The sequence below is a fragment of the Guptibacillus hwajinpoensis genome (assembly GCF_005144865.1).
Taxonomy (GTDB): domain Bacteria; phylum Bacillota; class Bacilli; order Bacillales; family Guptibacillaceae; genus Guptibacillus; species Guptibacillus hwajinpoensis_A.
In genome coordinates this window covers 633,763-691,433 of the sequence record NZ_SWFM01000002.1, presented here as the reverse complement: position 1 = coordinate 691,433, position 57,671 = coordinate 633,763, and the positions used below count along the sequence as shown (strand labels likewise).

At 39.7% G+C, this 57,671-nt stretch carries 47 protein-coding genes (1 of these 47 running past the window's edge); 4 read left to right on the top strand and 43 right to left on the bottom strand.

Annotated elements, in window-relative coordinates; all coding sequences use genetic code 11:
- From FBF83_RS10440 to uvrB, 12 genes are all read right to left on the bottom strand, one after another.
- Positions 1 to 839: the 5' portion of a nucleoside recognition domain-containing protein gene (locus FBF83_RS10440; RefSeq protein ID WP_136947084.1), read on the bottom strand. The gene continues 109 nt to the left of window position 1, outside the view; the window shows 839 of its 948 coding nt (coding positions 1-839); it begins with the start codon at positions 837 to 839; its stop codon lies off the left edge, out of view.
- 14 nt (positions 840 to 853) lie between these two features.
- Positions 854 to 1,666, bottom strand: coding sequence for a prolipoprotein diacylglyceryl transferase (gene lgt, locus FBF83_RS10435; RefSeq protein ID WP_136947083.1), 813 nt, complete (start codon positions 1,664 to 1,666; stop codon positions 854 to 856).
- Between the two features lie 180 nt (positions 1,667 to 1,846).
- Positions 1,847 to 2,785, bottom strand: a complete 939-nt coding sequence (hprK, locus tag FBF83_RS10430) for an HPr(Ser) kinase/phosphatase (RefSeq protein ID WP_136947082.1) — start codon at positions 2,783 to 2,785, stop codon at positions 1,847 to 1,849.
- Between the two features lie 189 nt (positions 2,786 to 2,974).
- Positions 2,975 to 4,651, bottom strand: a complete 1,677-nt coding sequence (locus FBF83_RS10425) for a glycerol-3-phosphate dehydrogenase/oxidase (RefSeq protein WP_240688071.1) — start codon at positions 4,649 to 4,651, stop codon at positions 2,975 to 2,977.
- A 275-nt stretch (positions 4,652 to 4,926) separates the two neighbouring features.
- Complete coding sequence (gene glpK, locus FBF83_RS10420; protein ID WP_136947080.1) at positions 4,927 to 6,423, bottom strand: glycerol kinase GlpK; 1,497 nt, start codon at positions 6,421 to 6,423, stop codon at positions 4,927 to 4,929.
- Between the two features lie 41 nt (positions 6,424 to 6,464).
- Positions 6,465 to 7,292: an MIP/aquaporin family protein gene (locus FBF83_RS10415; RefSeq protein WP_136947079.1), complete on the bottom strand. Its 828-nt coding sequence runs from the start codon at positions 7,290 to 7,292 to the stop codon at positions 6,465 to 6,467.
- A 203-nt stretch (positions 7,293 to 7,495) separates the two neighbouring features.
- Entirely contained in the window at positions 7,496 to 8,056 is a 561-nt protein-coding gene (locus tag FBF83_RS10410; protein ID WP_136947078.1) for a glycerol-3-phosphate responsive antiterminator, read from the bottom strand.
- A gap of 85 nt (positions 8,057 to 8,141) precedes the next feature.
- Positions 8,142 to 8,501: a phage holin family protein gene (locus FBF83_RS10405; protein WP_136947077.1), complete on the bottom strand. Its 360-nt coding sequence runs from the start codon at positions 8,499 to 8,501 to the stop codon at positions 8,142 to 8,144.
- A 68-nt stretch (positions 8,502 to 8,569) separates the two neighbouring features.
- The gene (locus FBF83_RS10400; protein ID WP_169525355.1) at positions 8,570 to 9,619 is read right to left on the bottom strand and encodes a DUF4097 family beta strand repeat-containing protein; all 1,050 of its coding nucleotides are present in this window, start codon (positions 9,617 to 9,619) and stop codon (positions 8,570 to 8,572) included.
- A 48-nt stretch (positions 9,620 to 9,667) separates the two neighbouring features.
- Complete coding sequence (locus FBF83_RS10395; RefSeq protein WP_136947075.1) at positions 9,668 to 9,961, bottom strand: DUF4870 domain-containing protein; 294 nt, start codon at positions 9,959 to 9,961, stop codon at positions 9,668 to 9,670.
- Between the two features lie 364 nt (positions 9,962 to 10,325).
- Complete coding sequence (uvrA, locus tag FBF83_RS10390; protein ID WP_136947074.1) at positions 10,326 to 13,193, bottom strand: excinuclease ABC subunit UvrA; 2,868 nt, start codon at positions 13,191 to 13,193, stop codon at positions 10,326 to 10,328.
- Positions 13,194 to 13,200: 7 nt separating this feature from the next.
- The gene (gene uvrB / locus FBF83_RS10385; protein WP_136947073.1) at positions 13,201 to 15,177 is read right to left on the bottom strand and encodes an excinuclease ABC subunit UvrB; all 1,977 of its coding nucleotides are present in this window, start codon (positions 15,175 to 15,177) and stop codon (positions 13,201 to 13,203) included.
- 198 nt (positions 15,178 to 15,375) lie between these two features.
- Here uvrB and FBF83_RS10380 point away from each other — a divergent pair, with 198 nt between their 5' ends.
- On the top strand, positions 15,376 to 16,236 hold the full coding sequence (locus tag FBF83_RS10380; RefSeq protein WP_169525352.1) for a sulfite exporter TauE/SafE family protein: 861 nt from the start codon (positions 15,376 to 15,378) through the stop codon (positions 16,234 to 16,236).
- Between the two features lie 9 nt (positions 16,237 to 16,245).
- On the opposite strand, the gene FBF83_RS10375 is transcribed toward FBF83_RS10380, so the two are convergent.
- The 15 genes from FBF83_RS10375 to FBF83_RS10305 all read right to left on the bottom strand — a co-directional run bounded on the left by FBF83_RS10375 (position 16,246) and on the right by FBF83_RS10305 (position 32,968).
- Positions 16,246 to 16,500 carry a DUF2198 family protein gene (locus FBF83_RS10375; RefSeq protein ID WP_136947071.1) on the bottom strand — a complete coding sequence of 85 codons (255 nt, stop codon included), beginning with the start codon at positions 16,498 to 16,500 and terminating at the stop codon, positions 16,246 to 16,248.
- Positions 16,501 to 16,835: 335 nt separating this feature from the next.
- Positions 16,836 to 18,041 (bottom strand): PDZ domain-containing protein, encoded by a 1,206-nt coding sequence (locus FBF83_RS10370; protein WP_136947070.1) that lies wholly within the window; start codon positions 18,039 to 18,041, stop codon positions 16,836 to 16,838.
- Positions 18,042 to 18,123: 82 nt separating this feature from the next.
- Positions 18,124 to 19,563, bottom strand: a complete 1,440-nt coding sequence (locus FBF83_RS10365) for a S41 family peptidase (RefSeq protein WP_136947179.1) — start codon at positions 19,561 to 19,563, stop codon at positions 18,124 to 18,126.
- 157 nt (positions 19,564 to 19,720) lie between these two features.
- Positions 19,721 to 21,064: a murein hydrolase activator EnvC family protein gene (locus FBF83_RS10360; protein WP_136947069.1), complete on the bottom strand. Its 1,344-nt coding sequence runs from the start codon at positions 21,062 to 21,064 to the stop codon at positions 19,721 to 19,723.
- Positions 21,065 to 21,116: 52 nt separating this feature from the next.
- Entirely contained in the window at positions 21,117 to 22,010 is an 894-nt protein-coding gene (ftsX, locus tag FBF83_RS10355) for a permease-like cell division protein FtsX (protein WP_136947068.1), read from the bottom strand.
- The gene (ftsE, locus tag FBF83_RS10350; protein ID WP_136947067.1) at positions 22,000 to 22,686 is read right to left on the bottom strand and encodes a cell division ATP-binding protein FtsE; all 687 of its coding nucleotides are present in this window, start codon (positions 22,684 to 22,686) and stop codon (positions 22,000 to 22,002) included. Before ftsE ends, ftsX begins: the two co-directional genes overlap by 11 nt.
- 490 nt (positions 22,687 to 23,176) lie before the next feature.
- Positions 23,177 to 23,566: a c-type cytochrome gene (locus tag FBF83_RS10345; RefSeq protein WP_240688055.1), complete on the bottom strand. Its 390-nt coding sequence runs from the start codon at positions 23,564 to 23,566 to the stop codon at positions 23,177 to 23,179.
- Between the two features lie 34 nt (positions 23,567 to 23,600).
- Positions 23,601 to 24,473, bottom strand: a complete 873-nt coding sequence (locus FBF83_RS10340) for a YitT family protein (protein WP_136947066.1) — start codon at positions 24,471 to 24,473, stop codon at positions 23,601 to 23,603.
- A 264-nt stretch (positions 24,474 to 24,737) separates the two neighbouring features.
- A protein-coding gene (gene prfB, locus FBF83_RS10335; RefSeq protein WP_136947065.1) for a peptide chain release factor 2 occupies positions 24,738 to 25,848 on the bottom strand; the annotation gives its coding sequence in 2 pieces (ribosomal slippage) (positions 24,738 to 25,775 and positions 25,777 to 25,848; 1,110 coding nt in all).
- A gap of 193 nt (positions 25,849 to 26,041) precedes the next feature.
- The gene (gene secA, locus FBF83_RS10330; RefSeq protein WP_136947064.1) at positions 26,042 to 28,555 is read right to left on the bottom strand and encodes a preprotein translocase subunit SecA; all 2,514 of its coding nucleotides are present in this window, start codon (positions 28,553 to 28,555) and stop codon (positions 26,042 to 26,044) included.
- Positions 28,556 to 28,774: 219 nt separating this feature from the next.
- Complete coding sequence (hpf, locus tag FBF83_RS10325) at positions 28,775 to 29,335, bottom strand: ribosome hibernation-promoting factor, HPF/YfiA family (RefSeq protein ID WP_136947177.1); 561 nt, start codon at positions 29,333 to 29,335, stop codon at positions 28,775 to 28,777.
- A 219-nt stretch (positions 29,336 to 29,554) separates the two neighbouring features.
- The gene (cspD, locus tag FBF83_RS10320) at positions 29,555 to 29,755 is read right to left on the bottom strand and encodes a cold-shock protein CspD (RefSeq protein WP_136947176.1); all 201 of its coding nucleotides are present in this window, start codon (positions 29,753 to 29,755) and stop codon (positions 29,555 to 29,557) included.
- Between the two features lie 141 nt (positions 29,756 to 29,896).
- On the bottom strand, positions 29,897 to 30,619 hold the full coding sequence (locus tag FBF83_RS10315) for a ComF family protein (protein ID WP_136947063.1): 723 nt from the start codon (positions 30,617 to 30,619) through the stop codon (positions 29,897 to 29,899).
- The gene (locus FBF83_RS10310) at positions 30,607 to 32,091 is read right to left on the bottom strand and encodes a DEAD/DEAH box helicase (RefSeq protein ID WP_136947062.1); all 1,485 of its coding nucleotides are present in this window, start codon (positions 32,089 to 32,091) and stop codon (positions 30,607 to 30,609) included. Before FBF83_RS10310 ends, FBF83_RS10315 begins: the two co-directional genes overlap by 13 nt.
- A gap of 28 nt (positions 32,092 to 32,119) precedes the next feature.
- Positions 32,120 to 32,968: a DegV family protein gene (locus FBF83_RS10305; RefSeq protein ID WP_136947061.1), complete on the bottom strand. Its 849-nt coding sequence runs from the start codon at positions 32,966 to 32,968 to the stop codon at positions 32,120 to 32,122.
- A 307-nt stretch (positions 32,969 to 33,275) separates the two neighbouring features.
- On the opposite strand from FBF83_RS10305, the gene FBF83_RS10300 reads away from it, so the two are divergent.
- A complete protein-coding gene (locus FBF83_RS10300) occupies positions 33,276 to 34,202 on the top strand; it encodes a peptidoglycan-binding protein (protein WP_136947060.1) in 927 nt (308 codons plus the stop codon).
- Positions 34,203 to 34,992: 790 nt separating this feature from the next.
- Here the strand turns inward: FBF83_RS10300 and FBF83_RS10295 are convergent.
- Complete coding sequence (locus tag FBF83_RS10295) at positions 34,993 to 35,697, bottom strand: response regulator (protein WP_136947059.1); 705 nt, start codon at positions 35,695 to 35,697, stop codon at positions 34,993 to 34,995.
- Positions 35,698 to 35,700: 3 nt separating this feature from the next.
- Entirely contained in the window at positions 35,701 to 36,852 is a 1,152-nt protein-coding gene (locus tag FBF83_RS10290; RefSeq protein ID WP_136947058.1) for a sensor histidine kinase, read from the bottom strand.
- A gap of 392 nt (positions 36,853 to 37,244) precedes the next feature.
- Between FBF83_RS10290 and FBF83_RS10285 the strand changes: the two genes are divergently transcribed.
- Positions 37,245 to 37,877 (top strand): YigZ family protein, encoded by a 633-nt coding sequence (locus FBF83_RS10285; protein ID WP_136947057.1) that lies wholly within the window; start codon positions 37,245 to 37,247, stop codon positions 37,875 to 37,877.
- Positions 37,878 to 38,080: 203 nt separating this feature from the next.
- Entirely contained in the window at positions 38,081 to 39,160 is a 1,080-nt protein-coding gene (locus FBF83_RS10280; RefSeq protein ID WP_136947056.1) for a glycosyltransferase family 4 protein, read from the top strand.
- 53 nt (positions 39,161 to 39,213) lie between these two features.
- On the opposite strand, the gene FBF83_RS10275 is transcribed toward FBF83_RS10280, so the two are convergent.
- The 14 genes from FBF83_RS10275 to FBF83_RS10210 form a co-directional block, all read right to left on the bottom strand.
- On the bottom strand, positions 39,214 to 40,179 hold the full coding sequence (locus FBF83_RS10275; RefSeq protein WP_136947055.1) for an LCP family protein: 966 nt from the start codon (positions 40,177 to 40,179) through the stop codon (positions 39,214 to 39,216).
- Between the two features lie 41 nt (positions 40,180 to 40,220).
- On the bottom strand, positions 40,221 to 41,339 hold the full coding sequence (locus FBF83_RS10270; RefSeq protein ID WP_136947054.1) for a glycosyltransferase family 4 protein: 1,119 nt from the start codon (positions 41,337 to 41,339) through the stop codon (positions 40,221 to 40,223).
- Positions 41,336 to 42,562 carry a glycosyltransferase family 4 protein gene (locus FBF83_RS10265; protein WP_136947053.1) on the bottom strand — a complete coding sequence of 409 codons (1,227 nt, stop codon included), beginning with the start codon at positions 42,560 to 42,562 and terminating at the stop codon, positions 41,336 to 41,338. Before FBF83_RS10265 ends, FBF83_RS10270 begins: the two co-directional genes overlap by 4 nt.
- A gap of 589 nt (positions 42,563 to 43,151) precedes the next feature.
- Positions 43,152 to 44,216, bottom strand: a complete 1,065-nt coding sequence (locus FBF83_RS10260; RefSeq protein WP_136947052.1) for a glycosyltransferase family 4 protein — start codon at positions 44,214 to 44,216, stop codon at positions 43,152 to 43,154.
- Complete coding sequence (locus FBF83_RS10255; protein ID WP_169525350.1) at positions 44,213 to 45,901, bottom strand: methyltransferase domain-containing protein; 1,689 nt, start codon at positions 45,899 to 45,901, stop codon at positions 44,213 to 44,215. The genes FBF83_RS10260 and FBF83_RS10255 overlap by 4 nt, the downstream gene beginning before the upstream one ends.
- Before the next feature lie 345 nt (positions 45,902 to 46,246).
- On the bottom strand, positions 46,247 to 46,945 hold the full coding sequence (locus FBF83_RS10250) for a glycosyltransferase (protein WP_169525347.1): 699 nt from the start codon (positions 46,943 to 46,945) through the stop codon (positions 46,247 to 46,249).
- Positions 46,946 to 46,971: 26 nt separating this feature from the next.
- Positions 46,972 to 49,098, bottom strand: a complete 2,127-nt coding sequence (locus FBF83_RS10245) for a glycosyltransferase (protein WP_136947049.1) — start codon at positions 49,096 to 49,098, stop codon at positions 46,972 to 46,974.
- 23 nt (positions 49,099 to 49,121) lie between these two features.
- A complete protein-coding gene (locus FBF83_RS10240) occupies positions 49,122 to 50,492 on the bottom strand; it encodes a nucleotide sugar dehydrogenase (RefSeq protein WP_136947048.1) in 1,371 nt (456 codons plus the stop codon).
- Positions 50,493 to 50,504: 12 nt separating this feature from the next.
- Positions 50,505 to 51,788 carry a nucleotide sugar dehydrogenase gene (locus tag FBF83_RS10235; RefSeq protein WP_136947047.1) on the bottom strand — a complete coding sequence of 428 codons (1,284 nt, stop codon included), beginning with the start codon at positions 51,786 to 51,788 and terminating at the stop codon, positions 50,505 to 50,507.
- Positions 51,789 to 51,847: 59 nt separating this feature from the next.
- Complete coding sequence (locus tag FBF83_RS10230; protein ID WP_136947046.1) at positions 51,848 to 53,056, bottom strand: glycosyltransferase; 1,209 nt, start codon at positions 53,054 to 53,056, stop codon at positions 51,848 to 51,850.
- Positions 53,053 to 53,778, bottom strand: coding sequence for an ABC transporter ATP-binding protein (locus tag FBF83_RS10225; protein WP_136947045.1), 726 nt, complete (start codon positions 53,776 to 53,778; stop codon positions 53,053 to 53,055). Before FBF83_RS10225 ends, FBF83_RS10230 begins: the two co-directional genes overlap by 4 nt.
- Entirely contained in the window at positions 53,779 to 54,558 is a 780-nt protein-coding gene (locus FBF83_RS10220; RefSeq protein ID WP_136947044.1) for an ABC transporter permease, read from the bottom strand.
- Between the two features lie 322 nt (positions 54,559 to 54,880).
- Positions 54,881 to 55,498, bottom strand: coding sequence for a hypothetical protein (locus tag FBF83_RS10215; RefSeq protein WP_136947043.1), 618 nt, complete (start codon positions 55,496 to 55,498; stop codon positions 54,881 to 54,883).
- 44 nt (positions 55,499 to 55,542) lie between these two features.
- A complete protein-coding gene (locus tag FBF83_RS10210) occupies positions 55,543 to 57,630 on the bottom strand; it encodes a cell wall-binding repeat-containing protein (RefSeq protein WP_136947042.1) in 2,088 nt (695 codons plus the stop codon).
- Positions 57,631 to 57,671 lie beyond the last annotated feature (41 nt).

Genomic DNA, 57,671 nt, shown 5'->3' with positions numbered 1-57,671 from the left:
AAAAGCCATATAACAGGAATACCTAGCGGGATGAAGATAAGCGTATCTTCTATTACAGCATGACACGCCACAAGAAAAATAAACGCTAAATAAAGATCCTTTTTCTCCACTCCATCTTCTTTGACCGCTTGAATCATCACGCCAGCACCATAAGCAAGACCAAAAACAAGACCTGCTGCTAAAGTGGTTGACGTGTTCTCTTTCATTCCAAGACTCCTTGTAATAGGAGACATCCATCGCGAAAAAGTTTGAAGCCATGAAAAGTCTTTCATGATCTGGATAAATATCATAAGTGGGATAACGATAAGTGCAAGCTGAAGAACACCGAACGATGCCTTTTCAAGTCCTTGCACAATAATTGCGCTCCAGCCTTGTACGGTTTCACTCGTTTGAGAAACAAGTCCATACGAAGCCTGCTCGCCACCACCGTTCCACACCAAATTAATGACAACGGCAGACACGAATGCAAGACCGATTCTTACAACTAACATGACCCACAGTTTCACGCCTACTCTCGCTGCTACGCTCGATTCAATCAATAAGTTATGAGAAAACGAGAGCATAACAGCAAGAATAAAAACTTCTTTGACAGTAAGATCAAGCGTTAGAATAGCGCCTATCCCTGCGTACAAATTCAAGAAGTTTCCGATTACTAACGGAATAGCCGCTTCTCCTGAAAGTCCGAGCCATTTCATCACTGGTGCGATAAGATGGATGAGCCATTCGAGGATAGGAGTATAGCGAAGGATCGTAACCGCAAGCGTGATTGGAAAGATTATTTTACCAAGTTCCCACGTTGTTAGAAGACCCGCTTTCAAACCGCGTTGCAATGTACCCATTCCACCACCTCCAGTTAAACTTTCTCGTTGTATGGCTTTGTCGACTTTTTGGTGCGTCGATAAACAATAAGTGCAATTGACACGATAATGAGAACAACTGAGATTACCTGAGCCACTCGCAGTGTTTCTGTTAACATAAGGCTATCTGTGCGAAGGCCTTCTATGAAGAAGCGTCCGAAAGAATACCAGATGACATAAGATAGGAAGATCTCTCCCCTTTTAAGAGCTGTTCTCTGAAGAACTAATAACAGTATGACTCCAGCAAAGTTCCAAAGTGATTCATATAGAAAAGTTGGGTGGTAGTACGTCCCATCGATATACATCTGATTCACAATGAAATCCGGTAGCATTAAATTCTCAAGAAATTCTCGAGTGACAGGACCACCGTGCGCTTCCTGATTCATGAAGTTGCCCCAGCGCCCAATCGCTTGACCGAGAAGGATGCTAGGTGCAGCGATATCAGCAATTTTCCAGAAGGATAGTCCACGTTTTCTCGTGAAAACAATTGCTGTAATCACAGATCCGATTAAAGCACCGTGGATCGCTATTCCGCCTTCCCAGATCGCAAAAATGTCTCCTGGATTGTCTTTGTAATAGCTCCATTGGAACAATACATAGTAGATACGTGCAGATATAATGGCGATCGGTACAGCCCAGAGGATTAAATCTACAAACGTTTCTTTCGGAAGCCCCTGACGCTGCGTTTCTTTAACCGCAAGTAGCAGACCGAGATAAGCACCGAGTGCAATAATGATGCCATACCAATAGATCGAGATCGGTCCAAGCTGAAGCGCAATCCGATCAAGCGGCTGTATGGATGCTAGCATGTCTTTGTCTCTCCTTTTTTGTTCACTTTTAAGATTAGCTGTTTTCGTAAAACGTTTTAGATATAAATTGGTTGATTTCCGCTCCTGGGGCCGAGAGCACCTGGAGCGGAAATAGTTAAGTGTGGCTTTTTATACAAACTCCTTTTTAAAAACAACAATTTTTAGAAAAGAGCCTTAAGATTAAATGCTATCGTGTTCGTCTCCATCTTCAATTTCTCTCGTTAATCTTTCAGAGAATTGTTTGGCTGCATTCATTCCCATGTTCTTCAATCGGAAGTTCATAGCTGCAACTTCGATGATGATTGCAAGGTTACGTCCAGGACGAACCGGTACAACAAGGCGTGGAACATTCGAGTCAATAATCTTCATATATTCTTCTTCTAAACCAAGGCGATCGTAGACTTTCTTTGAATCCCATAGCTCTAGGTTCATTACGAGAGAGATTTTCTTGTAATTTCGAATCGCCCCAGCGCCGAAGAGAGTCATAACATTGATAATGCCCAGGCCTCGGATTTCAAGGAGATGCTGAATTAATTCTGGAGCACTTCCTACAAGCGTATTTTCCGCTTCCTGGCGTATCTCAACAGAATCATCCGCTACAAGGCGATGACCTCGTTTTACAAGCTCAAGAGCTGTTTCACTTTTCCCTACGCCACTTGAACCGGTAATCAAAACCCCAACACCATAAATATCAACAAGAACACCGTGAATAGCCGTGTTTGGAGCAAGCTGGCTTTCAAGATAATTCGTCAAACGACTGCTTAATCGAGTCGTTGTCATCGGTGAACGTAGAATTGGAACATCATTCGCTTTTGAAGACTTCACAAGCTCCTCTGGCACTTCCATATCTCTTGAGAGAACAATACCAGGCGTTTCATCCGTACAGAGTTTCGCCATACGCTCTTCCTTTTGCTCGTCCGTTAGTCCATGAAAAAAGGACATTTCCGTCTTTCCGAGAAGTTGTAAGCGCTCTGCTGGATAATATGTGAAAAAACCAGCCATTTCTAGCCCTGGGCGTGAGATATCGCTCGTTGTAATTGGGCGATGAATTCCTTCCTCACCACTAACTAGTTCAAGATTGAACTTCTCAATGACATCTTTCATACGAACTTTAACCATTCGTGAACCTCCTATGTACGAACCGTAAACCACGATTCAATTTCAACTATCCCTTATTGTACCACTTCTTATTTTAAAGGACATAGAAAAGGAAAGGTTACATTTGTAGGTAGGGGGTCAGGTCCGGACCTGACCCCCTACCTAACAAAAAAAAGAAACCAATGCACCCGCATCGGTTTCTTCAAAAATTTATTTAACGTTTACTGGAACGACTGCATCATGAATCTGTTGATCAAGTTCCTGCATATGTGCTTCTTTTCTTTCCTGTGACCAGTTTAGTCGTTTTGCCATGTACTCAAGAACTGGTTCCTTCCAGCGACGCACCCAATCAATATCGAAATACAGGGCACTTGTTCTACGATTGAAATAATCAAGTGGTGTTGCCACCATTTCTTCTTCAATACCATAGATTAGCGTTGAGAATACTTCAAGGCTTAAGTGATGGAAGCTCGCTTCTGATCCAACTGTTTCAATGATTTGATAGATACGTTCAATGTTTGAACCGTAGCGTTGAACAAGTGTTTCTGCTTCATTAACAGTTAGACCAAGCGTCGTTCCGCGACGAACTTGCTCCTTCGCATAATCCTTAAAGCCTTTACTTCCGCCAACATACCCACCAGAAAGAACCATATTCTTCGTAGTAGAAGCCGGGAACTTCCCGTGCTTTTCTTCTTTAAGTTGATCGGCTACAAGATTAATTACATTTTCAGCCATTTTACGATAGCCCGTTAACTTACCGCCTGCAATCGTAATGAGTCCTGAATCTGAAATGAAAATTTCATCTTTACGTGAAATTTCAGAAGGATCTTTTCCTTCCTCATGAATTAGAGGTCGAACGCCTGACCAGCTTGATTCCACATCTTCTTTTGTCACATTAATCTCAGGGAACATGTAATTTGCAGCATCAACAATGTAATCACGATCTTCTACAGTCATTTGAGGATGAACAGGATTTTTGGAATACTGTGTATCTGTCGTTCCGATGTACGTTTTACCAGCACGTGGAATTGCAAACATCATTCGACCATCATCAAATGGTGTATCGAAGTAAACCGCTTGTTGAAGAGGAAATTTCGATTGATCAAACACAAGGTGAACACCTTTTGTTAGGAACATGTGCTTACCTTTTTTGGATTTATCAAGTTCTCTAATCTCATCCACCCATGGACCAGCAGCATTAACCACTTTTTTCGCTCTAATTTCACGCGTTTCACCAGTGATCACGTCTTTCGCACGTACACCAACGATTTTTCCATCTTCATATAGTAGCTGTTCTGCTTTTACATAGTTAACTGCTTTACCACCACGATGGACAGCTTCTTTCATAACTTCAAGCGTAAGGCGAGCATCATCTGTACGGTACTCAACGTAATACCCACCGCCTTTAATGTCACTCTTACGAAGAAGCGGCTCTTTATTTAGTGTTTCTTTTTTCGACAGCATACTTCTTCTTTCTTTTCGTTTAACACCTGCAAGTCTGTCATATAGAGCTAGTCCAGCACTTGTTGAGAATTTACCGAACGTACCACCCTTAATAATCGGAAGTAACATCCATTCTGGTGTTGTTACATGTGGAGCATTCTCATATACAATTGCTCGTTCTTTCCCTACTTCAGCAACAAGGCCAACTTCAAAATTCTTCAGGTAACGTAGGCCACCATGAACAAGTTTCGTTGATCGACTTGATGTACCAGCCGCGAAATCCTGCATTTCAATAACGGCTGCATTCATTCCTCTTGAAGCTGAATCAAGCAGAATACCTGCTCCTGTAATCCCGCCTCCAACAACAAGAACATCTAACTCTTCAGATACGATTTGATCAAGGACTACACTTCTTTGTAATCCGGAAAATGGTTTAACCAAGATGATCACACTCCCTGTTTTTATCTTAAAATTAACTTTTTAACATTAGTTTTCAAAATAACTCTCTTCAGTACTTTACCCCTAAACTAGGGTAGATTAAGCATATGAACACACATTCTTTGAACAGACCTGCTTAAAAGGACAAAAAAAGACCACAACTCATCAGAACATGGACTTTCCATGTCTGAAGGCTGTGGTCCTCTCATATTCTCCGACCAGGTCATTATTAACTTATCCTTATTGTAGCACAATAACGAGTGAATGCCTAATAAATAATCCTATTTAAATGCCATAGTAGCATTTACAGCTTTCTTCCAACCGCTGTACAACTCTTCTTTTTCCTCTTCTTCCATTTTTGGATCAAAAGTATGATCAACCATCCATTGTTGCTTAATTTCTTCACGATCTTTCCAATATCCAGTTGCAAGACCAGCAAGGTATGCAGCACCAAGCGCAGTTGTTTCACTAACTGTTGGACGTTCAACCGGGACACCGATCATATCACTCTGGAATTGCATGAGGAAATCATTATTGACTACGCCACCATCTACGCGAAGTGTTTTTAGATCAATCCCTGAGTCAGCTGTCATCGCATCAAGAACGTCTCTTGTTTGATATGCAAGAGATTCAAGGGTAGCACGAACAAAATGTTCTTTGCTTGTACCTCGCGTTAAGCCGAAGACCGCTCCTTTTACATCACTATCCCAGTATGGTGTTCCTAGTCCTACGAATGCCGGAACCATGTAAACACCTTCCGTTGATTTCACTCTTTCTGCATAACGCTCACTTTCCGGAGACTCACTAAACATACGAAGTCCATCACGTAACCATTGAATAGCAGATCCAGCAACAAAAATACTACCTTCAAGTGCATATTCTACTTTCCCATCGACGCCCCAAGCAATAGTCGTTAATAAACCATTCTCAGACTTAACCGCTTTTTCACCCGTATTCATGAGCATAAAGCAGCCTGTTCCATATGTGTTCTTCGCCATTCCTTTATCATAGCAAGCCTGTCCAAAGAGAGCCGCTTGCTGGTCACCAGCAACACCTGCGATTGGAACGTTTTGTCCGAAAAAGTGATAGTCAACTGTGTTCGCATAGACTTCAGAAGATGGGCGCACTTCAGGAAGCATTGATTTAGGAACGGATAGCATTTCAAGCAGCTCATCGTCCCATTCCAAGTCGTAAATGTTATACATCAATGTACGAGATGCATTTGAGTAGTCTGTTACGTGAGCTTCTCCACCAGAGAGTTTCCAGATTAACCAAGAATCGATTGTTCCAAATAGAAGATCACCATTCTCCGCCTTCTCTCTCGCTCCTTCAACGTTATCTAGAATCCACTTTACCTTTGTTCCAGAGAAATAAGCATCAATAAGCAAACCGGTTTTGTTTCGAACCATCTCCTCATATCCCTGCTCTTTCAATTCATTAACAATCCCTGCTGTTTGACGTGATTGCCAAACGATTGCGTTATAAATAGGTTTACCTGTGTTCTTGTCCCATACGACTGTCGTTTCACGCTGATTCGTAATTCCGATTGCTTCGATGTCACTTGCAGACAAGTCAGACGCTGACGAAAGCACCTGTGCCATAACGGATAGAATTGAACTCCAAATTTCCTGTGCATCGTGTTCTACCCAACCCGATTTCGGAAAATGTTGTTTAAATTCTTTTTGTGCAACGTTTACAATTTCACCTTTCTTGTTAAAAAGAATAGCGCGAGAACTTGTTGTTCCTTGATCAAGTGATAGAATAAACTTTTTCTCCATGATAATTCCTCCCTAAATAAAGTTAAGTTAGTCAATCAAATTTAATTCTTTGCCCTAGAAGTGGCTTTAACAGAATCCTGTAACTTGTCACCCATCTGATAAAGGCCAAAGAGTAGAACTGCCACTGCTACTGTCCAAATCCAGAATAGTGTGCTGTAGCTCGCTTCAGTCACCGCTTTATAGAAGACTGCACCATACATACCACCCGCTACAGGACCAACCACAGGGATCCAGGCATATTGCCAATTGGAACCACCTTTTCCTGGTATCGGTAAGAAAAAGTGGGCAATTCTTGGTCCCAAGTCTCGTGCTGGGTTAATGGCATAACCTGTCGTACCACCAAGTGACAGACCAATCGCAACAATTAAAAATCCGACAATAAAGGGATTTAAACCCTCAGTAAATTCATTGGAACCGATTGCAAGTAAACCAATTAATAACATCGCTGTCCCAATAAACTCACTTAAAAAGTTGCTAAACGTATGCGGAATGGCAGGGTCTGTAGAAAAAACAGCTAGTTTAAGCGCTTTATCTTCTTCTTTCCGAAAATGAGGAAGAAAATGAAAATACACGATACAACCACCAAGAAATGCACCAATCATTTGCGCAGTTATGTAACCTGGTACATCACTCCATGGAAAATCACCAATTGCGGCTAATCCAAGCGTTACTGCTGGATTAATATGAGCGCCACTTACTTGGCCAGCTGCGTATACTGCCATTGTAACACCAAGCCCCCACCCAAGAGCGACAACAATCCATCCGCCCCCTTGAGCTTTTGAATCTTGTAAATTGACGTTAGCTACAACACCCCCGCCAAAAATGATTAAAATCATGGTTCCTAATATTTCACCTATAAAAGGAGACAATTGGATCACCTTCCTATGAGTTTTTGATACAACCCCTCCCTGAAACTATTCCCTATTTTCTCATTTTAAAAAGAGAAATTAAAAAAAACCACACAAATTACCCTATCTGTTGATAGGTTTCTTGTGTGGTTCTCCTCATCTCAGACACGGGCTATTAACTTAATATTAATTAAAACAGAGTTATGTAAGCGATGTCAAGAGGTTTAGCTAGGTTGATAATGTTTCCAGAGCTCTTTCTTCGATGTTGTCACAGCTGCTGCTCCCCCACTTAATGCTGCTTCAACATCTTCAATTGAGCGAATAAATCCGCCTGCAAAGATCGGCACTTTAATTTGTTCGTGTAATTCTTCAAACACCTGTGGAATAATTCCCGGCATCACTTCTACGCAGTCAGGCATTGTATTTTTAACGATGCTATAGCTTGTATCGAGGGCCATAGAATCAAGCATAAATAATCGTTGCACGGTGAGTAGGCCGCGTCTTTTTGCAACGGATAGTACGTTTGATCTTGTGGAAATTAATCCCGCTGGCTTAACTTCCTGACATAGAAACTCAGCTCCATGCTCATCGTTTCGTAATCCTTGGACGAGATCAGCATGAAGTAATATCTTTTTACCAGCACGATCTCCTTCCTTGACTACCGATTTCAACTGTCCAATATGTGTATCGAGAAGTACGATATATGTGTATGAACTAGAAAGTAACGTCTCAAAATCCTTCATTTTCCTTACTGCTGGTAGGATACTCTGGTTATGAAATGGCATGAGCCTCCCCCCTCCTTTACTTTTATATCTTACCAGAATTAACAGTTTCATACGCTACTAAAAACACGCCCTCTCGGAGAGCGTGCTAGTTGTTACGTATTGGTTTTATAATGATTTTATCAATTAAGAGAGTCAAAACTCCGATAATAATGGAAGCTAGAATTGCCATGGGAAATCCGTCTATACGAAACGCATCTCCCATGAGAGCAGCTGTCATCATCAGTGTGATCGCATTAATAACAATGAGAAATAAACCAAGCGTTAGAATTGTAACAGGGAGAGTCAGCAAAATCAAAATCGGTTTAATCAGCACATTCACTATCGCAAGAATAACACTTGCAAGTACGGCAAACCACACATTCTCAATATAGAAACCTTCAAAGAATCCCGCTACCACCATCAAAACAATGCTACTGACAAGTAAGCTTACGAGCCATTGTCTCATGAGGCACCTCCCTGCCATCCGCTAATAGCGCTTAGTATTCACCATTGTTGAAACATTAATCAGCTAAATTAGAGATAAGATACACTGATTGAACCTGCAGTTGAATTAGCTTCAACTCGATAATTATGTTCCGATTCCTCTTCCGTTCTGAACTTTTTCATGCGATGTGAAATTTCCTTTTTCTCGCGAATAATGCTCATATTGTCAAGATCCGTAGTGATTGCACCAATGGTAGATTTCAAGTCACCTTTAATATTCATTCCTTTTGGTACAACAATTTGAATGGTTCCATTGACTGTTTTGAAATCTGCACGACCACTTACAGATTTTTGTAAGGTATGCCGGATCGCTCCATTAAATGATTGTGCTTCTGTGTCTACGAATGTCCCATCAATGGTAATTGGTCCATTAGCTGTTTCAAGTTCACAAACTTCACCAGTTGTCCCTTCTACAACAATCGCTCCATTACCCGTTTCAGCTTCTAGAACATTAACCTTTGAATGACGAATACCGACTTTTCCATTTGCGGTTTTCAACTTAACTTTTGCTGAGGTCATATTTTCACCTGTTACATCACCGTTAAACGTCGTCATCCAGACGTCTTTGTATTCAGTAGCCGGTACATAAATAATTAAATTGACCTTGACGTCTGCCCGCTCTGATTTAAACGTCATCTTATCGTTATCAACCGAAAAGTACGTTTCACGCAATAGTTTATCTGACGCTTCCTGAACATTAGACGCACGGTATACATTCGCACGACAATCAATCTTCACATCATTTCGATCCCACGTCTGAAAAGCAATTTCTCCATTTCTTACATGCACATCTAACGCACTTGGATTAACTTCAGATTGTTCAAAGACGTGAGAAACTTCTTCTGAAGACCCAAAATTAAAATCAAGGTCCATATCTTTCACTTTTTGTATCAACGTTTCGACAAATTGTCCAACCTTATAAGTTGGCGCTGCTCGTTCTGAGTAAGACTCTGATTCTTTTGTATGCTTCTGCTCTACTTCTTGATTCGGAGAAATCGCTTTTAGAAGCTTTGCACCTTCATCGGCGGAAATTTTACCATCCTCAATCATCTTTAGAATCATTTTACGTTCTTCATTCATTCTACACATCTCCTTTTTATCGATTCTTGTGAACGTTCACTTGACCAACTACCAGCGGAGAACCTGGATACCTTTGACAATGTTCCAGATGAAAACTATAACATTTAATAAACCAAATAAAATCATACTTAGAAAGATGACCACTCCTGCATCCATTACAAACACTGCAATGAGCGCAAGTATAAATGACAGGAATGGGAATAGATGAGATAGTACTGCTCGCTTTGCATGGTATGAAACCTCTTCATCTCTCATCACGAAAAAGACGATGATTGGAAAGAGAAAAGGGGCGAAAAACACACTGAAATAACAAAGAGAAGACATTACCTTTTCAACTGACATTGTTGTTTCCCCTTTCAATAATCTCTACCTATCTATACGATTCGGCTAAAAGAAAGTTTCATGAAGGGAAAAAGAATTATTAAAATTGTAGAGCTAATTAAAGTTTATAATAAGAGTGTTTTTGTAGATAGTAGGATGGCTGATTTCCGCTCCAGGTGCTCGCTTTCCGCGGGGCGGGCGCTGAGCCTCCTCGGCGCACAAAAACATTGCGCCTGTGGGGTCTCACCTGTCCCGCTAGTCCCGCAGGAGTCGAGCACCTTCCGCTCCAATCAACTGAATTTTGTTTTTAAAACTCTTTCAAAAAATATTAATAAATTGAGTTTAATATAAGAAAAAAAGACAGCTCGAGGCTGTCTTTCTCTCTTTATACAGACTGAGTTTGCTCTAACCTTTTCTTCATGCGATTTTTATCTCGTTCAAGAATAGGGGCAAGGTAGTATCCTGTATAAGATCGTTCTTCTTTCGTGATTTTTTCTGGCGTGCCAGTGGCGATAACTTCACCGCCGCCGTCCCCACCTTCGGGTCCAAGATCAATTAAGTAATCAGCTGTCTTAATGACATCAAGATTATGTTCAATAATTAAGACAGAATCACCGTTATCAACAAGACGCTGCAATACTTCTAGTAATCGAGAAATATCGTCAACGTGCAATCCTGTAGTAGGCTCATCAAGGATATATAGCGTCTTACCTGTTGATCGTTTGTAGAGCTGAGAAGCAAGCTTCACACGCTGTGCCTCACCGCCGGAAACAGTTGTTGCAGGTTGTCCTAGCTTAATGTAACTTAGCCCAACATCGTATAATGTTTGAAGTTTACGATTAATTTTAGGTATATTCTTAAAGAAATCTAGTCCATCTTCAACCGTCATCTCAAGGATATCGGCAATATTCTTACCTTTATACTCAATCTCAAGCGTCTCACGATTATATCGTTTGCCATGACAAACTTCACATGGGACGTACACATCAGGAAGGAAATGCATTTCGATTTTGATAATGCCATCTCCGCGACACGCCTCACAACGACCGCCTTTCACATTAAAGCTAAATCGCCCTTTTTTATATCCTCGTACTTTAGCTTCATTTGTCGACGCAAATACATCACGAATGTCATCAAAGACACCCGTGTAGGTTGCAGGATTCGATCGTGGCGTACGTCCAATCGGTGACTGGTCAATATCAATTACTTTATCTACATATTCTAAGCCATTGATTTTTTTATGCTCACCTGGCTTATCCTTCGCTTTATGAAGCTTTTGTGCGAGTGTTTTATATAGGATTTCATTAATTAGTGTACTTTTACCTGAACCAGATACACCTGTCACACAAGTAAATAATCCAATTGGGATTTTCGCTTTCGTGTTTTTTAGGTTATTCTCTTTTGCTCCCACGATCTCAATATAACGTCCATCAGGTTTTCTTCGCTCAGATGGAACAGGAATGAACTTCTTCCCTGAGAGATATTCACCAGTTAACGATTCTTCATCATCCATGATCTCAGCTGGCGTACCTTCTGATGTAATGAAGCCACCATGAGCACCCGCACCAGGTCCAATATCGATAATATGATCAGCAGCAAGCATCGTATCTTCATCATGTTCAACGACAATTAGCGTATTGCCAAGATCTCTCATGCTTTGCAGCGTTGAAATTAATCGATCATTGTCTCGCTGATGAAGACCAATTGAAGGCTCATCAAGAATATATAGAACACCCATTAATCGTGAACCAACCTGAGTCGCAAGTCTAATCCGCTGCGCTTCTCCCCCAGATAATGTACCTGCCGATCGGTTCAGCGTTAAATAATCCAACCCAACGTTTACAAGGAAACCAAGTCGATCCTGAATTTCTCGTAAAATCATTTTGCCAATCGTCGCCTCTTTTGGCGTTAAATCAAGCTCATCAAAAAAGCCAGCAGCATCTTTAATGGCATATTCAGTTGCTTCGCCAATATGTTTTCCATTAATTAATACTGAACGCGATTCTTTCTTCAAACGATAGCCTTTACAGCTCGGGCATGGCTTTTGTGACATATAAGCTTCCATTTGCTCGCGAATATAATCAGAGCTCGTTTCACGATAGCGTCGTTCTACATTAGGAATAACACCTTCAAAGATAATGTTGTTTTCACGTACTTGTCCAAAGTCGTTCTCATAACGGAAATAGACTTTCTCTCCGTCACTTCCGTACAACACTTTATCAAGTTGTGCTCGTGGAATCTTATTAACAGGTGTATCCATATCGACCCCGAAATGATTGCACACGCTTTGGAGCAACTGTGGATAATAATTAGAACTAACTGGCTCCCATGGAGCAAGTGCATGCTCACGAAGTGACTTATCCCAGTCCGGGATAACTAAATCAAGATCAACCTCAAGTTTAAGACCTAAACCATCGCAAGAAGGGCAGGCTCCAAACGGACTATTAAATGAAAATAATCGTGGTTCAAGTTCACCAATAGAAAAACCACAATATGGACAAGAATGATGCTGATTAAAAAGCAATTCTTCCTGTTCCATCACATCAACAATTACTTGTCCACCGCCAAGATTAAGCGCCGTTTCTAGTGAATCCGCAAGTCGCGATTGAACACCGTCTTTTACGACAATACGATCAATCACAACTTCAATCGAATGCTTTTTATTCTTCTCTAAAGTAATTTCGTCTGCTACTTCCATCATTTCGCCATCCACACGGACACGAACGTAACCTTGCTTCTTAATATCTTCTAATACCTTAACGTGTTCTCCCTTACGACCTGATACAACAGGAGATAGAATCTGTAATTTCGTACGTTCTTCGTAGGTTAAAATACGATCTACCATCTGCTCGATCGTCTGTGAGGTGATTTCCACACCATGTCTCGGACATACTGGTCGACCGATTCTTGCGAATAATAAACGAAGGTAATCGTAGATTTCGGTTACAGTTCCTACAGTTGATCTAGGATTACGGCTTGTTGTCTTCTGATCGATTGAGATAGCTGGTGATAGACCTTCAATGGCATCGACATCTGGCTTATCCATCTGTCCAAGAAACTGTCTTGCATATGCTGAGAGTGATTCGACATAACGTCGCTGCCCCTCAGCATAAATAGTGTCAAATGCTAATGAAGACTTACCAGACCCAGATAAGCCGGTAACAACTACCAGCTTATCTCTTGGAATTGATACGTCTATATTCTTTAAGTTGTGGGCTCTTGCCCCTTTGACGACGATCTCTTCGATTGCCATTTGTTCGTCATCCTTCCGCTTTAAGCTCTAATAATAGGTCACGAAGTTCAGCAGCACGCTCGAAATTAAGCTCTCGCGCAGCTTCCTTCATTTCTGTTTCTACGTTTTCAATCACTTTAGCACGTTCTTGCTTCGTCATTTTACCTTGCTTCGGTACTTTGTATTCTTCACCGTCTTCAGCAGCAACAGTTGCACGAATTCCTTCACGTACTTTCTTCTGAATCGTTTTTGGCGTAATACTATATTTTTCATTGTATTGTTGCTGAATTTCCCGACGTCTATTTGTTTCACCAATTGCAAGTTCCATTGAATTTGTCATTTTATCGGCGTATAAAATAACATGTCCACTAGAATTTCGGGCAGCACGACCGATCGTTTGGATTAATGAACGTTCTGATCTTAAGAATCCTTCCTTATCAGCATCCAATATCGTAACAAGTGACACTTCAGGTATATCAAGACCCTCTCTGAGAAGGTTAATGCCAACAAGGACATCGAAAACGCCTAATCGTAAATCACGAATAATTTCAATTCGCTCAAGCGTCTTAATTTCAGAATGAAGGTATCGTACCTTTACCCCCATTTCTAATAAATAATCCGTTAAGTCTTCTGACATCTTTTTCGTAAGGGTAGTAACAAGGACTCGTTCGTTACGCTCTGAACGTTTGTTAATTTCATCTAACAAATCATCAATTTGTCCTTCGATTGGACGTATTTCAATTGTTGGATCAAGTAATCCTGTAGGACGGATAATTTGTTCAACTACTTTAGTTGAATGCTCCTCTTCATAAGGACCTGGTGTTGCAGATACATATACGAATTGATGAGCTTTCTCTTCAAATTCCTCAAAGCGAAGCGGGCGATTATCTTTTGCAGAAGGAAGGCGGAAGCCGTGATCAACTAGAACGCCTTTTCTTGCCTGGTCACCGTTGTACATTCCTCTTACTTGAGGAAGTGTTACGTGTGACTCATCAACCATAATCAAGAAGTCTTCAGGAAAATAATCCATTAACGTATATGGTGTAGCCCCAGCATCACGTAACGTTAAATGCCTTGAGTAGTTTTCGATTCCTGAACAAAAGCCCATTTCAGCCATCATTTCAACGTCATATCTTGTCCGCTGTTCAAGACGTTGAGCTTCTAATAACTTTCCATCATTGTTTAATGCTTTAAGTCTATCTTCAAGCTCTGCTTCAATTCGTTTAATTGCGATTTTTAATTTCTCTTCACGCGTTACGAAGTGGGAAGCAGGAAAGATCGCTACGTGTTCTCGCTCTCCAAGAATTTCTCCAGTTAACGAGTTCACTTCTGTAATTCGGTCAATTTCATCCCCAAAAAACTCGACACGAATGCAATTTTCATCACGTGAAGCAGGAAAGATTTCTACGACATCACCGCGAACACGAAATGTTCCACGCGTAAAATTAATATCATTACGTGAATATTGAATATCAACCATGTCCCGTAGTAATTGATCTCGATCTTTCTCCATCCCTTTTCGAAGAGAGAGCACAAGACTTCTATACTCTTCTGGATTACCTAGACCATAGATACAAGAAACACTTGCTACAATAATGACATCATTACGCTCAAACAAACTCGACGTAGCCGAGTGTCGAAGCTTGTCAATTTCGTCATTGATACTCGCATCTTTTTCGATGAATGTATCAGATTGAGGTATGTATGCTTCAGGCTGATAATAATCGTAATAGCTGACAAAATATTCGACAGCATTATTTGGAAAATACTCTTTAAACTCACTATATAGCTGTCCGGCCAGTGTTTTGTTATGAGCAATAATAAGTGTTGGCTTATTAACTTCCTGAATGACATTTGACATCGTGAAGGTTTTACCAGTCCCTGTTGCGCCGAGAAGAGTCTGATGCCGTTCATTGTTTTGAACGCCTTCAACAAGCTTTTTAATGGCTTCAGGTTGATCTCCTTGAGGTTCATAATCTGATACCAATTCAAACTTTCTTTCCACCTTCTTCGCCTCCGTTCGATTCATCTATAGGAATTATTATATCACATTATATGGTCGATTCTTCAATTAAAGCGAACTGATATTCCCATTTTTCTTTCCGATCGATTTCTTTCTCTTCTTATTAAACTGAGGTATGCTATAAAGTGCAGTCTTGAAAACCTCTCACGTTTATACATCTACTCAAAAGGAGTTTTGACATTGTTTGTCCTATGGGCATTGCCACTCGGCATCGCAATTGGTGCGATATCCGGTTTCTTTGGAGTAGGAGGCGGTTTTTTGCTTACGCCAATCCTACTATTGCTTGGGTATTCACCCGCAACAGCGATTACGATTAGTTTACTATACAGTATGAGTACCTCTATTTCTGGAGCATTAACCTATATTAAGAAGAAACGTGTTTTGTGGACACAAACACTGATTCTTTCAATAAGCGGTATGATCAGCACTCAACTTGCACAACCACTTGTCATTGCAATGGAAAGATCAGGTATTGATAACACCATCATTCCACTGTTTTATGTTATTTTACTTTCCTATTTCTCACTTTCTATGCTTTCTAAAGATACTTCAGTTGGAGAAATGAATACCACTTCTTCCTATTCCCCTGTTCTTACGGTTTTAATCGGTTTAGCCGGCGGCTTTATATCATCGGTTCTTGGGGTAGGAGGAGGATTTGTTATGGTTCCGTTATTGATACGCGTTCTACGCATGCCTCCTCGGCTAGCGATTGGTACTTCTCTCGCAACGATTTTCTTAATTGTTACAACAGGATTCCTTACATACATTGGAAAGGTTGAGATTCCGTGGTTCCTTGCATTTACTCTTGTCATTGGTGCAGTTATTGGATCTCGTTTTGGAGCCAATTTAACAGACGCATTTTCAGAGAGTACGATTAAGAAATTGCTAGGTACTCTCTATCTCTTTATGCTAACTAGTATCATCTTTAAACTTCTACATCAGCCTCTTTTGGGATTATTTACTGTCGGAGCTTACGTTCTAGCTTTAATGGTTCTGTTCACTTACCAGTATAGAACAAAAAAGAAGCGCCTATTCCAGTAGGAATAGACGCTATTTCATCTTTTTTTTGTTTTGTTTTTGTGTTTTCTTAGAAAGATAGAAACCAACGATTGCTGATAATATCGTCAGCAGAATGAGATGAATCGGATGATCTAATCCACCAAACACAGCCCACATAAATAGAAGCGTTAACCCAAAGCTAACAAATGTATTATATGTAACGCGTGTAAACACGACCGTAATAATCGCTGGAACGAGTAAAGCAATTAAGATTCCTTGCATATAAGTAAATTCACCCCTCAACATAAAGCGTCTCCCCCCATCTTACAACAAATAAGGGATTGAATGCTATGATGAGCTAGATTAAATTAAAGATTGTTTTCATAGGATTATGCGGTTAATTTCCGCTCCAGGTGCTCGCTTTCCGCGGGGCGGGCGGTGAGCCTCCTCGTCGCTAACGCTCCTGTGGGGTCTCACCTGTCCCGCTCATCCCGCAGGAGTCGAGCACCTTCCGCTCCAATCTGCTAAGTGTGGAATTCTCAAAAAAACCTTTCAAAAACAACGAAATGTTAGAAAGGACTTTTAGAATAGAGCCAATAAAAAAGAAGGCAATTAAATCGCCTTCTTTTTGTTTTTATAGTTTATTGAGCTTCTTCTATATCATGAAGGCGGTGTTCTTTTACAAATAACAACCCTAGTTCATGATGTTCATTATAATACAACGCTTTTTGTTCAAACCTTACTTCTCCATTAAAGTCGAGCACTTCTAATTTACAAAATGCAGCATTTCTTTGAAGTGCGGTATAAAAGTCCGTTCCTTTTCCTACTGGAATACCGTTCACTTTAGAAATCACTTCCCCAACTTGTAAATTCATATGGTCTGCTGGAGACTCAGGTAGAATTCCGAGAATCACAAGCCCTTCATTTCGTTCGTTAAAATAAGCTGCCTTATCCTTTCCACGATGAAGAAGGAGAATCGTTGCTCTCATAACAACAACAATACCTAACATAATCAATGCAAGCCATTCATTGTTCGTAAAGTAACTTACTAGTCCGATAATCACAGCACTTACTCCTAAAAGTAGTACCTGCCTTCCATTTCTTTTAAGTTCAGGAACAGGAAGGGCATGGTGAATGAGCTTTTGAAAACCAATTGGTAATGGCATCAAAAGAAAGGAATAGGCTTGATCCCCGAAATGTAAAAGTGGCCACCATGAGAAAGCCTCGACATTGCCGACAGGAAGAAAAAGAAAGAGTGGAATGAGCCACAGTCTTTGAACCTCATGTCCGCCTACGAGCTTACCGCGTTTACTTTCAACCAACCTTGGAGATGTCTGACTAACTGCATTCCGAGAAATGAGCAAACCTTCCATCATCACAAGAAATCCAACTAACAGGACAATAGCAATCATAGAAGCTGATCCTATACCGTCTTGAAACGAATTTATTCGTGCACTTCCAAAATCGATCGGTGTATAAAATAAAGCAGCAACTACTGGCAATATAAACGTAAATGCTGGGCTCAGAAATCGAATTTGTTTTGTCACAAGAAGTAAGAAAGCAGCCATACTTAAAGCTATTGTGGTACTGAATGGTAATGTAATACCTAGAAACACGTTCACTACCAGAAATGCTGCGCCGGCAATTATTCCTGGTACAATGGCAAACGCCACATCATCAAGAGCATCGTGAACGCGCGTATGAAAATCTCGCCGATCTCGTTTCACGCGTGATAGCCCAAGAATGAATGCCCCAATAAGGGTGATATACGTTAAAGGATGTAAAAAAAAGCTGATTATCCCTTTAAGTATAGAAAGACCAATAATGTCCATTTTATATTCCTCCATGCTTTTGCCCCTGTCAGAAAAAAATTCCGCAGGATTTCCTGCGGAATAGCTTCGACATCAACAGTTTGTTTCCTTCTTGGAATTATTTAGCAAGAAGTTCTACAGCTGTTTCAAGTTGAACATCGTTATCAGGATTACGAATCGAGTCTACGATATTTTCTTGAAGTTTTTGTGCAGTCTTCTCATCAATTTTTCCAGATACATTAATATTGTTAGAGCGCTGGAATGCTTTTACTGCAGTAACCGTTTTGTCACTATAATATCCGTCCGTTCGGCCTGGTTCAAAACCAAGGCCTTTTAACATCACCTGTGCTGATTCCACCTGTTTATTGTTTTGGTCAAACTCGAGTGTTTTCTCTGCTGACAAAGGATTCACATAGAAGTAAGCAGGCTGTTCAGCTTCTACTGTCGGTTCAATTCCTTCTTTATGAATCCAATTCCCATCTGGGGTGAGCCATTTGAACATGGTGAGTTTAATATTACTTCCATCCCCTAGATCAACAGTCGTTTGAACTGTTCCTTTACCGAAGGATTTCTCTCCAACAAGATCATATCCGCCAGCCTCTTTAAGAGCCCCTGCTAGAATTTCAGCTGCAGATGCACTCCCACGATCAATCAATCCAACAATTGGATAATCTTTTTTCTCTTCTAATGAAGAGACAGAGCGCTGTTTCTCTCCTTGACGATCTTCAATTTGAACGTATGGTTTATCACTTGGAATAATCTCTTCAGCCATATCAGAAACAACGTTTAAGAGTCCGCCGGGATTATTACGAACATCAAGAACTAGCCCATCGATACCTTCATTTTCAAGCTTTTTAAGCTCCTTAGAAAAGCTTTTCGCTGTATTTTCTGAGAAAGAAGTAACCTGGAGAACACCAATTGTCTTGCCATTTTTCTCAACTGTATCGGAATAAACCGTTTCAATTGGAATCTCATCTCTCGTCACTTTTACTTCCATTACTTCAGAAACACCTGGACGTTGTACACCTAGCTTCACAACCGTCCCTTTTTCACCGCGAATTTTCAAGACAGCATCATACAGATCAAGTCCCTCTGTACTTTCTCCGTCAATGGTCATAATTTTATCGTTTGGACGAAGACCTGCCTTTTCAGCCGGAGAGTCTTTATAAGGTGAGACGATCGTTACTCGACCATCATCCATATTAACCTCTGCACCGATACCTTCAAACGAGGAACCCAGTGATTGACTAAACTGTTCTGCAGTCTTTGGATCCATATAAACGGAGTAAGGATCATCGAGTGTTTCAATCATTCCTTTGATTGCGCCATCTAGAAGATCTTTTTGCTCGACATCTTTCACATAGCGATCAGTAATCAGCTCATACGTTTTATTTATTTTCGAAAGTTCCTCGGACTCTATGTCATTTCCTGAGCCGAGTGTCATCGACTGTTCACTGCCTTGAGACTCGTCCTGAAAGAGTGCGAAAGCCGCATATGTACCACCAGAACCAACGAGTAAGGCAATCACGACGAGTAACGCGACAACTTTCCCCTGTATCTTCAATGTACTCACCTCTTCTGATTTGAAGGAAAAGGCACCCCATCATAACGATGCGATGCCTTTTCATCTTATTGTACTATATGATTCAGTTGTTTTCATTATGTTTCCATCTCAGATTGTGACAGGGACAGAACAGTCATTAACCTTCTCGAAATTAACGGAGGTAGTTCATTGGGTTAACGGCATTTGACTTGCTTGCATTCCATCCACCCTTATGGATTTCAAAATGCAAATGCTGACCAGTTGAACGACCGGTATTACCCATTGAGCCTAAGTAAGTACCTGCGCTTACCGATTGACCAGTAGATACAGCGCGGTTTTTCATGTGTGCATAAACTGTTGTATACATTTGACCGTTAATGCTGTGTGTTATGAAAACAACGTTTCCGTAAGAACTTGAGTGGTAAGACTTAAGTACTGTTCCTGCGGCTGCTGCTTTGATTGGAACTTCTCCGCCTTGAGCAATGTCAATTCCTTCGTGCATGCTACCCCAGCGGCTTCCAAATCCAGATGTGATCGGACCAGCTGATGGTTTTGAGAAGATTGCACTGCCAGATGGTTCTGGAGCTGGTGCTGGTGCCGGCGCAGGTGCTGGTGAAGATTTTGAGCTGCTTTCGTTCGAGCTAGAAGAATTCTTCGCTTTTTTAGCTGCTGCCGCTTCGGCTGCTGCCTTCTCTTTAGCAGCTTTAGCTGCTGCTTTACGTTCTGCTTCTGCTTTACGAGCTGCTTCTTCAGCACGTTTAATCTCTTGCTGAACAGCTTTCTCTTGCGCTTCTAAAAGCTCAGCACTTTCATTTAAATCCATCATGTGATTATGAAGTTCGCCTTCTTCTTCTTCAAGGGCCTTCATAAGTTTATCTTTTTCAGCCTTTTTAGCATCAAGTTCTTTTTTAAGCGCCTCAAGCTCAGCCTTTTTATCTTGTAGCGAAGCTAGCTTATCTTCGACTTCCGCTTTCTTCTCTTCTACAGAAAGCTTGTCCGCTTTGTGCTCTTCAAGAATCTTTTTATCTTGATCTGCAATTGTATTAAGAGCTAGAACACGTTCAACTAAATCTCCAAAGTCTTTTGATCCAAGTAATACTTCCATGTAGTCAACAGTACCGCCACCGTTCTGTTGCATCGAACGAACGCGATCCTTCAATAGCTTGTCTCGTTCAGCAATGCGATCTTCAAGAACAGCTATTTCCTCTTTAAGTTGATCAATTTCTTCATTTGTCTTATTGATTTCATTTTCTTTTGTTGAAATTTGGTTGTCCGTTTCAGCTACTTCTTTATCAAGACGTTCAATATCTGCATGCACATCTTCCTGTTCTGCATGTACATCAGCAAGCTCAGATTCTTTCTCCTTAAGTTCCTGTTCATTTTTCGATTGCTTCTTTTTTACATCGTTTAATTGCTCATCAAGACTTGCTGCGATTGTTGTTTGTGGAATTGCTGCTGATAGTCCGCTCAAACCTAGAGTCAATGTTAGTGCAGTTGCGATTATTTTACGCTTCAATCTTTGTTCCTCCCCCGAAATAGATGAATCTATTTATCTCTTAATTGTTTAATTAAACTTTCAAGAACTTACGCATTGACGTAAGACTTCCCCAAGTACCAATAATAACTCCCAGGACAACAAGAAGTCCTGATAGCTGGTAAACGAAAGGCGTTACCGGTAGTAAGTCGATAATAAATGTTGGAAAACGGTTTGCAATTAAGTCGATTAAATAATAGTAACCGTAAATTAGAATGCCGATTGGAATGAGCGCGCCCAAAATCCCAATTAAAATACCTTCTATTAAGAAAGGCCAGCGAATAAACCAATTTGTTGCACCTACTAATTTCATAATCTCAATTTCATGGCTTCTGGCAACGATTGTAAGTTTAATAGTGTTCGAAATGAGGAACATAGCTGTAAATAGTAATCCAATTACTAGTGCCAGTCCAACATTACGTGCGATTTCCAGTACTTTAAATAGTTTATTAACGGTATCTTCTGCGAACTCGACGTTCTGTACATTTTCTAACTGTTCAATCTCTTGAGCAACCTTATTGACGTCTTGAGGATCCTTTGTTTTCACAAGAAAAGCATCGCTCAATGGATTTTCATCTCTTAAGGATTCGAATACTTCACCTTCATCCCCAAGATTATCAATCAATTGATCAAGCCCATCCTCTTTCGATTGGTAAGTGGCTGATTCAACTTCTGAAATGTTCTCAATTTTACTTTTTAGTTCATCCTGCTGTTCTGGTTTAGCTGTGATGTCAATAAATGCACTAATTTCAACATCACTTTCAAGCTGATCCCCAAAAGCATTTAAGTTAAGAAGTAATGCGAGACAAACACCTACAAGAAGTAGTGTCACGGTTACAGCTGAAATGGAAGCAAAAGTCATCCAGCCATTTCGACCGAGATTCTTGAACCCTTCTTTTCCATGACGACCAAACGTTTTAATTTTCATACCCGTATTCACCTCTTGCTTCATCACGGGTTACTAAACCACCATCAATTGCAATAACACGTTTCCTAAATGTATTCACAATATCTTTATTATGAGTTGCCATAATAACAGTTGTACCGCGATTGTTAATTTGATCTAATAAATCCATAATCCCCCATGCAGTTTCTGGATCCAGATTCCCCGTTGGTTCATCCGTAAGCAGAATGTTAGGATTATTCACGATCGCTCTTGCTATTGAAACCCTCTGTTGTTCCCCTCCAGATAGTTCATCTGGTAGGAATCTCGCTTTGTTCTTCAAATTAACGAGACTTAGAACTTCCATGACTCGCTTGCGAGTAGATGCTTTGCTTTCTTCGATGACTTCAAGAGCAAAAGCGACGTTTTCATACACGGTTAGCTTTGGAAGAAGTTTAAAGTCCTGAAAAACAACGCCGATTTCCCGACGAAGTTTAGGAACGTTCTTATTCTTCATTTTGCCAACATCTTTTCCATTGATAATGATTGTTCCACTTGTAGGTACTTCTTCACGATACATCATTCTCATAAAGGTGGATTTACCAGCCCCACTTGGTCCTACTATGTATACAAACTCGCCTTTATCAATCTTAATATCAATTCCGTTAATAGCTTTAATCCCGTTGTTGTATGTTTTCCATATATCTTTCATTTCGATCAAAATGTACCACTTCCTACTTGCTTAAATTCTCGATGCAAAGTCTTAGAATTTAGGTTTTAAAAATAGCTTAGTTAATTTCTGATGGATATTTTACATCTGTAGATATTATAACAAACAAATTCGCTAATTTAAGACAAATTTTTATTACATTTCTGTTTCAGCGTTGTCGCTATATGACATCTTCTGCAATGATGTATTAATATTTCATAGAAACTTACACAATCTCCTTCTTTATACATTCTGTTCGGACTATACTTCATTACTATTCTTAATTTAAGGTTCTTTTCGTAGACATTGTTGCTATAAACGTAGGGGTATTTCAGCTCCAGGATGCTCGCTTTCCGTGGGGTCTCGTCTCGCTAGTCCCGTAGAAGTTGAGCACCCTTCCGCTCCAATTAGCTAAGTGTGGTTCAAAAAGTCTACTAAAACAACTATTTTAGAGAACCAACCCCAACAAAAAAAGCACGCGCTACGCGAGTGCCCCTGTTTGTTATTTCATATCTGCTAGCCATTTTGCTACGTTTTCTTCTTTTTCCGTATCGCCTCTAAGAATGTTACCAGGCATTTGTCCTTTACCGTTTTGAATAATGTTCAAGATTTCATCTTTCGAGTAACTTGAACCGACAGCTGTTAAGCCTGGACCAACTTTACCTTGTAGATTTTCACCATGACAGCTTAAGCAATTCGCCTCGTACGTAGCTTGTGCTGCTTCAGCATCATATTCTCCAGAAGATTCACTCGTCTTATCTGAAGAATTCTCATTTGCGGACCCATCATTCATTGAACTTTCATTCCCGCTGTTACCGCCACCACACGCAGCTAGTCCTAAAATAAGAACCAATCCAAGCACCATACTCATCCACTTTTTCAATAACTTCACTCCCTTTGGCTCTTTTCTGGTTACTATTACCTGCTTACTCTCTTTTAAAACCTTCTCCTAGCACTTCAGTTGCATTTGACACAATGACAAACGCCGAAGGGTCAACATCTTTAACAAGTTGTTTCAATTTGGATACTTCGTTTTGTGCGACAACGACCATGAGGATAGGGCGCTTATCATTTGTGTAACCACCCTGTCCAGAAATTCTAGTAACACCACGATCGACAACGGTGATAATTCCTTCGCGAAGCTCTTCTTCTTTATCAGAAATAATAAGAGCCATCTTGGAATAGCCTAAACCTAACTGGACAACATCAATCGTTTTTCCTGTTAAATACATCGCAATTAGCGCATAAAGTGCTTCTTCAAGGCTGAAGACAAAGGCTGATGCGACGACAATCAGACCATCAATCATAAATACGCATGTTCCTAGCGACACACCACTATATTTGTTTACGATTTGTGCAGCTAAATCTGTTCCACCAGTTGAGGCTTTCCCTCTAAAAACGATACCGAGACCAAGTCCTACGCCAAGACCACCAAATAAAGCCCCTAGTAATGGATCTGTTGTAGCTGGTTCAACGTTCTCAGTCAATTTAACGACAAATGGAAGAAAAAGAGTACCAACAAGGGTTTTCGGGCCGTACTTCTTACCAAGAAAGATCAGACCACTTATAAATAAAGGAATGTTAAAAGCCCACTGGACATATGCGGGTTTCCAATCAAACACACCTTTTGTAATGGTACTAATTCCGCTAACTCCACCTGATGCGATACTATTTGGTAGCAAAAAGAGATTAAACGCAATGGCGACAATAGCCGATCCAATAATAACGCTTATGTACTCTAAAATTCTGTGTGATAATGAAACTCTTTTGGCTGTAAACTTCGCTAACGTTGCAATCATAAAGGCATTCACTCACTTATTGTATGTTTTTCATCACTGCCGATTTTTCAGCAAAATCCTTCAGTAGTATATCACCGGTCCTATAGGGTGTAAACCGCATTGTGGCAGCGCGTTATCAGATTGAAGTGTTGAATTCCCCTCATTTAATTTTTCATTTTAACATCAGTATTTTATAACCAATTTCTTTTTTACTTTGCCCTATCTCAGGTGGATTTAATTAGGTAATTGAAAAAACCTCTGTTTAAAACAGAGGTTTTCAGGTCTTTAATTATTCTCATTTAAACGTGAACGTAGGTAAGCATCAATAAATGGATCAAGGTCCCCATCCATTACCGACTGTGTATTACCAACCTCAACATTTGTTCGGTGGTCTTTCACCATGCTGTAAGGATGAAACACATAAGAACGAATTTGGCTTCCCCAGCCGATTTCCTTTTGTTCTCCTCGGATCTCATCAAGCTCTGCTTCCTGTTCTTCAATTTTCAATTGATACAGTTTAGCTTTCAGCATTTTCATTGCTTGTTCGCGGTTTTTAATTTGAGACCGCTCTCCCTGACAACTAACCACTACATTAGTAGGCAAGTGTGTAATTCGTACAGCAGAATCAGTTGTGTTAATATGCTGTCCACCAGCACCACTTGCACGATACGTATCAACTTTTAAATCTTCTGTTCGAATATCAATTTCAATTTCGTCGTTAAATTCAGGCATAACCTCACAGGAAACAAACGAAGTATGTCGTCTACCACTTGAATCGAACGGAGAAATACGGACAAGGCGATGAACGCCTTTCTCAGCTTTTAAATAGCCGTAAGCGTTATGTCCTTTAAAGTTCAGCGTTACACTCTTCACTCCTGCTTCATCACCAGGAAGATAATCAAGCGTTTCTACTTTAAATCCTTTTTTCTCTCCATAGCGAGTGTACATACGTAGAAGCATAGAAGCCCAGTCTTGAGACTCAGTTCCACCTGCACCAGGATGAAGCTCAAGAATCGCATTATTCTTATCGTGCTCTTCACTTAAAAGGAGTGTTAATTCGAATTGGTTAACTGTTTTCTTCAGATCTTTAATTTCTACTTCCAGCTCCTCGAACAGTTCCTGATCGTTTTCTTCTTTGACTAGTTCATATGAAACTTCAAGGTTTTCATAGCCTTCTTGAAGTGAGTCAAATTCATTAACAATTTCTTTCAAGCTATTTGATTCATTAATGACTTTCTGAGCAGCATTCTGGTCATTCCAGAAATCAGGATCTGTCATTTGTATGTCTAATTCATCAATGCGAGCTCTCTTATTTTCGAGGTCAAAGAGACCCCCTAAAATCATTTAATCGTGTTTCTATTGTGTTAAGTTCGCTACGAATTTCATGCATTTCCATTGCGTACACCTCAGCTTCGTTATTTTCAATAGAATTGAATGAACCTACAAAGGCTCATTCCGCAAATCTCAATATGGATTCGTTTAGGGACAAAGTAGACCCCCACCTAAACGCTTTGGTTAACGTTCTAAGGTGGGGGGTTACTTCCCCTTACGGTTGATATAAGCAGGTGCTCTACTACACCTACTCTAACTTATTCTGCTTTGCCGTGACAGTTCTTATATTTCTTACCGCTTCCGCAAGGACAAGGATCATTACGTCCAATATCCTGCTTCTTTTTAACAGGCTTTGGTTTAGCGCTTCCTTCTTCTTTTGGATTAACAGCTTTTCCTTCAGCTACTTTTTCACGCTTAAGATTGCTTTCAACCTGTGCTTTCATAATATAAGTAGCCACTTCTTCTTCGATCTCTGTAACCATATCTTCAAACATTTCATATCCCTCGAATTGATACTCTCGAAGTGGATCATTTTGACCATAAGCTCTTAGATGAATTCCTTGACGAAGCTGATCCATGGCATCAATATGATCCATCCACTTACGATCAACACTGCGAAGAAGAATAACTTTCTCGAACTCGCGCATGCGCTCTGGCTCAAAAGCTTCTTCCTTCTCATCGTAATTAATCTTCATTTTCTCGACAAGTAGCTCAACGATTTCCTCTTTATCAAGACCTTTAATATCTTTTAAAGTAACCTGACCTTCTTGTAGGAAGATTCCTTTCGCATGGTCAAGTATTGCTTGATGGTCCCATTCTTCTTGAATATCTTCATCACCTGTATGTGCATCAACAATGCGTGTAATAACAGAAGTTAGCATGGTTTCAACAATTTCACGTAAATTGTCAGACTCAAGCACTTCTGCACGTTGTGCATAGATGATTTCACGCTGTTGTCTCATAACGTCATCATATTGAAGAAGTTGTTTACGAGCATCGTAGTTGTTACCTTCTACTCGTTTCTGTGCCGATTCAACTGCCCTTGAGACAAGCTTTGATTCGATCGGTTGATCTTCTTCCATACCAAGTCGGTTCATCATATTCATCATATTATCCGAACCGAATCGACGCATCAGTTCATCTTCCATTGAAATATAGAACCTTGATTCACCTGGATCTCCTTGACGACCCGAACGTCCTCGAAGCTGGTTATCAATACGTCTACTTTCATGACGCTCTGTTCCCAGAATAAACAGTCCACCAAGATCAAGTACACCAGCACCAAGTTTAATATCTGTACCACGACCGGCCATGTTTGTTGCGATCGTAACAGCACCTTTTTGACCCGCTGATTCAATAATTTCTGCTTCTCGAGCATGGTTTTTCGCATTTAAGATATTATGTGGAACACCGCGTTTTTTCAAGAATTGTGAGATCAATTCTGACGTTTCTACGGCAACCGTTCCGACTAGAATAGGCTGTCCATTGCGATGACGCTCTTCAATTTCTCTTGAAAGAGCCTGGAACTTACCGTTCGTCGATTTGTAAACAAGATCAGGATAGTCCATACGAGCAATTGGTTTATTCGTAGGAATCGCGATAACATTCATATTATAAATGTTACGGAACTCTTCTTCTTCCGTTTTAGCTGTACCTGTCATTCCAGAAAGTTTGTCATACATTCTAAAATAGTTCTGGAACGTAATTGTAGCAAGCGTCATGCTTTCTCTTTGGATCACAAGACCTTCTTTTGCTTCAATGGCCTGGTGAAGTCCGTCACTGTAACGGCGTCCTGCCATTAAACGACCTGTGAAGGAGTCAACGATGACAACTTCATCTTCCTGCACAACGTAATCCATATCCAGCTGCATGATGAAATTCGCTTTCATCGCCTGGTTAATATGGTGATTTAACTGCACATTTTTGTAATCGTATAAGTTCTCGATGGCGAAGAATTTTTCTGCTTTCGTAATTCCATCTTCCGTTAACTGAACGTTCTTCGTTTTGATATCAACATTGTAGTCGTCTTCCTCTTTTAGTGTCCTGACAAATTGATTCGCTTGAATATAAAGCGTCGTTGATTTTTCAGCACTTCCAGAAATAATAAGCGGGGTTCTCGCTTCATCAATTAAGACGGAGTCTACTTCATCAATGATGGCATAATGAAGTGGGCGCTGTACCATTTCTTCTTTATATAGAACCATATTGTCACGAAGATAGTCGAAACCAAATTCGTTGTTTGTTCCGTAAGTAATATCAGCAGCATATGCTTCAGCTTTCTCTTCTTTTGATAGGCCACTAATATTTAACCCAACAGTTAAACCAAGAAAGTGGTAAAGTTCACCCATTTCTTCTGCGTCACGCTTAGCAAGGTATTCGTTTACTGTAATAACGTGAACGCCTTTTCCTGTCAACGCATTGAGGTATACAGGCATTGTCGCACTAAGCGTTTTACCTTCACCGGTTTTCATTTCTGCGATATTACCTTCATGTAGAGCAGCTGCACCCATGATTTGCACAGGGAACGGACGCATACCAAGAACACGCTCAGATGCTTCGCGAACGGTGGCATACACTTCTGGTAACATTTTATCTAGCTTTTCACCTTTTCCAATTCGTTCTTGATACTCTCTCGTTTTATTGCGTAGTTCATCATCTGATAACTTTTTCATTTCATCTGAAAAAGTCTCCACTTGATCTGCAATCTTTTGCAAGCGGCTTATCTGACGCTCGTTGCCATTCGGTATAATTTTACGTAATAAACCTTTCATAGAAACGCTCCTCTTTTGTTGTCAGTAGAGTGCTATCATGTATCTAACTAAACTTAGAATTTTTTATACTATGTAGTTATTTTAACAATTAGTTGCTAGAGGTACAAGAAAGTAAAAAACGCTGCCATCTTATTAAGTATATTAATGAAAGAAAAGAAAGACTGCTACTTGCATATTTAAAGGGCAGGGGGAAAGCCCCTGCCCAAGTTTATTTATTATTTAGTCTTGCTCAATTAATCCGTATTTTCCATCTTTACGACGGTAGACAACGCCTGTGCTTCCAGAAACGGCGTTAGAGAAAACGAAAAAGCTATGACCAAGCATGTCCATTTGAAGAATTGCTTCCTCTACGTCCATTGGCTTGAATGTAAAGCGCTTTGTTTTCACTACCTGTAATTCGTCTTCATCTAGGTCAGCTTCAGCAACGCTTGTTGTTGTAGGGTTGAGTTCATCGCGGAACATATATTTAACGCTGCCTTCCTGACGGAATTTGCGGTTAACTTTTGTTTTATGCTTGCGAATTTGACGCTCTAGCTTTTCTACAACCAAATCAATTGCTGCATACATATCTTGATGCTCTTCTTCAGCTCGAAGTAGAAGGTTAGGCATTGGAATTGTTACTTCAATCATTTGCTGATCGTTGTAAACCTTCATATTGACATGAACATCAGAGTTAGGTGGAGTATCGAAATACCTTTCAAGTTTACTTACCTTCTTCTCAGTATATTCTCTCATTGCAGGTGTAACCTTAATGTTTTCACCACGGATGTTAAAATTCATCATGTGGCACTCCTCCTTCCATGCTATAACTATATTATTCGATATACCCATTCCGTTACCCTTTATAAACTTTAAAAAATAACAATTATTTTTACGTTTTTTTCACAAAACACTCTTTTTTTCGACAAATTTTTACATAGGTACTTTTTATTACCTTTTTTGGGCATATAAAAAGCTTCTATCACAAGTGATAGAAGCTTCATTGATTGGATTTTTTATTTAAGATACTTTTTCAACGTTAGCAGCTTGTGGACCACGAGCGCCTTCAACGATTTCGAATTCAACTGTTTGACCTTCTTCTAATGATTTGAATCCTTCGCCACTGATCGCAGAAAAGTGAACAAATACATCGTCACCGTCTTCTCTCTCAATAAATCCGAAACCTTTTTCATTGTTAAACCATTTTACTTTTCCCTGCATCTTGTTCAACATTCCCTTCAGAAATCTTCATGGCATTGCCATACTTCCACTATACGCCCAGCCCAAAGTACTGTCAAAGGGGTGTTTTTGTTGATTTAACTCGAATGAAGGCGTTTTCTTATAAAAGTTTCGACAAAGGGATTAACTACGGCAGAGTGTTAATGAACTTACGTGGGATGCCCCTGCATTTTTAAGCGTTTTTGCGGCATAATGAAGTGTTGTTCCGGTCGTATATAAATCATCAATAAGTAAAAATGTCTTGCCTTCAATGGTTACTTTTGGATGTAGCTGAAACATATCCTTTTTTCGATTAATCCGTTTCTCTCTTGATTTCTTACTTTGTTTTTCTTCATGATTGATTCGGTACAAAATTTGACCTTCATGAAACTCAGTTCCTTCTATCCATACTTCACATTGATTAAATCCCCTATCATAAAGCCTTTCTTCACTAGAGGGGATTGGAATCACCCCATCAACGTCCCCAAAGGATTTCAATATTTCTTTCTTAAAAATAGCAGAGAATACTCTTCCCGCTTCAACATCGCCACGAAATTTATACAGAGAAAGAATGTCCTTTAGAAAATCATTGTATTCATAAAACGACTTATTAGACTCTAGCACATTTCCAAATTCACTATTACGCCACTTGATGCAATCTGAGCAATAATGATCTTGGATATAATCGGGTTTTAACTTGGAGAGTGGACGACCGCATTTTAAACAAAGTTCCCCTGTGATCGGAACAAGCTTTGCCTGACAGGTTTCACAAATGACTCGTTGTGCTGCTAATCCCAAGATGATTCGCCATGAAAGCTGTCTGCTCAAATCTTTTTTACACCAGACACATCTCTCTAATTGAGCCATCCTCGTTCCTCCGCTTCACGATTCATTCCTTTAATAAGTCGTACAGCTGACACCATTTCATTTGTCTTTCCATAATGAAAGAATCTTACAGAACCATCAGGAAAATCCTTGCTTCTTCCGGCCCTTCCAGCAATTTGAACGAGCGCACTTTCTGTAAACACATCATCCTCAGCACCAATTACAGCAACAGAGACATTTGGAATCGTTATCCCGCGTTCTAATATGGTTGATGAAAGAAGGACTGGTAGTTGATTGTTGCGAAACCGAATCACTTTATTTACACGATCTTCATCCTCAGAATGAACACTCTCGCACTGAACGTATTTGTTCATGAGAGGCGTTACTTTTTCAATTAAGCTAATAGAAGGAAGAAAAAGCAATACTGGCTTTCCATCCCCCACTTGTTGTGTAATCCATTTTATTAAAATAGGTGGTAATCGCTCTTTCTTTATTTCCTTCCTCCAATTCCCTACCCATGTTAAGGATGGAATCGGAAGTGGGAAACCGTGAAACCTTGCTGGAATACGCACTATGGGATGAAAATTGCGGATCATTGTCTTCGAGGGAGTAGCCGTTAAATAGATGAGGGAACTTTCCTTTTTTCGTGATTTTTCAACTGCATACTGAAGAGAAGAATCAACGTTATAGGGAAAGGCATCTACTTCATCAATAATCATGACATCAAAAAAATTCTTATATCGGATTAGCTGATGTGTTGTAGAAATGACAAATTGTGTAGTGTCTTTTGAACTTCCACCGTAAAGAGCTGATAGATTAATAGAAGGAAATGCTTTTTTCAAGCGTGGAAACAACTCAAGAACAACATCTGTTCTTGGCGTCGCAATACAGATGGTTTTATTTTGAGAAAGAGCTTCTTCTAATCCGTGAAACAACACTTCCGTTTTTCCACTTCCGCATACTGCCCATACTAGTAGCTCCTCATTTTTTTTAATTGCATGAGTCACAGCACGAGAAGCTTCTTGTTGGCCACTTGATAACATTCCCTTCCATTGTAATAAGAAAGGAGGTTGTTTTGATTGGAAAGGAACAGAGGCAGAATAAAGCGGTGAACAAGAACTAACTTTCCCCATCACTATACAATTTCTACAATATCGACAATCCTTTTCCCCGCATCGTGCACAAGAAAAGTGGGAAAATGCCTGCTTGCTCCCACATCTCATGCACGTGAGGTTACCTTCTTTAAGTTGAAGGCCCGCTTCTATATGAATAAATCCGTTGAGATAATGAGCATGTATATCACATAGAGGAAAAGGGATTTCATCTATTAATAGATGCTTCCCTTGTAGAACCTGGAGAAGTTGAAGGTCAGTCTTGAAGGATTTGTTTATTGGTTGAAGAGGGAACGACTTGTAGTGACTTATGGGATGAAATAATAAAGGATCTTGTAATGGGGAGAGTTGCTCAGGTATGAGGACGGTTTGTTTGTTAAGTTGAAGGGAAGCAAACCTCATCAGCGTGCTCCCCTTCTGAATTTAGCAATCATGTGCGATACCATCCAAGCCCGAGCGAACCTTCACCAAGATGTGTTGCAATAACAGGCCCAAAATAGCTTAGGATGATTTCTACGTTCGAGTACTTTGCTTCTAATTCAGATTTCAGTTGTACTGCTTCTTCTTTGTTATTTGCATAAATGACAGTCGCTTTAATAGGTGCGCCATCCTTTGCTGATTCATCAAACAACGAAAGAATTTTGTTTAAGGCTTTCTTTCTCGTTCTAATTTTTTCATAGGGAACAATTTGTTTATCTTCAAATGTAAGAACAGGTTTAATCTGTAGGAGGTTCCCAACAACAAGCTGTGCTGCATTTAATCTTCCACCTCTATGGAGGTTACTTAAATCATGTACTAGGAAATACGCATGCATTCCCTGGTTTTTCATTTCATTAAGTCGCTCTAGTATACGATCACTTGAGTAACCCTCCTGCGCCATCCGAGCAGCTTCAAGTACATAGAACCCCTGCACCATACAACTAATCTCAGAATCAAACACATGAACATCCACACCTTCGACCATTCCACCTGCAGAATAAGCCGACTGGAAAGTACCACTAATTCCACTTGAAAGAGTGATCGTTATAATCTCTTCATGTGTTTTAGCTAATTTCTCGTATGTTTCTATGAAACTCCCTATAGACGGTTGTGAAGTTTTCGGGAGCTCATTTTCACGCCTAATTTTCTCGAAAAAATCGTCCACACCAATTTCTTTCTCTTCTAAAAATGATTCATTTCCAAAAACTACATTAAGTGGAATCATGCTAATGTCATATTCAGAAAGCATGTCGTCAGATAAATAAGCGGTACTATCCGTAACGATCGCTACTGTTTTCATAAAAAACGCCTCTCTTCAATCTATTAAGTGCTTATGTTAATTCTAAACTCAGTCAAGTTAATGATAGAGTATTTTCGTAAATGTGCCAACAGGAGCTATTAATATTTCTGATAATATTTGTCAACCATTATCCCCCACATTTTTTAATGTAAATGTCGTAAAATGATGCAATTAGTAAATTAGGCAGTTATTTTGTTACGTGATTGTAATGTTCTATTCATCGTTTTGTTATCTCAATCATGTAGACTAGCAATTGTTGATAGAGAAAATTTAATGTTTAAACTTATAAATCAGGGGGAATTACATAATGTTTAAGAAAGTCGTGATCACTACTACACTCGCAGGTACTCTTTTATTAGCACCAAACGTAAGTGAAGCAGCTTTAGGCGACCGTACCCTATACAATGGCATGAGCAACTCTGACGTAACTGAACTTCAAAATGTATTAGACGATAAAGGTTATTTTGACTACCATAAAGCAACAGGATATTTTGGAACAATTACAGAAGACGGAGTACGTGATTTCCAACGTAATGCTGGAATTTCTGTAGATGGTGTTGTAGGTCCACAAACAGTTAGCGCACTTACAGGATCAACTTCTTCTAAATCTAGCAGCTATACATCTACAAACAGTTCAACAGTTCGCTACGGCGATCGCGGACAAACAGTTACAAACCTTCAAAGCCAACTTAAATCAAAAGGATATTACAACTATTCAGTTGATGGAGTTTTCGGGTCAATCACTCAACAAGCTGTTCGTAACTTCCAAAGTGCAAATGGTTTAAGTGTTGATGGAGTAGCTGGACCAAACACATTTGGAGCACTTTCTGGTGCTGCACCTGCAAGCAAGCCATCTTCATCAGTGAAGAGTGCATCAACTTCTAACTCTTCTGTTATCTCTATTGCAAAACAATATATTGGCGTACCATACGTGTGGGCTGGTACTACTCCATCTGGGTTTGACTGCAGTGGATTCCTTCAGTATGCATACAACAAAGCAGGAATTTCTATTCCACGTACTGTAGCAAGCATCTGGAATGCATCAGATAGCGTATCTTCACCTTCTGCAGGAGATCTAGTATTCTTTGAAACTTACAAGTCAGGTCCTTCACACGCAGGGATTTATCTTGGAAACGGTCAATTTATTCACTCTTCTTCTTCTTACGGAGTGACAATCAGTGACATGGACAACCCTTACTGGGCTCCACGTTACCTTGGTGCAAAGCGTCCTTAAGTAATATTCAAAAGAACCTCCAAAGCGGAGGTTCTTTTTTTGTGGTCTTTTCTGCTAACAAAATCAAAAAGAGCATTCCTTATACTGAACTATACTCCAAATAAAAAAAGCTCTTTTCTAAAAGATTGTTGCTTTTGAAAGAGTTATGTATAAAGAACCACACTTCGCTAATTGAAGCGGAAGGTGCTCGACTCCTGCGGGATGAGCGGGACAGGTGAGACCCCACAGGAGCGTTAGCGACGAGGAGGCTCACCGCCCGCCCCGCAGAAAGCGAGCACCTGGAGCGGAAATCCCCCACTCTTATAGCAACAATCTTTACGAAAACAGCCGTTCTCAAAGATTGTTGTTTTTGAAAGAATTTTTGTATTAACAATCAAACTTCGCTAATTGGAGCGGAAGGATGCTCGACTCCTGCGGGACTAGCGGGACAGGTGAGACCCCACAGGCACAATGTTTTTGTGCGCCGAGGATGCTCACCGCCCGCCCCGCGGAAAGCGAGCATCCTGGAGCGGAAATTCCCCCACTCTTATAGCAACAATCTTTACGAAAAAAGCCGTTCTCAAAGATTGTTGTTTTTGAAAGAATTTTTGTATTAACAATCAAACTTCGCTAATTGTAGCGGAAGGATACTCGACTCCTGCGGGACTAGCGGGACAGATGAGACCCCACAGGAGCGTTAGTGCCGAGGAGGCTCAGCGCCCGCCCCGCGGAAAGCGAGCATCCTGGAGCGGAAATTCCCCCACTCTTATAGCAACAATCTTTAAGAAAAAGCCAATAAAAAAGATGCGCCTCAGCGCACCTTTACCCAACCTTTTTTAATTGCTTCAACTACAGCTTGTGTACGGTCGTTAACATTCATCTTTTGAAGAATATTAGACACATGGTTTTTAACTGTCTTCTCACTAATAAACAGATCTTCACCGATTGATCGGTTGCTCTTTCCATCTGTTAGTAGCTGAAGTACTTCACATTCTCTTCGCGTTAGAATATGAAGAGGTTTACGATATTCTACTTCTTTGTAACCAATTTGCGTAGAAGGTCTTTTACCTTCTGTTGCAAGACGTCTATACTCATTCACAAGGTTATGCGTAACTTTAGGATGAATGTAAGCTCCACCAGAAGCTACAACTTTCACAGCTTCAACAAGAGAGTTCGCATCCATTTCTTTAAGGAGATAACCTGCTGCTCCAGTTTTAACAGCATGCGTCACATACGTTTCATCATCATGAATAGATAAAATAATTACCTTTGTTGCTGGAACCTGTTCAATGAGCTGTCTAGTTGCTTCAACTCCATTGACGTGCGGCATATTAATATCCATTAAAACGACATCAGGTTTGAAATCTTCGACAAGACGAAGAGCGTCTCCGCCATCATCACCTTCAGCGATTACTTCAAAATCATCTTCCATATCTAAAATACGTTTGACTCCCTCGCGAAACAAGCGATGGTCATCTATTATAACAATTTTTGTTTTGGTTTTTGCTGCATACATCGTTTACACGCCCTCCTGTTCATGTATCGGGATTCTGATTAGTATATATGTACCCTTTTTCGGCGTTGAATGAACCTGAATCGTACCATTTAATAATCCTACTCGTTCTTTCATCCCGATTAACCCAAATGATTGATCTTTCCGTTCGTTTACATCAAATCCAATTCCATTATCTTCAATGGCTACCACAATCTTATCACCATCAAGACTCAGGTCAACATTTATTTCACTTGCTTCAGCATGCTTCAAAGCATTTTGAACCGCTTCTTGAACAAGACGGAATATTGCCGCTTCTAATCGAACATGAAGTCTTTGAATGCGTTCATTATAATCAAAGAAAATCGTTGCATCGGAACGGTCATCTACTTTGTTTAAATATTTTAACAGAGTGGGGATTAATCCCAGATCATCCAATGCCATCGGACGGAGATCATAAATGAGCCTCCTTACTTCCTTCAGTGCATCTTCAATTAAAGATCGCATATCCTTAATTTCCTTAAAGGCCTCATCTTTACCCTTTTTCTCGTAAATTCGTTCAATTAACTGTGAACGCAATAGAACATTTGCTAATACTTGAGCTGGTCCATCATGGATTTCTCGCGATAGTCGCTTTCTTTCTTCTTCTTGAGCCTCAATAATTCGAAGGCCATACTCCTGCTTTCTTCGCGCATCTTCAATCACTTCTCCATAAAGTCTGAGCTCCCCTCCCAAGTAACTAAGAACGGTCGAGATTTGACTCATAAACGACTCTGCTTTTTCTGAAGTGTTTTGGAGAGAACTTATACGATTTTCGAGGTCAGAAATTTGATCTTTCAACCTAAATTCCTTCTCACTACTTATCGATAGCTGTATTTGGGCGCTAGAAGCCTCCTCATAAGCTTTTCTGATAACTGGTTCCCCATAGTCATGAAAGTTCTTACTGATCTTCACAAGCTCTGCACGAGCGATTTGATCCTTTTTAATACGTTCGTGCCTTTGGCTCTTAACGGTTTCCAGCTCTTCTCTCAATAATTGAAGCTGCTTATTAATCTCTTGGCGTTCATCATGTGAATGCTCTCCAATTTCGAACAATTTCGACTTACTGGTGTTAATACTCTCCATTGTCCTGTCTAGAATGACATCTAATTCATTTGGATCCAGCTTTTGAATATCCAAGCTAACTCCTCCATTCCTTCAAGGGACGGCCATCGGGAAAAGAAAAGATAGTCCAAAAGTACTTCTTTTACAAAATTCGTATGTGACCGTCTGTTTATGACTTGAGGATATATATTTGATGGATTTATTTCAGGCACTTATAATAAGAAAGACACATGTCGGTCTTTATTATTGAATAAAAAACCACACTTCGCTAATTGTAGCGGAAGGATGCTCGACTCCTGCGGGACTAGCGGGCAGGAGCGGAAATTAACCTGCTATAGCAACAATGTCTACGAAAATAGCCTATTCTTATTCATTATAGATAACCTTTAATTATGTAGTATTCGATGATAACAAACAAATCCCTTTCATTCATAGTAATGTTCAAGGATTATCTGGAGGGTTTCAACATGCTCACTTCATATTACACCGTCAAAGGCGATGGAGAAAATGAAATTGTGATACAGAAATCACGTTTTATTGCTCATGTGAAAAGAACAACAACAGAAGAAGAAGCTCAAGATTTTATTCAATCGATCAAAAAAACCCATCACAACGCGACACACAATTGCTCTGCTTATTTAATCGGTGAGCATGATCTTATACAAAAAGCTAATGATGATGGCGAACCTTCAGGTACAGCGGGCGTACCCATGCTTGAAGTATTGAAAAAACGTCATCTAAAAGATACTACTGTTGTTGTTACCCGATATTTCGGAGGAATCAAACTTGGAGCCGGTGGATTAATACGAGCATATGGACAGTCTGTTTCAGAAGGTCTTAACGAAACAGGTATTGTCGAACGCAAGCTAATGACAAGGATGATTACAAAGATTGATTATACTTTATTAGGCAAAGTCGAAAATGAAATTCGGTCATCGAATTATTTATTAGACGATATTCATTATTTAGAGCAAGTCCAAGTCATTACATTTGTAGAAAGCGGTTCTGAAGATACTTTTCGAGAGTGGATGACAAACCTTACAAGTGGCCAAGCCACAATCATTGAGGACGGGCAATTATATAATGAATATGATGTCTAAAATGGTTACGTCTTAACAGAAAAGGGTACTGGGAATTAAATGAATCGCTGTATTTCAACATGAAAGTCCACTATCAGGGGAAACTAGTAGTTAATTGACGAATTTCGGTAAAAAGGACCACAAGAAACATCTTGCAATAACTACTTATTTTGATATGATATGGAAGGAATGAGTTACTATTCCTCAGTTAGAGGGGGATTTCATTGTATTCGTTAACGGAATATATTATTGCGTTCTTAATCTCAATAGGAGTTGCAATCATTGCTACACCTATTGTTAAATATTTATCACTTAAATTTAAAATTGCTGATAATCCAAATCAACGTAAGGTTCATAAAGGTCTCATGCCTTCAGCTGGCGGTCTTGCTATTTTCGCCGGTACAGCAGCAGGATTTCTTTACCTCATGCCTTATTCACCGTATATGACGGAGATCGTTATTGCTGGAACACTTATTATTGTCCTTGGTGTCTTTGATGATAGATTTGTTATTTCACCCAAAGTAAAACTAATTGGTCAAATTATTGCAGCTGTTATCGTTGCAACCTCAGGACTTCAAGTCGAGTTCGTTTCACTTCCATTCGTTGGTCGAATTGAATTTGGCTTTATGAGCTTCATCATTACCGTTCTCTGGATTGTAGGAGTCACGAACTCCATTAATTTAATTGATGGTTTGGACGGATTAGCAGCAGGCGTATCTACGATTGCTATAGGATCGATTTTAACCATGGCTGTACTCGATCAACAGTTAGTTGTTATTGCTCTTGCTGTGATCCTTATTGGCAGTACGCTCGGATTTTTGATCTTTAATTTTCACCCGGCCAGTATTTTCATGGGAGACACCGGAGCGCTTTTCCTTGGTTTTTCTATATCGGTCATATCGATGCTAGGATTATTCAAAAGCGTTACAGTATTCAGCCTTATTATACCCGTCATTATTCTCGCAGTTCCTATATTTGATACATTCTTCGCTATCATAAGAAGAGTTATGAAAAAGCAAAAAATATCAACTCCAGATAAATTTCACATTCACCATTGTTTATTAGCAATCGGTTTTTCACATCAATCTACGGTCATTATCATTTATCTACTGAGTTTTTTCTTTGGAATAACGGCCATTCTTTTCTCGGCATCTACACTTTGGGGATCACTCTTCTTGCTAATCTTACTTTTAGTTGTTATCCAGTTTACTGCTGAACTTATCGGTGTAATCGGAAATCAACGTAAACCACTCATAAATACTCTAAAGAAGATTTTGATCTTTACGAGCACGATGAAACGTTAAAAAGCATCCGCACATGTGCGGATGCTTTTTTTCTATTGCCTTTTTGAAAGGTCTTACTGTGTAAGAATTGCGTTTAGCTCCTGACTTACTGAAGCAATACTCTCATCAGTTGGGATGAAGTAATACACACCATTTACTCTTTGATCCGTTCCATCGAATGTAAGGCTTTCAATGTTGGATGAGCTAACACCTGAGTAGGCTTTTTGCAAAGCAAACAATTCAGTTGGTTTGAGATTCGTTTCAATGTTGTTCCCGATATGCTGTGCGATATCATCTAGCTTCATTAGACCGGAAGCTGAAGAAACTTCATCCATCGCAGCTTTAATCACTTGTTTCTGGCGATCACTTCTTCCGAAATCGCCTCGTGGATCACTTTTCCGCATTCTCGCATATGCTAATGCTTCCGTTCCATCAAGAGTCATTGGACCTTCCTTGAACTCTGCTCTTCCACCTGGTACATCTGTGTGGGCAATGAAGTCGAATGGAACGTCAACAGTGATCCCTCCGATTTCATCAATTACATCTTTAAATCCTTCGAAGTTTACTTTTACATAATAATCAATTGGTATGTTTAGAAAGTTCTCTACTGTGTTTATTGTCATTTCGGTTCCACCATAAGCGTGGGCATGAGTAATTTTATCTTCGATTCCCTTACCTACGATTTGTACTCTAGAATCGCGAGGAATACTTAGTAATTTTACTTTTTTCGTATCTGGATCGATTGTTGCGACCATCAACGTATCTGTTCGTCCATTCTCGCCGCCGGTTGAGTAGTCTTCAATACCCATAATAAGAATGGATATAGGGTCTTTCGTAACTGCGACCTGTGCATCTCGTAAAGCTGATTTTTCGCCTCTTGAGAGCCCCTGGTAGGAGCCTGAAGCAGCATCATATGCGTTATAAGCAAGATATGCGCCATATCCGATAAGAATTAGAACAACGAGAAGTACAAAGGTTAAAAGCCTGCGAAAAAAACTTTTTTTTCGCCTTCTTCTCATTCTTGATTGCTTCTTTTTCATTATTAATTCCCCGCTTTTTCCAAACTTCTCATTCTTTACCGTTACCTTCGTAACAAAGTATGGTAAAATTCAAGCAGTTTTTTTTCTTCGCATGACCAATTATACTTATTTTCAAAGGCTTTTCTAGCGTTTTCGCCGAGTTCTGCCGTTTCGTTAGGTTGATTTAATAGTTGTGTAATTTTCGCCGCAATGTCTGCTGAATCTTCAGGATCAATGACAAGTCCACCACGACTATTCTCAATCACCTTCTTATAATGCGGAAAGTGTGAAGCAATAATCGCATTGCTTGCCGCCATGTATTCAAATAACTTGTTAGGTAGCGCTACAAGGTGATTAGGATATGGCAAATATGGAAGAATACCAATTGATGAGCGATCAACATAGGAGGATATTTGTTCGTAGGGTACCCTGCTTATGAAGGTTACATTCTCTTCAATCCCCTTTTCAGCAATTAGATTGTATACTTCTTCTTTAAACGCATCAGATTCAAAACTCCCTAGAAAAAGAAGCCTTGCTTGAGGAGCTTTGTCGACAGCTTGACTAAAGCCATTTAAAAGCTCAAGTACACCTCTGATTTTTGTGATTCCACCTAAATAAATAAGTTGATCCGGATCCTTCTCTCTTTTTCCTTCTGGAAACATTTCTTTAAGTGGATAATTCTCTATTTTGCATCCATTGTACGTCGAATAACGATGACCGATTTCTTCCGTTGTATAAATTACACCGCTTATTTTCATAAGCGCCAGCTTTTCTATTGCAATATAAACAAATTTCATCGGCACTTTAATGATCGAAGGAATATACTCCCTTCCCATAATTGTATTGGGGTAGTGTTCATGAACATCATAAATAACGGGCTTCTTAAGAAACATTTCAATCAATACGCCGACAATCATAAGCTCCGGATCATGAAAATGGTAGATGTCCGCTTTTGTATTTTTGGCTAATTTATAAAGATGAAGAGTCGACAAGATTCGTTCTTTAATACTTGAAGGACGCTTAAAAGTGATGAGGGGAATGTCCTCAGACTCCTGAACTTCTGGTTCAGGAGCAATGAGAACAACATCGTAACCTGCTCTTTTTAAACTTTTGCACTGCTTATGATAAATACGTCCATCATATGGTGAATGGATCGACGTAATGACACACACTTTTTTCATTGTGACCAACCTTTTACACTATAGAGAGTAGATTGCAGTAATTTTGCTAAGTTCTTAGATAGCTCCTGTCGGTTATACCTTAAGAGCATTTTGCTCCTTACGTCTTTTTCAAGCAGGTCCATGATTTCAGGGTTGGAAGCCGCTTCAATAACGACATTAGCAAGCGACTCAGCATTTTCTGGTTCAAAAAATAAGCCTGCATTTAAGCTTTTCACAATATCCTTTGATTCGCCACCGATTCCTAGAAGAACAGGCTTATTCATTGCAAGACAATCAAATAATTTAGATGGTATTGTGATGTCGAAAAGAGGATGATTTTTCAAGATCACTAAACAAAGATCTGCTGCTGCATAAAAGCCATTAAGCTCCTGTTTTGCTCGGCTATCCAGGATTAATACATTCTGAAGCTCTCGTTCAGCTTTGTAAGTCTTCAATCGTTCTTTCTCAGCACCTTCTCCAATTAGTACAAACGTAATGGAATGGTGTTGTTTAAGACGCTCAGCTGCTTCGAGAACCGTGTACAGTCCCTGTGCAATCCCCATATTTCCTGCATAAAGAATAATAAATTGATCTTCTAATCCATACTCACTCCGAATTGTTCTTCCTTCTTCAGGCAAGAGTTCACCCGTTTCTTCAGGGTTTACACCATTTGTAATCACATCTATTTTGTCCGGAGCTATGCCCTTTTCAACAAGATAGCTCTTGTAACCATGAGTCACAACAATAATGTGATCTGCCTGGTTAAACAGGAACCACTCAAGCTTTCGCGCAAGCTTTAATAACTTTTTATTATTAATCTGGTTTAAAACCTCTGCAAAATCGACCCATAGATCTCTGACTTCAATGACAAACTTTGCACGTTTCAGTTTGCTTAATACATATCCGGATAATCCAGCAAAAAGCTGAGGCGTCGTAGCAAAAACAACGTCAGGCTTACTTACAAATAAACCCGAAAGAATGGACGTCACCATAAACGATAAATAGTTCAGCATTCTACGTAGCGTACTTTTTTTCGTATCTTGTACGACAAAAGAACGAATAACGTTCAAACCAAGATGTTTGCTGGATTTGATGAATTTTCTAGAAGAAATGTGATTAGGAAAAGCAGTAACAACCGTTACATCACAGCCTTCTTCTACTAAATTCATTGACATATCATAAGCACGCGCTTGTGCTGCACCAATCTCCGGGGGGAAATGTTGAGATATATATAAAATCTTCATAATAAATCCTTTCCCTCTTAACAAGAATACGACATTAAAACACTTCTTTCATTATACTTCGTTAGGATTCGAATGAAAAGTTGATTACTGAAACCATTGAAGCTGTAAAGGAAAATTTACAGCTCGTTAACAATTGATAAGTGTGAGTTAATTTCCGCTCCAGGATGCTCGCTTTCCGCGGGGCGGGCGGTGAGCCTCCTCGGCACGCTTGGGCGTGCCTGTGGGGTCTCACCTGTCCCGCTAGTCCCGCAGGAGTCGAGCATCCTTCCGCTTCAATTAGCTATGTGTCGCTCTTCAATAAAAACCAATTTCAAAACTAAATCTTTTTGAGATACTCTTTTCATAGACATTATTCATATAAATGAGGGCATAATTCCACTCTGGAATGCTTAACTTTCCACAAGACGGGCAGTGAGTCTCTTCGGCACGATTAGGCGTGCCTGTGGGGTCTCACCTGTCCCGCTAGTCCCGCAGGAGTCGAGCATCCTTCCGCTCCAATTACCGAACTGTTGCTCTTTAATAAAAAACCAATTTTAAAAGAAACAATCTATTAGAACAGAGCCATACCAAAAGAAGAAATCTGGTGAAGTCACCAGATTTCTTGCGTTTTGGTTAGCTTATGAAGTAATTCATAATAGCGGGAAACCACACGTTCTATAGAATAATTTGTACGTACTTTGGTCATGCCATTCTCAATTTGTACACTTCTTTCATTAGGGTCATCAAGAAGACGACTAACAATCGTTGCACAAGAATTGATATCGTGGAGTTCATAAGTTAGCCGTTCGAGCGTTTCCGTATAAATCTCAGGAATGGCGCCAACAGTTGGCGCTACTGCTGGGCAGCCACATGCCATTGCTTCAATTAAGCTCATTCCAAAGGATTCTCCTTTAGAAGTACTAACTGTACAGCCTCCACTTTGCGCGACCATAGAATAGAGTTCAGGCATTTCACTATACTCCATACGGTCAATCCAGTTAATACTCACCGTACGCTTATTTGCTTCATCAAGGAAATGCTTTGTTGCTTTCATTGAAGCCGTCTCACCACCCACAATCCAGAACACGCAGTCATCGCGAACTTGAGCCAGTTTTTCCGCCAGGTCTAGAAACCCAATCCAATTCTTATGATCATTTAATTTTCCTACCCAACAAATAATTTTCTTATTGGTGATTAGTTCTGTCTGCTTAGGAGTAAAGAGAGTCGTATCTAGGCAATTCGGAATCACATAGGTCTTGTCCTCAGGGGCCTGATAGTCTTCTATAATTCGCTCTTTACTAAACGATGAAGGTACGATATACCCTTGAAAATCACTTGAATCTTCCTCGACTAAGTAGTTAAGTTTATATGAAATACCGTGAACTTCCTGGATAATTGGTGTTTGACACTGCTTTTCAATTAAGTAGTCCGTTATTTCTTTCGTATCAATGGCAATAATTAAATCAAATTGATGCTCGTTAATATACTCGTATATAGGAGCCGGCTCTGACAGAACCTTTAATTTCTCATAATTTCCAAAAGCCGTTCGTCCCCCATGATCTGATAAAAAGATAAAGTGAGGATCGCTAACACCTCGTAAGAAGCCAAGTCTGTTGGCTAGTTGCGTCGTTACACCGCCAAGGAGTAAATAGCGATAGATATATAGTATTTTCATAGATTGTCCCCCCTTTCACCTGAATGGAGACATTGCTCTAATACATCAGCCATTGTTTCAGTGTTCGTTGAAGGTAAAAAAGCACTCTCCTGAATGAAATGATTCCAATCCTTGATATCATAAATAGGTAATCCAATGGCATTCATCAACTGCATAGCCGTCATTTGACCCTGATCATGAAGAGGCACTATGCCACCCATCCACCTTTGTATTCGCTTCGTCACTTCATCATAATGAGTGTATTCTCGAATCTTCAATCTGCTTGAGCGAATTGGCTTCGTTTCAGGAACATTGTAGCCGATTAGTTCAATGGTTAGATCTGCATTTGCCACTAGCAATTGCTTTATGATGTTGTAATTAACATTACCAACATCCAAATCGCCAATAAAACCTACGATCCTTTTTGTAGTCTCAGAATTACCGCTATATTTCGGAAGGCGACTTTTTTCTATTGCACTAAAAGGAGACCTACTCCCCATTCCAGCGATAAAGCTCTTTGGACTAAGCGTGTTGATTAAAAATGAGTGGGCTTCACGCTTAGAAGGTACACTTGATACATTAAAGTAGTAGATGTTCCATCTTTTCCATTGTAGTCTGCCTATTTTCTTTGATAGATGAAGATCTGGTTCTGTTATAACTAAAGTCGGCTGATTAAAGAAAGGAACCAGTTCCCAGAAATCTTTCTTGGTGATTTGCCATAAACCAGTTGATCCATTAAAAACTGGTTGTATACTGTGATGGTCTTCAGTAGAAACATAAATAACATGAGATTCTTTATTCAGGAAAGAGCGTGTTAGTTGATGGGAGAATTTCAAACTACTGTCACGATAGTATTCTGTTTCACCTAGCACAATTGTAACGTTCTGTTGGCTGAAGTACTTAGATACTAATATACGTTGTTCAATTGCTTTCGTATGTATATTGACTTCTTTTGATTGAGGAATAAGTTCTAGTTTTTCCTTATTGGTAAGCTCCATCAACTCAATTCGGTCTTGCTGTTTTTTCCTCATAAACGGAATACTCATCTTAAGCTTACTTTCTTCTTCTAACCGTGCTAACTCAGCTTCCTTTTTAAGTTGAAGTGCTTGTTGAATCTTATCTTCTAGCTCTTTATTCGTTTGGTTGATCTGCTCTCTTATTTCGCTTAGGATGTGCTCTACTCTTACTTCTGTTTCAGTTGGATCTGCGTTTCTCCCAACCCAGCTTACATAATCCGAGTCAACACGTTTATCAAGTTCTTCGAAAGTAGTAAGAAGAGACGTCCATTGCTTCGTTAAATGAAGTGCTTTTTCAAGTTTTTGAGTAAGAATTATCTTTCCGTTCGGTTTAAGTAGTCTTTTTACATTCTCCATGACCTTAGTTTCCATCATAACCTCGAGATGTTCATCAAGGATAACCGTATCAAAATAGTTTGCAGGAAAAGAAATGTCATGTGATAAGTTTCCTGTCCAAAAAGACGAACAAGAGCCAAATGACTTCTCAATAATCCCATTGTGAGCTGATTCTATTAGATTAACCATATCTAAATCATCATCTTTATTAATAAGGGACAATATCCCTGGTGACTGACTAATTTGGAGGATATGACGACCTGACGCTCTAGAGCCACACCATTTTAGCCGGGCTATTTGAGATTTAGGTAACGAAAGACGTTCACTTTTCAGGTGTTCTAACTGATTTTTCAACATCACATTCTCCTGATTTTACTGCAACTGCAGTTTATTAATGGCTCTTTTGTAAAAGGTTGTTGTTTTTGAAAGAGGTCTTGTAAAAAAATCACACACTTAGCTGATTGGAGCGGCGCTCGACTCCTGTGGTGAGCCTCCTTGCGCGCAAATCAACCGCTACTCTTATCGCTAAAGCAACAATGTCTACGAAAACAGCCTTATTAATTGAATACCATTTATTAGCATTATATATGATTCAGGATGTTCTAAAAAGGCTAGTATCCTAATTCGTTAAACGAATGACTTGAATGATTGAAAAAGCTGCCGGAATATCGATCCGACAGCTCTCTCTTTATGAAGGATTTATCCCCAAAAATTACTGAGAATTTGATTTTTCTCATTCTCATCTTCAATCAGTCCATCAATGTATCTATTCTCAAATGAAGTCGACATATTGTTGGAGTGGATCACTTGCACATAGTTTCTCGGCTCTAACAATTCATGATTTAAACTATGAACGGAAAGATGACCTTTTACAGGGTGGCGCTTTCCTTCAAGATACTCAGCTACATTATAAATTAAAGTGTAGAAAGGAGGAGACTGAATCTTTGCAGTCGCCACTTTATCTGAATACTCGTCATAGAAGTAGCCATACTGATTGATGAGAGCTTCAGTATCTTCCTGTGGCTGGTGATTCTTAAGAAACTCAAAGTAACCTTTATGGTACATATCATCCGAATCAATTCGTGCAAAATACACTTCATCATAATCCTGAATTTCTCGTTCAAGTGTTTTGTTATAAGCATTCTTAGGCACAAACTTAATGTTTTCTGGAAGTGGATCATGCTGTTTAAGAGCGTTCAATACATGTTCTTCTGAGCGCTGATCATATTGAAGGATCGTAGTGAAGTCTTGATTCGTTTGCGCTTTAAGACTTCTACACGTATATTTCATAAAGATCCCCATGCGATGGTCAATCCATTCCTTCGTCAAACGGTTGTCATTCACATCAGTTAACGCCCAATTATTAAATGCGATTGGTACTAAAATCTTACGTTTCACCATCATCACTCTCCCAAAAAAATATTCTAGTTGTTTGCTACAACATTTGCCACGATCATTTCAGCCATTTGCTGTGCCCCATTTTCTTTCATAAGGGCAAGAGCATTCCTTCTCATGTCGCGATTGTTGTCTTCATCTAACGCTTTTTCAATCGCCTGTTCAAAGTCAGAAGCACCTGGGTCTCTTAACACAATTGCCGCCCCAGCATTTCCTGCAATGTTTGCTCTAGCTACTTGGTCATCTGTCTTGGTGTTTTCATTTGGAATTAAGATAGAAGGAACTCCAAAGTACATCACTTCATGGAACGTGTTGTAACCAGTCGCTGTAACAATTAAGTCAAATGCATTGAAATAAATTGAGTTCGGATAATCCCTTAGTGTGAGGACACGATCCATCTTAAGATCCATCCGGTTGCCAATAATGGATTCACCGATTACAACAAAGACATCTTCTCTCTTCAGTAGCTCATTGAGCAAAATTGAAATGGTGGAATGAATGTCGTTGATTTTACCTGCACCAAGCTGTACGTAAACCATCTTCATGCCTTCAGGAATATTCCACTGACGACGAACACTTTCACGGTCTTTGAGCTCTTCTCGATCAAGATAAAGAACTGGCTCACAGTATGTTTTCATACCTTCTTTACGGAGACTGTTTTCCCCACCAGCTTCACCAGGTACATACACTTCGTCGAATTCACTTTCCTTCGATTCAACTAGCTCTGCCTTACCTTCTTTATGCTGACCTCGTTTCACCCAGATCTTTCTTAGACCATCTTTTTTACGCATCGAAGCTACAAGACCTGCATATGGGAATGCCCCATCAAACACAATTGTTTCTGGTTGGTGAATACTAATAACTGTTTCAAGATGGTCACGCAGCATACCATTCCATTGTTTCGCACTCATTTCCTTTGGAAATAGCATCTTGGAAGGTAAATGGTACCCGAGAAAACCTTCCTGTAGAATTAAGTGCATAGCAGAACTTGTTGTGTGGAAAATGATTTTCTTTGAAGGATCAATTCGTTTCACTCGCCTTGCAATCGCCAGCAAACGAGTTAAATGCCCTAGACCTGCTCCGTTTGTAGGAACAAAAAGAATCGCATTGCCATCATCAATCGGTTCAACTTCAAACGAACCTGTTCCGTTTTTAATACGACCTAATTTACCATTCTTCGCATCACGATAAATTTGTAACAAGCGCCTCGGAAGACGAATAGCTCGTCCAAAAGACTTGGAAGATCCCATAACGGCATCACCAATTAAATACCTTGCAGAAGCATTGGAATTTATATGATTCACAATATGCTGAGCTCTATTGTATTTCCTTGTTACTAACGCAAGCTGCTTATCTTTCTTTTTCGACTCATTTGTCACACTTTTCAACTGCTCGTTGAGTTTGCGTATCTTAAATTGCTGTTCAATCACTTGATTAAGATTTTGGTTCGCTACAGCTTTTGCAATAGCATCCTCTTCCTCTTCTTCAATATTCCCGCGTACTTCCTGATCGCTCACATTTAACTTTTGAAGTGCTTTCTCCAATTTGAGAATGGATGCAAGCAGGTCGCTTGTCACTTCTTGCTTAATTCGGTCTTCTGTAAGCACTGTTCTTGGTTCACCAAAGAAGTAGAAATAATCATCTTCGAAGCCCATTGAAGTTGCTACAAAAAACTGATTTAAGCAGAGTACAACTTCGGAAATGTCTTCAGTTACATCAGCATTCAAAGGTAATTTCACTGCAAGTGCACCGTTCAATTCATTGGCAATTAAAGTATGAACACCTTTAAGGAAAGCTTCTTCGAAGAAGCGCTTTGTGAACGCTCCTTCTAGAATAACCATTTCTGACTTGTACGAACGAAGCTCTTCAGGCTGATAGAAATTAATCTGCTGAAGTGTTAAGTTCTCCTGAAGCTCACGAGGTAAAGTACGATAAGCTTCACTTTTTGATTGCAGTTCCTCATCATAACGAACGATCTCAATGACCTTTTGATCAAGCTTTGCAAGTTCCAGTGAAGATTGTGTTTCCCCATTTCCAGAAAGAACAAGAAGGGAATTTGCTTTTTTCCCGTGTGAAAACAATTTATTATTTAAGCTACCCTCATTAATAGAAACTTCGATATTTTCTATATAAAATGGGCTAACATCAAAATTCATTCAGAATTCTCCTTTTACTTCAATTACTTTGGATTGACGCTTGAATTTTCTTCAACATTCGTAGGTAAATCAAAGTTCTGCTGTCCGCCTAAGAGCGTTACTTTACCATTCGAATCTTTATAGTTCTTCGTCACATTCCGTGTATCATAAATGAGCTTAGAACGGCTAATCACATAATCATAATCAACTGGTGTATGGTCAGTTGCAATAACTACCAAATCAGCGTCATCTAGATTCTGGTCGTCGAGCTCAACGGAATAAACCACTTCATCACCATTCTTGAAGCTAGAAACAAACGGATCATGATAGTACACATGAGCCCCTTTATCTTCAAGAAGGCGATAAATTTCAAGTGCAGGAGATTCACGAAGATCATCAATATTTTTCTTATAAGCCATACCAAGGATAAAGATTTTAGAGCCTTTAATGGACTTTTCATTATCGTTCAATATATCTGCTGCCTGATTAAGTGCGTACCTTGGCATATTCCCATTTACATCACTTGCAAGCTCAATGAATCGATTGTAGAAGTTGAACATTTTTGCTTTCCAAGAAAGGTAAGCTGGATCAAGCGGAATACAGTGTCCACCAATTCCTGGACCAGGATAAAACGGCATATAACCGAACGGTTTAGTTGCTGCAGCATCAATTACTTCCCAAGCATTGATTCCCATTCGATCACACATCATAGTAAGTTCATTAACTAGTCCGATGTTTACACTACGGAACGTATTTTCAAGTAGCTTCACCATTTCTGCAACGCTTGTTGAGCTAACAGGAACGATGTTTTCTAAGAAAGAGCTATAGAGAGCAACACCAAGTTCAAGACATGGCTTTGTTGCGCCACCAAGTACTTTTGGTGTGTTCTTTGTATTAAATTGCTGATTACCTGGATCAACACGCTCAGGTGAGAAACAAAGGAAGAAATCTTCTCCAGCACGGAAAGAAGTTTGTTCTTCAATGACCGCTTTAATTAACTCATCTGTTGTTCCGGGATAGGTTGTACTTTCAAGAACAACAAGTGTTCCTTCTGTCATATACTCAACTAATTTTTCTACAACAGCATTAATATACGAAACATCTGGTTCTTTCGTTTTCGCAAGCGGTGTAGGCACACAAATGCTTACAGCATCAAGCTTCGAAATAACTGAAAAATCATCCCCAGGGAAAAAGTTTTTACCGATGATGGCTTCAACCTGTTCATCGGAAATATCCATAACGTAACTCTTCCCTTTACTTAGAATGTCCATTTTCTCTGTAGATACATCGATTCCATATACTTCAAAGCCTTTTTGAGCCATTTCGACAGCTAGCGGAAGTCCTACATATCCGAGTCCAATAACCCCAACACGCGCATTACCTGTTTCAAATTTATTTAACAAAGATTCCTTCATCTCATTCACCCTTTATAAATGTAATAAATTCGTGTTTATTTGGGATTTCCCCACTTTTTCATACTGAAAGCCAGCAATTTCAGCCTTCTCTTTGTCAATCATATTTTTAGTATCGTATAGTAAAGCATGACGCATGAGAGGCGCAAGTGCTCTAAAATCAAGCTCTTTATACTCATTGTGATCCGTCAACAGCACAAGACAATCGGCATCTTGCACAGTTTGTTCGACTGTTTCACATTGGTTATCAATTCGTTTATCTAGCACATAAGGATCATGAACCGAGCAGCTAATTCCCATCTCGTTTAAGTGTTGCAAAATAGTAATCGACGGACTTTCACGTGCATCGCCAATGTTGCCTTTATAAGCTAGTCCAAGTAGCGCAACTTTCGGTTTATCAATACCCTGAATACACTCCTGGATTTGATGTGCAACAATTTCTGGAACACCATCATTAATGGAACGTGCTGTTTTAATAAGCGTCGCGTCTTCAGGACTCGCTTCAACAAGAAACCAGGGGTCTACTGCTATGCAGTGGCCTCCAACTCCAGGACCAGGCGAATGCACATTCACTCTTGGGTGACAGTTGGCTAATTCAACAGCTTTCCAAATATCGCATCCAACAGTTTCTGCAATCCGCGCTAACTCATTTGCAAGTGCAATATTCACATCACGATACGTGTTTTCCATTAATTTTACCATTTCTGCCGTTGTAGCATCCGTCTGATGCACGATTCCTTTTACAAAAATTTTGTAAATTCGCTCTGTTTTCATGCTTGACTCAGCATTAACTCCGCCGACAATTCGGTTGTTATTCACCAGTTCCTCTAATAGCTTACCTGGTAAGACGCGTTCAGGAGAGTAAGCTACATGGAGATCCTTACCTACCTTTAGCCCTGTCGCTTCAAGAATAGGTGATAGAACCTTTAACGTTGTTCCAGGTGGGCTCGTTGATTCAAGAACAACAAGATTTCCCTTTTCTAGAAATGGATTAATCATCTCAGTTGCTGACCTAACATAGTTCAAGTTTGCACTTTTGTCAGGATTAACAGGTGTAGGAACTGCAATAATAAAGCCATCTGCAGGTACCGGCGTTGTCCCAAACGTTAAGTTACCAGAATCAATCGCTTCAACTAGCATATCACCTAGTCCAGGCTCTTCTATATGAAGTGCCTTATTCTGTAACGTCTCAACTACTTGCTCATTTATATCGACACCATGGACCTGAACGCCATGCTTTGCGAACATCACAGCAGTAGGTAAACCAATGTATCCTAAGCCCATTACGACAAGTTTCATTTTTACAACTCCTCACTTACGGTACTCAACTTCAGAATTAGCGCACGACTTGTATCAATTTAATGAAGCAACTCATTGTACATCTGAATGAGCTTGCGTGATTCATTCGGCCAATTTAACACTTTACTTGCTTCATGACATTTTTGAACATAGTAAGCCTTTCTTTGTCCAATCGCTTTGATTGCTCTAACTATGGCCTCTTCCGTTTCGTTGACGGCTAATCCAAAATCATATTCCTCTAGTAAATAGGCTTTCCCCGGATGGTTAGAAGATACTACCGGGAGTCCCATAAGCATGTATTCGAATATTTTGTTCGGTGTCGAGTAGTAATTATTTTCACTAACATTTTCATACATCACGAGACCGATATCCGCTTCTTTCGTGAGTGACAGAATTTCTGCAGGAGATACTTTAGGATGAAAGTGCACGCGAGAATGAAGCTGCTCTTCTTTAATTAGTTCTTCAAGATCTCCTTTGATGTCTCCATCACCAAGTAGCACAAGGTGATATTGTTCATCCAGCTGCTTCATTGCTTTCACACAAAGCTCAATACCTCTATTTTTTGAGAAGCCACCTTGATACAAAAGCACAATTTTATCTGTGCTTAATCCATATAGATGGTGAAAATAATGATCATTCTTTCGTTCCTTCTCGTGACGTAACAGCGGAATATTCTGCAAATGAATTGCAGGCGGCAATTCACCATACCGGTTCTTGAACTTATCTAACAAAAATGGATTAACGGAAATGAGCCGATCGACTCGTTTAAGCAGTTTCCCTTCAATAAAGTATCCGTAGCGTCGATCCACCATATTTCGTCCAGTCATTTCGTTAAATAGCTCATGCGAGTCATAAACTAACTTACATTTAAAATGCTCAGCCAATCGCTTACCTGCAGGGAGCGTATTTAAATCATGACAGTGAACAGCATCAATTGGATGAGGTAACATCACCTGCTTAACTTTCGTGTAGAATTCATAACCCGCATACTGATCTTTAGCGAGCTTAATTAGTGGACTTCTCACTACTTTCGTTAAGAGGGAGGGCTTTCTTGATGGTCCGCTTGTCATTCCTTTCTTTGCCTGCTTTGTTGAGATCGATAACTTGTGAATGTGAATCGATTCATGCAAGAACGGGGGCTCCGTGTCGTACTCATTTAAGCAGCAGAGTGTCACCCCATAACCACTTTCGGCAAGCGCAATCGCTTCACGCTGAACCCTCGCATCGTAATCAACGTCTTTAAACAAAACCATAAGAATCTGCTTCATTTGCGTTTAGCCTTCATAAATTCATCATACTGCTCAACGATCTCTTTCGTATCTCCAACAGCTTTCTGTTCACCCCGATGAATCCACACAACGCGATCGCATATTTGTTTTACTAATCCTGAGGAGTGTGTAACAAGAATAACTGTCCGATCCTGTTGAATTTTCTCTAAGATCGCATCCTTACATTTCTTTTGAAATGCCGAATCACCAACGCCCAAAACCTCATCTATCAACAAAATTTCTGGATCAAGCATGATGGCAGTTGAGAAGGCGAGTCTAGCCTTCATCCCAGACGAGTAAGTTCTGACAGGCTTATAAATAAAATCATCTAACTCTGAAAACTCAATGATTGATTCGAGATTGTCATCAATTTTCTTTTTGCGATTCCCTAAAAGAAGAGCATTAAGATAGATATTCTCTATCCCGGATAATTCGGGCTGAAATCCTGCCCCAAGTGAAAGTAACATTGGTCGCTTTCCTTCCACGTGGTAATCACCCTTATCAGGCTCTATTAAGCCACTCATCAGTTTCAAAAGAGTACTCTTACCAGATCCATTCCGTCCAATAATACCGAGCACTTCACCCTTTTTGACTGTAAAATCAAGGCCTTTTAATGCCCAGAACTGCTTTTTATCCTTGCTGATTAATTGTTTAATTGGATTATCTGAGTGCTCCGGATACGAAACCCATATGTTATTAAGTTCAATGATGTCCTTTTTCAATTAAATCACCTTAGCGTATTGTTTGTCGTATTTGTTCAAAATGCGAAGTCCAATAAACAACAGGACTAATGAGATAGCTAATATAATGAAGAGGTTGTCCCAAAGCGGTTGCCCCTTGTATAAGAATATGTTTCTGTATGAAACAAGAAAATTAGTGAATGGATTTAAGTAAAGTAGCTCTCGCAGTCTTTCAGGGACATCTTCCATTCTGAAAAGAACGGGTGATAAATAAAGCAATGTTCGTGAAATGTATTGCATCATATTCTTGATATCTTTCATGTACACTCCAATGTGAGCCATAATAATCATGATCGGTAGTAATAAAAGAAGGTTAAACACGATTAAAATAAAGAAATTCAACGCATTAACGGTTAATTCCACTCCACTAAAGTAGAGGAATAAAATCATAATGATCGAACTTACAAGAAACTTAAATGTATTCACGCCAAGTCTAACCAAAATAAACGTTAGCTTTGGCACGTATACCTGCTGAAGAATTCTCGCTTTTGACGAAATCGCTGTAGTTGCATCGACCATACACGCGGTTGCCCATTTAAGGGGAATTAACCCAGTGAATAGATAAACAGCGTAATCGTCTCCGCCCCGATCTAAAATAACGCCAACCAGAAAGTAATAGATCGCCATATATAGAATAGGATCAACAATCCACCATAACGTTCCGAGATACGTTCTTGCTGTATTCGATTTCAGTTCAGAAACTGTCAGATGATAAAGCAAATCTTTGTTGTTTCGCCAATCATTGATTATTTTTTTCAACATTCGCCATTTAACTCCTAATCTAACTGCATTTATAGTTACAAACGTCTTGTTATATTTTATATAATTACACTTAAACCGTCTACTAAAACAGAAAAGGCTCAACTTTAATCGAAAAGCCCTGATGAACCAGCATTTTCTCTACACTTTTTCGTCAATACACCTCCATATCCAACCGTAATTTACAAAAACTTAACGTTTCCGTATAGTAGCAATCATCAACTCATTCTTACATAATTAAACCTGAATTACCATCTTTTGCAGATTCCATTGTTAACACATGAGCCAATAAGAAAAAGCAACCGTAAAGGCTGCTTCTCGTGTTTCACTTAATAGAAGAGAGTTCTGCAATTTCTTTTTGTGAATTTTCACCCGTGGTTTCATAGACCTGCTTAATGAGACCGACAGATTTGGCGTAATAAGTGGTGATAATAACGCCTTCCTCTCCTGCCACATCACTCACCATCAAGATGTCCTCAAAACTTCCGTATGGAACTTCAAGGCTGTCCACTTTGGATATTTCCAAATCTGAACTCTGACTTGATGGCTGTTCGACCAGTTTATCTACCTCTTCCACAGATTCAAATTCCGCAAGAATACTTTCACGATCTCCACCGGGATTTTCGTCTTCATAGACAACTGTTACATCTTCATCCGACCACTTTAAGACTTGCATGGTCTCCATACTACCGAGCGTAATCATCCGTTGAACATATTGATTGTTCTGGTCAATAATCTCCTCTGTGAAAAGAGTTTGACCATTCGAGGTGAATACTTTACTATCTCCCGTCTCAGGACGATATGTTGTTAATTGAATCTCTTCTGTTTTTGACTCACCATTTGCTTCAGTTGATGATGCACTTTGATTCTCTAACGGGGCTGTTCCACAACCGGCTGTTACTAGAAAAAGCAGCGCGAAAACAAATCCTACTATGTTCTTCATAGATCCCTCCATGCGATCTGACTTTGAAATACATTGAAATGAAATCAATACAATCGATTCAACACTTGATTTTTCGCTTGCTCCTCCACTCTTCCTCCTATTGTGAGTAGGGACGTCACACGATTATCCATGCCATATTCCCATAGCACATCTTGAACAGATGAATTTAGATCATCATTTACAAGAATAAGTGGCGCACCTGATTTAACCGATAAGGAAGATGAAACGAGTGCATCAGGGAAATCTTTCCCAATTGAAAGGAGGACTGTATCTGATTTCATCTCATTTCTAAATTCACTAACAATAGCTGCAAGTGTTTCATATCGGTCATCCCCTGCTAAACGTTCAACGCTTGAAGCTCCGTTTAAATCGGAAAGCTGGCGTTCAATTGTAGGGGACATAACCGCTTCTCCACCGAGAACTTTAGTTTGCTTCCCTTCCAGGTAATCTAATGCCTGATCAGATAGTCCATCTTTATCGGACAACAGAATAGACCAATTGGCTGAGGAAGCGATTGGAGCACTAGCTAATGCATCTGCATAACTATAGCCATTTGCCACAAAAACGCCCTTTAAATCTTTGTCTAACTTCTTATTAATCATTAAATTCGTTTCATAGCGATCTTCTCCACCAATACGTTCAACAGCAACACCTAACTTCTTCACTTTGGTTTCAACGGAAGGCGATATGGCATTCGGACCACCAATTAAAATAACTTTATCTGCTTTTAATCGTTTGATCTCGTCTTCAGCAAATGGATCGAGTGCTGAAGTTCTTGTAAGAAGAATTGGTGCATTACCTAATTGTGCAGCAAGAGGTCCAACTGACAGTGCATCCGCATACCCAAAACCATCTGTCAGAATGACCGTTTTCTCTGCTTTGTTGTCCTTAAATCCATTCGGATAGATTTCCATCGATGTCTTAACTGCTGTTTCAAAGCGATCAATGCCAGAAAGGGATGAAACATCCACTGACTTTGTTATCTCTACACCTGATATGTTTGTCCATAAAATATCCCCTGTGGAACGTTTGATGATTTTCATGTTTTTCATTGAATCGGCAGCTTTTTTGGCCTGACTCAGTTCGTAGTAATTACCCTGACTAGATCCTTTTTCATCCTGGATTTGATAAGGGCGGTCTAAATAATTGGACCATTCTACCGTACCTGTCTTTTGATCCATCACCTTTGCATTTTTTTGATCGTCAGCATACTGGATTGCATCCGAAAGTTCAGTGAAGGCTTTAACAGTATCTTTTCCTTTAACAAATACCTCGTATCTTTTATTAATAGAATCATAGATTGTTTTTTGCTTATCTTTATCGAAGACAGTTACGTTACTTAGCTTTTTTGCATAGTTGATTGCTTCATCTCGTGAAGTAAACTGTTTAATGACTTTCCCTTTTTCATCTTTCACTTCAAAAACTTTAAAGAAATTAATCGCAGCCTTCGCTAGAGACTCAGCTGCATCATTTTGAAAGCGACTTGTTTTAATTAAGCTTTCTTCTGAAGGATTTGACATATATCCTAATTCAACAAGTACTGAAGGCATTTGTGTATTTCGAATAACATAAAAAGCTTGATCGTTATGTATACCTTTGTCTTGTAATCCTGTTTCTTTCAAAACGAGAGGATGGACAGTATTAGCTAAACGACGGCTCTCTGATTCAAATCCAACTTGAATGGGATCTGGTGGATATTCCGCGTCCCACGCAGAGGCTTTACTATAATAGTAAGTTTCATACCCTCTAACAAGTGTGCTATACGGATAGGCATTATGATGAATCGAAATGAATAGCGAATTGTTATTATTTCCTTTTACATATTGATTAGCAATTTTCGTTCGCTCAATAAGATCCTCTTTCTGATCATTCGCGAAATCTCGATCGGTTGATCGGGTCATAAAAACCTTAATATCTGTTCCTTTTAATTCTTCCCTGAGCTTTAACCCGATCTTAAGCGTTCCTACTTTCTCATAGAACCCTGTCTTATTTCCTGAGTAGCCTGCAGTTCCAGTAAAGCTCCCTCCGTGTCCGGGATCAATCACGATAAACTTCTCTGCATTAGCAAATGACGGCAGTTGAAAAAGCATTAAAATAAAGACAAAACTACTAATAATGAAACGTATCTTCATAGTTCACTCCCCTGTCATGGTATTCTATACCATTTTATTAC

What these genes read in the sequence shown, in the direction of transcription:
- lgt (WP_136947083.1), bottom strand. Translation starts at nt 1,666, where the DNA reads ATGCTAGCATCCATACAGCCGCTTGATCGGATTGCGCTTCAGCTTGGA.
- hprK (WP_136947082.1), bottom strand. Translation starts at nt 2,785, where the DNA reads ATGGTTAAAGTTCGTATGAAAGATGTCATTGAGAAGTTCAATCTTGAA.
- glpK (WP_136947080.1), bottom strand. Translation starts at nt 6,423, where the DNA reads ATGGAGAAAAAGTTTATTCTATCACTTGATCAAGGAACAACAAGTTCT.
- FBF83_RS10410 (WP_136947078.1), bottom strand. Translation starts at nt 8,056, where the DNA reads ATGCCATTTCATAACCAGAGTATCCTACCAGCAGTAAGGAAAATGAAG.
- FBF83_RS10405 (WP_136947077.1), bottom strand. Translation starts at nt 8,501, where the DNA reads ATGAGACAATGGCTCGTAAGCTTACTTGTCAGTAGCATTGTTTTGATG.
- FBF83_RS10400 (WP_169525355.1), bottom strand. Translation starts at nt 9,619, where the DNA reads ATGAATGAAGAACGTAAAATGATTCTAAAGATGATTGAGGATGGTAAA.
- FBF83_RS10395 (WP_136947075.1), bottom strand. Translation starts at nt 9,961, where the DNA reads ATGTCAGTTGAAAAGGTAATGTCTTCTCTTTGTTATTTCAGTGTGTTT.
- uvrA (WP_136947074.1), bottom strand. Translation starts at nt 13,193, where the DNA reads ATGGCAATCGAAGAGATCGTCGTCAAAGGGGCAAGAGCCCACAACTTA.
- FBF83_RS10375 (WP_136947071.1), bottom strand. Translation starts at nt 16,500, where the DNA reads ATGTTGAGGGGTGAATTTACTTATATGCAAGGAATCTTAATTGCTTTA.
- FBF83_RS10370 (WP_136947070.1), bottom strand. Translation starts at nt 18,041, where the DNA reads ATGGAGGAATATAAAATGGACATTATTGGTCTTTCTATACTTAAAGGG.
- ftsX (WP_136947068.1), bottom strand. Translation starts at nt 22,010, where the DNA reads ATGAAAATTAAAACGTTTGGTCGTCATGGAAAAGAAGGGTTCAAGAAT.
- FBF83_RS10340 (WP_136947066.1), bottom strand. Translation starts at nt 24,473, where the DNA reads ATGATTGCAACGTTAGCGAAGTTTACAGCCAAAAGAGTTTCATTATCA.
- secA (WP_136947064.1), bottom strand. Translation starts at nt 28,555, where the DNA reads ATGAAAGGTTTATTACGTAAAATTATACCGAATGGCAACGAGCGTCAG.
- hpf (WP_136947177.1), bottom strand. Translation starts at nt 29,335, where the DNA reads ATGAATTTTAACATCCGTGGTGAAAACATTAAGGTTACACCTGCAATG.
- cspD (WP_136947176.1), bottom strand. Translation starts at nt 29,755, where the DNA reads ATGCAGGGAAAAGTAAAATGGTTTAACAATGAAAAAGGTTTCGGATTT.
- FBF83_RS10315 (WP_136947063.1), bottom strand. Translation starts at nt 30,619, where the DNA reads ATGGCTCAATTAGAGAGATGTGTCTGGTGTAAAAAAGATTTGAGCAGA.
- FBF83_RS10310 (WP_136947062.1), bottom strand. Translation starts at nt 32,091, where the DNA reads ATGAGGTTTGCTTCCCTTCAACTTAACAAACAAACCGTCCTCATACCT.
- FBF83_RS10305 (WP_136947061.1), bottom strand. Translation starts at nt 32,968, where the DNA reads ATGAAAACAGTAGCGATCGTTACGGATAGTACCGCTTATTTATCTGAC.
- FBF83_RS10300 (WP_136947060.1), top strand. Translation starts at nt 33,276, where the DNA reads ATGTTTAAGAAAGTCGTGATCACTACTACACTCGCAGGTACTCTTTTA.
- FBF83_RS10295 (WP_136947059.1), bottom strand. Translation starts at nt 35,697, where the DNA reads ATGTATGCAGCAAAAACCAAAACAAAAATTGTTATAATAGATGACCAT.
- FBF83_RS10285 (WP_136947057.1), top strand. Translation starts at nt 37,245, where the DNA reads ATGCTCACTTCATATTACACCGTCAAAGGCGATGGAGAAAATGAAATT.
- FBF83_RS10275 (WP_136947055.1), bottom strand. Translation starts at nt 40,179, where the DNA reads ATGAAAAAGAAGCAATCAAGAATGAGAAGAAGGCGAAAAAAAAGTTTT.
- FBF83_RS10270 (WP_136947054.1), bottom strand. Translation starts at nt 41,339, where the DNA reads ATGAAAAAAGTGTGTGTCATTACGTCGATCCATTCACCATATGATGGA.
- FBF83_RS10265 (WP_136947053.1), bottom strand. Translation starts at nt 42,562, where the DNA reads ATGAAGATTTTATATATATCTCAACATTTCCCCCCGGAGATTGGTGCA.
- FBF83_RS10260 (WP_136947052.1), bottom strand. Translation starts at nt 44,216, where the DNA reads ATGAAAATACTATATATCTATCGCTATTTACTCCTTGGCGGTGTAACG.
- FBF83_RS10245 (WP_136947049.1), bottom strand. Translation starts at nt 49,098, where the DNA reads ATGAATTTTGATGTTAGCCCATTTTATATAGAAAATATCGAAGTTTCT.
- FBF83_RS10240 (WP_136947048.1), bottom strand. Translation starts at nt 50,492, where the DNA reads ATGAAGGAATCTTTGTTAAATAAATTTGAAACAGGTAATGCGCGTGTT.
- FBF83_RS10235 (WP_136947047.1), bottom strand. Translation starts at nt 51,788, where the DNA reads ATGAAACTTGTCGTAATGGGCTTAGGATACATTGGTTTACCTACTGCT.
- FBF83_RS10230 (WP_136947046.1), bottom strand. Translation starts at nt 53,056, where the DNA reads ATGAAGCAGATTCTTATGGTTTTGTTTAAAGACGTTGATTACGATGCG.
- FBF83_RS10220 (WP_136947044.1), bottom strand. Translation starts at nt 54,558, where the DNA reads ATGTTGAAAAAAATAATCAATGATTGGCGAAACAACAAAGATTTGCTT.
- FBF83_RS10215 (WP_136947043.1), bottom strand. Translation starts at nt 55,498, where the DNA reads ATGAAGAACATAGTAGGATTTGTTTTCGCGCTGCTTTTTCTAGTAACA.
- FBF83_RS10210 (WP_136947042.1), bottom strand. Translation starts at nt 57,630, where the DNA reads ATGAAGATACGTTTCATTATTAGTAGTTTTGTCTTTATTTTAATGCTT.